Source organism: Lysinibacillus boronitolerans JCM 21713 = 10a = NBRC 103108 (assembly GCF_000772935.1).
GTDB lineage: Bacteria > Bacillota > Bacilli > Bacillales_A > Planococcaceae > Lysinibacillus > Lysinibacillus boronitolerans.
This window is the reverse complement of the sequence record NZ_JPVR01000069.1, coordinates 57,672-115,342: the sequence shown is the minus strand read 5'-3', so window position 1 is coordinate 115,342 and position 57,671 is coordinate 57,672. Positions and strand designations below refer to the sequence as shown.

Genomic DNA, 57,671 nt, shown 5'->3' with positions numbered 1-57,671 from the left:
ACCTTACCAAAATGGCTATGCACAGCTTGTTATAGCAACAACCCATCAGCTCTATCGATTTGAGAAGGCATTTGATGTCATTATTGTAGATGAGGCAGATGCTTTTCCTTATACATTTGATGAAACCCTTCAAAGAGCAGTAGAAAAGGCTAAAAAGGAAAAGGCTCCTCTGGTATTTGTGACAGCAACCCCATCAGCAGCATTACTCCATACTTTCCAGCAAGAAAGCTACTCTTTTATTCCAAAACGCTATCATAATCATCCATTACCAGTCCCACAAGTGCGTTCTTTATGGGGCTATGAAAAATGCTTCAAGCGAGGTAAAATCCCTAAAAGGTTAAAAAAGTGGGTAGAGGAGCGCTTACACCAAAAGGACCCCTTTTTACTATTTTTCCCGACAATTGATTTAATGAAACGTGCAACACCTCTTGTTCAAGAGTTAAATGAAGACATATTAGCTGTACATGCAGCTGACCCTGAGCGGAAGGAGAAGGTGTTAAAGCTACGAAATAAAGAAGTTCCGGGCTTATTAACCACTACGATATTAGAAAGAGGCATTACAATCAGCAATGTACAGGTGGCTGTTATTGGGGCAGAATCATTGATATTTACCGCCAATGCACTCATTCAGATTGCAGGCCGAGTTGGACGAGATGTTCAATTTCCAGATGGGGAGGTCTTATTCTTTCATCACGGCATCACGGCAGAGATGGATGAGGCATGCGCAAAAATTCAATTTTATAATAAGAAGGGATTTTCTGAATGAATAAAATAGAATCTCATTGTTTAATGTGCACCCAATCGTTAAAAATAACTATTTCCTGGAAAATGATTCTAACCAAGCAATTCTCGCCGACTATATGTGAAAGATGTGTCGCTCGTTTTGTACCTTCTCAATCTGCTACATCCCTTTATCAATATAATGAGGCGATGAAGGATTACTTACACCAGTTAAAATTTCTTCAAGATGTGGCTCTTGCAAAGGTATTTCGGCAGGAGCTTCATAATCGTCTCACCAAAGAAAAAGCGATAATTCTACCCATTCCAATGCACCCTCTCAAACAACAGGAGCGTACATTCTCGCATACTGATGAACTATTAAAGGCAGCGCATATTCCTTTTATACAATTATTAGAAAAGACAACGACAGAAACCCAAAGCTCCAAAAATAGAGAGCAACGTATACAAGCAGCTCCACTTTTTCGCTTAAAGGAGGGTGCACAAGTCGAACATAAAAATTATCTTCTTTTTGACGATATAAAAACTACGGGGACAACTTTACAGCATGCTGAACATGTTTTAATGCAATCGGGTGCTAAAAATGTCCAATACTTCACATTAATTGAAGGATGAAAATACCAATACATTATGTATAATAGTTAATGAGACAGCATTCGTAGATAAGTTTTCTAGAAAGAGGAGGAAGGCCAATGGCAGAGGTTCGTAATTGTCCGAAATGTAATGAATTTTTTAATTATACGGGAGTCCGAGAAGTGTGTCATAAGTGTGCACAATCAGAGGAGGAGCTTTATCAAATCGTTTATCGTTTCTTACGTAAACGTGAAAACCGTGCGGCAACAGTAGAACGAATTGTGGAAGCAACGGGGGCAGATAAAGACTTACTGTTTAAATGGGTTCGTAAAGGCCGTTTACAGCCAGCTATGTTTCCAAACCTAGGCTATCCATGTGATAACTGTGGTCATCTAACGACTACAGGAAAGCTCTGCTCGAAATGTCAAGATGAATTAAAAGCAGACTTACGGACATTTGAAGCTGCCAAAGAGTTTCGCCAAAGTGTTGAAGAACGTGACCGTGTAACCTATCACTCAGATCGTAAACGTTAATTACGCTAAGTGTGTTAATTTTAAACAAAATTAGCACACTTTTTTCTATGTGAAAACTTAACATTATGTGAGACAATCCGAAATAATAGTAAGATAGGATTTAGAGATGGGGGGTATTGAAATGAAAATTACATCTTATGGAGTTAATGCAGTAAACGCCTATAAAAACCAAGTACGCAATGCAAAATCAAATACAAACAAGGCATCTTTCGCCGATAAAATTGAAATTTCAAAGGCTGCGCAGGAAATGCAAGGGGTTTCAACATACAGTACAGAGCGAGCAAACCATGTTCAACAATTGAAAAAGGATATCGCTTCTGGTGAATACAAAGTAGACGCTCGTAAAGTGGCAGAGGATATGCTGAAATATTATCGTTTCTAGGGAATAGCAGAAAGGGTGTATAACGATATGTCTGTAGAAGCAATTAGTTCTACACTAACAATGCTAGAGAGAATGCATAAAAGCTTACTCGAACTAGCCTTTAAAAAAACAGAAATTATTAAAAGTGGCGATATCGAAGCTTTAGACCAATTGCTCAAGGACGAGCAGGCACATGTAGCGGCCATCGATAAGCTCGAGCAACAGCGTCAGAAACAGGTAACGGACTACCTTGAAGCAAAGGGACTTGCTTCATCTGACAAAACAACTGTCGCGGATGTCATCGAGGCTGCTGAACAACAAGCAGACAAAGCAACACTTTCAGCAGTTCGCGAACGTTTAATGCAAATTATCAATGACCTACGAAAACAAAATGATCTAAATCAAAAACTCGTTTTCCAATCATTACAAATCGTCAACCTAACATTAGATGCAGTAAGACCCCGTACAGAGCAAATGAACTATTCCAGCAACGAAGTACGTGGAACTAATACCATAGCTAAAAAATCATATTTCGATTCACAAGCATAACAAGGGAGGAAGAAAAATGCGCTCAACATTTATGGGCTTAGAAGCTAGTAAACGTGGCCTCTTCACACAGCAAACTGCTTTATATACAACAGGTCATAATATTTCCAACGCCAACACACTAGGCTACTCTCGTCAACGAGTAAATATGCAGGCAACACCAGGTTTCCCAACGGCTGGATTAAATTCACCTTACTATCCTGGCCATCTAGGGACTGGTGTCGAAGCGACATCTATCCAACGTATTCGCGATGAGTTTATTGATCGCCAGTATCGTCAGGAAACGAACAAGTTGGGGTATTGGGAATCTCGTTCCAATGCGATTTCACAAATGGAAGATATTCTTGATGAACCATCACAATTTGGTTTGAATGCAGCGTTAGAGCAATTTTGGAAGGGACTTCAAGACGTTAGTACGAATCCAGAACAGAGTTCATCACGAACGGTAGCGATTGAGCGTGCAAACCATTTGGCAGAATCCTTTAACTACATGGATACCCAGTTGAAGCGAATTCAAGGGAATTTAGGAAATGAAATAAAAGTAGCGACAGACCGCATTAATTCTATTTTAAAGCAAATAGCAGCGATTAATAAGCAAGTACAAGAAGTGGAGCCAAATGGACTTGTGCCTAATGATTTATATGATCAGCGGGATATTTTAATTGACGAATTAAATGAGTACATCCCTGTATCAATCAAAAATGTGGAATCGGGTGGTTTGGCAAGTGATGTAGCTGAAGGCAGCGTTACGATCATTTTTAAACCATATGGTACAACGACGGAAATTAAGTTAGTCGATGGTAAGGACTTTGCCAGTATTGCAGTTAATAGTGGTACAAATCAAATCGATGGTAATGATTTAACAAATTTATTCAATAACATTACTATAACTGGGTCAGGAAATACTAATTCAGGGAATGTTACATACAATCAACTGGAACCAGGCAAAGGGAAGCTTTTATCACTAATTGACTCTTATGGCCATGATGCAAATCAAGGCTATTACCCAGAAACAATTGCTAAATTAGATAAATTAGCATCTGAATTTGCCAAAGTATTTAATGCTATGCATGCACAAGGATATGATTTATCAGGTAATCTGGGTATTCCTGATTTCTTTACAACAAATCCTCTTGGGGGCGTCATAACAGCAGGGAATATTAAAGTAAATGATGACCTTACTGCAGATCCATCCAAGTTAGCTGCTTCTTCTCAAAAGGATGAAGAAGGAAATGGTAAATGGGCTATTGAGCTGGCGAATCTTCAGTCGATGGTTCAAAATGGCGGAACAGTAACTATATTAGGGAAAACGATAACAACAGGTGACTTAGATGGGGCAACTTTCAACTCTTTCTATCAAGGAATGATAGGGAAGATGGGAACAGATGGTGAAGAGTCTTATCGTTTAAACAAAACATCTGAAACATTACTATTGTCAATTTCTAACAGTCGTGCGTCGGTTAGCTCGGTTTCTTTAGATGAAGAGATGACAAACATGATTACATTCCAACAAGCGTATAACGCGAATGCTCGTATGATCACAGTTGTCGATGAAACATTAGATAAAATCATAAATGGAATGGGTCGAGTAGGATTATAAAAACACTAGAAAGGAGTTTTTACAAACATGCGCGTAACACAATCGATGTTATCCAATAACATGCTTTTAAACTTAAATCGAAGCTATGGCAAAATGTCCAAGCTGCAAGACCAAATTAACTCTGGTTCAAAAATCACTAGACCTTCCGATGATCCAGTGATTGCTGTAAAAGGAATGGGATATCGTCGTGATTTAGGTCAAGTTGAGCAGTATACACGGAATATGAATGAAGTAAATAATTGGCTTGATACAACAGACGAGTCACTTAACCAAGTCGGTGAGCAAATGAAGCGTGTACGTGAACTAGTGATTCAAGCTTCTAATGATACAAATACACCTGACGAACGTGCGAAAATAAAGGAAGAAATTGATCAAATTCGTCAACAAATTCAAGACGTAGCAAATACTAAAATTGCTGATCGTTATATTTTTAGTGGGACGAATACTGGTAAACCATTGTTTGTAGAAGCTACACCACCAAACCCAGATGGTTTAAAAATAATTAATGCTGATTATCAACTTTATGACGGAACGAATATTAATGCTGGTACTGCAGATGAAATAACTTCCCCAAATGGGGATGTACAAATAGAGGTTTATGATGGAATAACGTTACAAGTGAATACTCCTGGTGCAGATTTATTTGGTAATATCGATACGTTAATGGGGAAAATTTCTAATTTATTAGATCCAGAACGCATTGTTCCTCCCGAAACTGTACCGAGACCTGCTACAGGTGCTGAAATTAGTGAAGCGTTGGGTGGGTTTTCAACGGATAGTAAGTCAGATGATATTACTAATATGCACAATAAAGTGCTAGAAGCCCAAGCAAATGTTGGGGCACGACAAAACCGTGTTGAATTAATGGAAAATCGTTTATCAATTAGGGAAATTAGCGTTACTAAACAACTATCGAACAATGAAGATGTTGATTACTCAAAGGCTATTACAGAAATGGTGACGTCAGAGTCCATACATCAGGCTGCACTTTCTGTAGGGTCAAGAATTATTCAACAAACATTAGTTGATTTTATTCGCTAAAAATTTGAAAGTAAGCGTTTGGACTATTTAAATCCAAACGCTTTTATTAAAAGGAGAAAAAGATATGAGACTCCCTCAAATTCAAATCCATACAACAGATGCCAAACTAGATCTTCATATTGGAAAACCCAGCCAGCACATTGAACAACCAAAGGCTACGCAACATATTGAGCAACCAGCAGCCATTTTAGAAATCAATACTACAAAAGGTGTATTAATAATTGATTCTTCGCAAGCAAGACGAGACCTGGGGATAATTGGACCGATTGAAGCCACAAAAAATGCCGCTAAAGAAGGTCAACAGGCTGCTTTGAGTGGAGCTGCAAGACGTGCGAGTGAAGGACGAAAAATGATGATGTCAGCTGGAAAAGGGCAGGGACGAGCGACTATTCAAAATATCGCCAAGCAAAATCATGGACCCCATCGTGTGCAATTCAATATTAAATTTGTACCATCAGTAGGATCAGTAAAAATAGATTACACACCAGGCACAACTGACGTTAATATCCAAAGAAGAGAACCCATTATTGACGCAAAAGTGAGTAAACCTATTCATGAATACACACCTGGTAAAGTAACTGGTACAATGGTTCAAAGACCTAAAGTGGAAATTGATGTTATTGATAAAGGAGTGTCAACGCTTAATGAAGCTAAACACAAAATTTATAGGTGAAGTAGAAGTTACTGAACAAGAGATACTTACATTTGAACATGGTTTACTAGGGCTAGAAGATGAAAAAAAATTTGTTCTTCTACCGATTGATGCTAATCTACCACTCGCGGTATTACAGTCAGTGAACAAAGTAGAGATAGGTTTTGTTGTTGCCTACCCCTTTGTATTTAAAAAAAACTATAGTTTTAAAATTAGTGACGAAGATAAAGAACAGCTACATATAGAAAACGAAGAAGATGTTATTACTTACTCCATTGTAACTTTGAAAGAAACCTTTCAAGATTCAACGATGAATTTATTAGCACCCATTGTTATTAATGTTAAACAAAAATGTGGTAAGCAGATTGTTTTACAGGATAGTAAAGCTTATCCATTACGTTTCCCAATGCACTCCTTGGAAGGAAGTGCTAAATGATGCTTGTGCTTTCTAGAAAAAAAGATGAATCTATTATGATTGGTGATAAAATAGAAATCAAAATTTTAGCTATAGACGGAGATCAAATAAAGCTAGGGATAATTGCACCTAAAACTGTTAAAGTACATCGATCTGAAGTTTTTAAGGCGATTCAAGAGCAAAATAAAGAAGCGCTGTCAACTACTTCAAATCTATTGGAGCAATTTAGAAATTTATAATCAAATTGTTTAGAAAAAAATAAAATATTTTTTGTAATACTATTAAACTATTTTTAATAGATACGATATAGATAGTGTAGGGGCAGGAAGTACATACAATACAACCTAATCCAACAACATTTCACATGGATGTGAGATGACAAAAACTATTATTCAAGGAGGAATTCCAAATGAGAATTCAACACAACATTTCAGCTTTAAACACACACCGTAACCTTGGCTTTAACAACACTCAAGCTTCTAAAAACCTTGAGAAATTATCTTCAGGTTTCAAAATCAACCGTGCTGGTGACGATGCTGCTGGTTTAGCAATTTCTGAGAAAATGCGCGGACAAATCCGTGGTCTTGACATGGCTACTAAAAACGCCCAAGACTCAATCTCATTAATCCAAACTGCTGAAGGTGCACTTAACGAAACACACTCTATCCTACAACGTATGCGTGAATTAGCAGTTCAATCTTCAAACGATACAAACACTGCTCAAGACCGTGCAGAATTACAAAAAGAGATGGACCAATTATCTCAAGAAATTACTCGTATTTCTACAGATACAGAGTTCAACACACGTAAACTTTTAAACGGTGACCTTTCTGGTTCATCAAATGCTGTAACATTCCACATCGGTGCTAACTCAAGTCAAAATATTAAACTGGAAATTGCAGAATTAGATGCTGAAGCATTAGATGTTGCAGGTCTTTCGGGTGCATCCACTGCCTTAACGGGTATTGCAGGTGCAACTGTAAGCAATCGTACTGGAGAAGATCTTACTATAAAGTATGAAGCTGTAGACACTAATCCATCAGGTAAAGCAGTAACTCAAACAACTGCAACTATGAGTAACGATGGTAAAACTGTTACTATTAAATTAGCTCAAGAAGCAGGCGGAACAATTACTGCAAGTAACCAAGATGTTGTAGACGCATTAAAACAATTAGGTTCTTTATCTGTAAAAGAAACAGGTACAATTACAGGTTCAGCTACTGTACAAGCAGATCAAACTGTAAATAAAGCTACAAGTGTTACTGAAAAAACAGGTATTGATATTTCTACACAAGGTGCAGCTGATAAAGCAATATCAACTATTGATAAAGCTCTATCTAAAGTATCTAACGAGCGTTCTAAACTAGGTGCGGTTCAAAACCGTTTAGAGCACACTATCAATAACTTAGGTACATCTTCTGAAAACCTAACAGCTGCTGAGTCTCGTATCCGTGATACAGATATGGCTGCTGAAATGATGGCATTCACGAAGAACAACATCTTAATGCAAGCTGCTCAATCTATGCTTGCTCAAGCAAACCAACAACCACAAGGCGTTCTTCAATTATTAGGTTAATCCTACTAATAATTTCAACCTTGCGACTTTTATGTCGCAAGGTTTTTTCGTGTTATCGCCCTATATAATTAAGAAAAAAAACCGATATAATAGTAAGTAGAGAATGGGAGGATTTATTCATGAATGAATTAATGCAAGAGACACAACAATCCTATTATGAATATGTTATAAGAATTGAACAGGGCTGCCAGCAAATTGCTAACATGTTACGTATTGGCCAACAAGCAGACGCTTTACAAATAATCATCGATTTAAGTGAAGGAATGGGTTGGTTAGTATCAGTGGAGCATTATATGATTGAACAAAACTACAAAGTCAATAGTCAAACAAAAGAAGCGCTTGATATGCTAAATGAAATAAATCATGCATTAGAAATTAGCGATTTTGTCACTGTAGCGGACTTATTTGAATATGAAATTGCACCAATGTTTGCAAGTGCATCTGAGTGGATTTTTGAAAAGATAGAAAACTGATACATAAAGGTAGGGAAAAACGTGACTGTAAAAGATAAAGTCATTTTAGTTACTGGAGGTACTGGCTCCTTTGGAAAGAAATTTATTAAAAAGGCATTAACAGAGGGAGCTAAAAAAATTATTGTGTTTAGCCGTGATGAACTGAAACAATATGAAATGAAACAGGAATTTACGGACAATCGTTTGCGTTTCTTTATTGGTGATGTGCGTGATCAGGATCGATTACATCGTGCATTTGATGGTGTCGATATTGTGATTCATGCAGCAGCAATGAAGCATGTAGATGCTTGTGAATATAATCCATTTGAAGCTGTGAAAACCAATATTCATGGTGCACAAAATATTATTGAGGCAGCTATAGATTGCGGCGTAGAAAAAGTGATAGCACTGTCTACAGACAAGGCATGTGCACCCGTGAATTTATATGGTGCTACAAAATTAGCATCAGATAAACTTTTTGTTGCAGCAAATGCCTATGTAGGGGATAAAAAAACTAGTTTTTCTGTTGTACGTTATGGAAATGTTGTGGGTAGCCGTGGCAGTGTTGTTCCTTTTTTTAAAAAAGTTAAAGAAACAGGAAGAGTACCAGTAACGGATGAACGGATGACACGTTTTTGGATTACGCTTGACCAAGGTGTTCAATTCGTACTCGATAATTTAAAGCGCATGCATGGTGGAGAAATCTTTGTACCGAAGATTCCTAGCATGAAGGTTATGGACTTAGCACGTGCTATTGCTCCCGAATGTGAAATCGAAATTATGGGCATTCGCCCTGGTGAAAAACTGCATGAGGCAATGATTATGGAAGATGATGCAAGGCATACCGTTGAATTTGATGACTATTATATAATCCAACCAGAATTTCCATGGTGGTCCAAAAAATATGCTGAGGGCGGGAAAGCCTTACCAGATGGATTTGCTTATACAAGTGATAATAATAACGATTGGTTAACCGTTGAGGAGTTACGTAAATTAGCGGAGGGTATGTAGATGATTGCTGTAATTGGAGGAGCAGGCTATATAGGATCGCACACTGTAAAGTATTTAGTGCAGCAGGGAAAAGAAGTTGTGGTTTTTGATAATTTAAGTACAGGGCATCGCGAGTTTGTCCCAGAACAAGTTCCTTTTGTAGAAGGGGACTTAGCCAGAAAAGTAGATATAGAGAATCTATTTAATCATTATCCGCAAATCCATACTGTTATTCACTTTGCTGCGTTTGCATATGTAGGAGAATCTGTCATACAGCCTGCAAAATACTATCAAAATAATGTTGTGAATTCTATACAATTATTAGATACAATGTTAGCGCATAATGTGACAAACATCGTATTCTCTTCAACATGTGCAACATATGGTAATCCATTGGAATTACCAATTACAGAAAGAAATCCACAGAAACCTATTAATCCGTATGGACGGACAAAACTAATGATAGAGCAAGTAATGGATGATTATTCTCATGCATATGGTTTGAAATATGTTGCATTACGCTATTTTAATGCAGCCGGTGCAGATGTTGAAGGTGAAATAGGAGAATGGCATGAACCTGAATCACATTTAATTCCTTTAGTTTTGGATGTCGCTATAGGTAAAAGACAAACTATTTCTGTATTTGGAGACGATTTTGATACTCATGATGGTACTTGTATACGAGACTATATCCATGTAATAGATTTAGCAGATGCACATTATCGAGCAGTAGATTATTTACATAAAAATACTAGTAACTTGAAATTAAATTTAGGAAACGGTGAAGGTTATTCAGTATTAGAAATAATTCAAGAGGCTGAACGAGTTACGAACCTACCAATTCAGTATATTGTTACGAACAGACGGGAGGGAGATCCTGCTAAGCTAATTGGATCAGCTGAAAAAGCAAGGGAAGTATTAGGATGGCAACCACAATTTAATTTACAACAAATTATTTTAACTGCGTGGAACTGGCATCAAAAGAAATTTGGAGGTTAGCAATGAAACGTATTTTAGTAACAGGTGGCGCAGGCTTTTTAGGATCCCATTTAATTGATCGCTTAGTTGAACAAGGTCATGATGTAATTTGTCTGGATAATCTACAAACTGGATCACTTAGAAATATTCAACATATACAAGAGAACATTACATTTATAAAGCACGATATTACAGAACCACCTCCTGAATTAGGATGTTTAGATGAAATTTATAATTTAGCATGCCCTGCCAGTCCGGTGCATTATCAAGCTGACCCTATCCATACCTTTAAGACAAGTGTACTCGGTGCATTGCATTTACTTGAACTAGCTCGTCAAACAGGGGCGAAAATTTTTCAAGCATCTACATCAGAGGTTTATGGAGATCCATTAGTACATCCTCAACCAGAGCATTATTGGGGACATGTTAACCCAATTGGCATACGTAGTTGTTATGATGAAGGAAAACGTGGAGCTGAAACATTATTCTTTGATTATGCAAGAATGTATGATATAGAAATCAAAATTGTTCGGATTTTTAATACATACGGTCCTCGAATGGATGCTAACGATGGACGAGTGGTTAGTAATTTCATTGTTCAATCTTTACAAAACCAGCCATTAACAGTGTATGGAGATGGTTTACAAACAAGATCATTTTGTTATGTGGATGATTTAATTGAAGGATTTTTAAGATTGATGGCTACACCGAAAGAAATCACAGGTCCCATAAATTTAGGTAATCCAAATGAATTTACAATGTTAGAGCTAGCAGAAAAGGTTATTAAAGGTACAGGAAAAAAAATGCAGTTGCAATATGAGCCAATACCACAGGATGATCCACAGCAACGTCAGCCAGTAATTGATGAAGCAAAACGTTTACTAAATTGGGAGCCTAAAGTGATGTTAGAGGAAGGGCTTGAAAAAACAATTGCTTATTTCAAGGAGCGAGTGTAAATGAAAAAAGTACGAAAAGCGGTTATTCCAGCTGCTGGTCTCGGTACACGCTTTTTACCTGCCACAAAGGCACAACCTAAGGAAATGCTACCGATTGTTGATAAACCAACTATTCAATATATAGTAGAGGAAGCAGTAGCCGCGGGTATTGAGGATATTATTATTATTAGCGGACGTAATAAAAGAGCTATTGAAGATCATTTTGATAAAACGTATGAATTAGAAGAGCTGTTAACAAAAAAAGGTAAATGGCAAGATCTTGACGAGATCCAAGCCATTTCAAATTTGGCAAATATTCATTATATCCGCCAAAAGGAAGCGAAAGGTCTTGGGGATGCTATCTATTGTGCTCACCGCTTTATTGGTGATGAACCATTTGCCGTACTATTAGGGGATATCATTCTACAAGCTGAAACACCTGCACTAGCACAGTTAATTGAAACATATGAACATGAACAAGCTTCAGTAATCGGTGTACAAGCTGTTGATAGAAGTGTCGTCCATCAATATGGAGTGATTGATCCAGCTGGTAAGGTGGAGGATGGAAAAGCCATTGAGGTAAAAGGGTTTGTAGAAAAGCCAAAGGCTGAGGATGCCCCATCTAATTTAGCGATTATGGGACGCTATGTTCTAACACCTACCATTTTTAATGCACTAAAGGTTACGCAGCCAGGTGCTGGTGGTGAGATCCAATTAACAGACGCTATAGAATTACTTAACCATTCTGAACGTATAGTAGCTCATGATGTGAAGGGCAAGCTATATGATTGTGGTAGTAAAGTTGGCTTTGTCCAAGCGACAATTGATTTTGCGTTAGAGCGTGAAGATTTAAAAGATGAAGTGTTTGCTTATATTAGACAAGTGGTAGATAAGGTGGAAAAAGGATGACTAATGTAGCTGTTATTGGTACTGGATATGTAGGGCTTGTCACAGGGGTTGTTCTTTCTGAGATAGGTCATACCGTGACTTGTATTGACATTGATGATTGTAAGGTGAACAAACTAAAGGCGGGTAAATCCCCTATTTATGAACCAGGGCTAGATGAATTAATGGTCAAAAATATTGAAGCAAATCGATTAACTTTTACGACGAATCACGTAGATGCTTTTCTACATGCTGAAATCGTATTTATAGCTGTTGGTACACCTCAAAGTGAGAGTGGTGCCGCAGATTTAACCTATATTAAACAAGCTGCAAAAGATATAGCATTACATATTGTGAACGATACAATTGTTGTGGTGAAAAGTACTGTTCCCGTGGGCACAAACGATTTAGTTCAATCGATTATTGAAGAAAATATAGTAGCTAATGTAAAAGTAGAAGTCGTTTCAAATCCAGAATTTTTAAGAGAAGGTCATGCGATTCATGATACGTTTCATGGAGACCGAATTGTTATTGGGGCAGAGACTGAAAAAAGTGGCAGTATAATTGAACAATTGTTTAAACCATTAAGTTTACCAATTGTACGTACGAATCGTAAAAGTGCCGAAATGATTAAATATGCTGCGAATGCATTTTTGGCTGTGAAAATTAGTTATATTAATGAGATTGCTAATCTTTGTGAAGCAGTAGGGGCAAATGTAGCTGACGTAGCAGATGGTATGGGGATGGATCACCGTGTCGGGCGCGCATTTTTAAATGCAGGACTTGGTTACGGAGGATCTTGCTTCCCAAAAGATACAGAGGCAATAGCCTATTTAGCAAAAGAAAATGACGCACCATTGACAATTGTTGAGAAAGCAATACAAGTGAACACTAAACAACGTCAATTATTTTTAGAAAAGGTAATGCAGCATTTTAACGACAATGTAGTTGGAAGAAAAATAGCCATTCTAGGACTTTCCTTTAAACCAAATACAGATGATTTAAGAGAAGCACCATCATTATATTTAATAGAACAGCTTAAAAATAGAGGTGCAGAGATTACAGTCTACGATCCAATTGTTAGAGAGGCGACTACAATAGGTGTAACTTCAACAGAATTTATTCAACAATGTGTAGATAGTACGGAAGCAATACTTTTAGTAACGGAATGGGATGAGTTTAAAACAGTGGATTGGTCAGAAATAAGTCAATTAGTCCATAGTAAAGTTTTATTTGATGGACGCAATTTTTTAAGCAATCATAAGGAAATACAAACGAACTGGCAGTATTACGGTATAGGACAAGTATAAAAGGGAGGGAAGTCAGTTGGCACATAAAAAAATTGAATTACTGCAAAGTAAACAAAACCTACCAGTTATACAGGTAGAGCATGATGGCCATATGCTTCCGATACATAGTAAATATAATCCTGTTAACGAGGCACAACGTTTTATCGAAGCAAATGCAGCACAATTGAAGGCCTCTGACCATGTTTTATTTTATGGTGTGGGATTAGGCTACCATGTAAAAGAAGTACAAATGAAATACCCTGAAAAAATAATTTCAGTCTATGAGCCGATTGTGGAAGTATATGAGGAATTTAAAAAGAATGCAGATCGGATAGGGGTTTCAATAGAGGGGATTGCTAACCAATATGTGGAGCATACTGAAAGAGACTTAGTTATGCATTTAAGTAATTTTAGTATTAATTTTGCCCAAAGAGTCTTTCTACTTCAGCTTCCTATATATGAGAAAATCGCTAAAGATGAATATTCAAACTTTACTGAGTTGTATCGGCGCTTTTTGAAAGATAAATATAGTAATACAAGAGTTGAGGCGAAATTTAAGGATCGTTGGGCTATCAATATGTTAATGAATATCAAATCGACTTTTGAAACTCCAAATATTTTAGAACAGAAAAATAACATCTTTAAAGGGAAACCAGTGCTACTTGTTTCAGCAGGGCCATCGTTGTCAGATGAGATAGAGAATATACGTCATATAAAAAAAAACGGACTTGCTTTTATTTTTGCAGTAGGATCAGCCAATCGAGCATTAATTGCAAATAATATTCAGCCTGATGCTGTTTTGTCTTATGACCCACAGTCACATAACCATATGGTGTTTCAAGAGCTACGAGAAAAACAAATAAACGATATTCCATTACTGTATGGTACAACTGTAGGGTATGAAACAGTGCAAACCTTCCCAGGTCCACTTGCACATTTTGTAGTGGAAAAGGATAAGTTAACGCCTATTTTACATAATGTACAATCGGTAACTATTAACGATTCAGCAACAATAGCCAATGTGACACTGCAATTATTATACAAATTAAATGTTGGTAAAATCATATTAGTCGGTCAAAACTTTGCTTATAAAGGTAATCAATTTTATGCAAAGGGCATAACGAGGTGGACACCAAAAGAAGAACGAACAGGTGAAGAACCAGAACAAGTAGACGGCGAATTATTTGAGAAAGATCTAGTTGCTGTGTTTAATGTGGAATCTGTACATGGAAGCCAAGTCCAGACAAATCCGACGTTTGATTTAATGCGGAGAGAAATGGAACTTTACATTTCAACTTTACCAAATATCAATATTGTTAATACTACGATTGGTGGAGCTAAAATTGCAAATGCTCCTTTTCAAACGCTTGAAAGTATTATACAGCATGAATTAATAGAAAAAGTTGTACCAGCTAATTGGTGGGAACAGCTAGAGCATCATGGGAGAAAGGCTAACCAAGATAAATTACTAAACTTAGAAAAAGGTAGCCAAGCTTTTCCTAAATTGATCAATAAAATGCTGGAGATTTTGACCGATTTAGAGACTTATCACAAATCAATGGATATTAAAAAAATAGATACTATTTTAAAAAATTTTTATGCACGCTTCGAGATATTTAAGAAAAACCATTTTGTCAATACACTTATCATGCCAGTGATCCAATACTATGAAAGTAAATTTTATTCAGATTTAAGCATTTGCAATAAAATGCCTGTGTTAACAGAGAAATTATATGCTTCGGTGCAGATTTATCGCAAGTACTTGTTATTAACGATTGATGCTTATCAAAAGCTAGCGCCTTTTTTCCATGTAAAAGTATATCGACCGCTGAGAGTTAGTAACAGTTATAAATATTATGAATCAACATCAGGGATTTTCCATTTTGAAGGTAATTGGGAAAAGCAGGTTTTAGAAATTCAAACGAATTTTGAAGTTCAAAATACTGAAGAGAATGAAGAAGAGAAAAAAGAGATTGAGCTTGAAAGATATGGTTTTAGTGTTGATACAGTAAATTCTGAAACCCAGCTTATTTTTAAATTTAAAGGTACTAAATTACAAATTCTGGGGGCGAATCATGCTAAAGAGCTATTGGAATTAAAAGTAACAATTGATGGAAAATCAAACTTAGTGAAAATTGAAGATACTTTTAATAAAGAACTATATGGTACATTCCAGCAGCAAATCCTATTTGAAAAGTTAAATTTGAAAAATATAATGCATGAAGTGACAGTAGAAATTGTATCGGAAAATCCAGATTTTAGCTTTATGGGCATTGCCATTAATAAAGATGGTCGTGCTTATCATATTCATGAGGTTGAACGAATAGAAGATTTAGAAATTGGTAAACGTATTCGATGTTATTATGAGGCAAAATATAATACAGTTGGGGAATTTAGCGGTTTAGGGGAAGAAATTGCATTGCATTTATCTATCGAGGGTACACCTGAACCGAGTGGAGATTTTTATTTTATTATGGTGGATGAGAACAATGGTAATAAGAAACTGATTGCGGATCGTAATGTGCAGAATTATATTTCTTGGCTTGAATTAGAAAGAAACGGAGTAATTGAAGGTAATATAAATTTGCTAAAAAATTTACCTAATATAATTAGTCTTCTAGATGGAGGGAATTCTTATATAGAAGAAAATAATTTGAATAAAAGAAGCAAACATAAAGTATTACCTGTTAATAATGAGTGGAATAATTATATTAAGAGTTCTTTTAATTGGAATACTGAAAATAATGTATCTTGGACGAAGAATAAGCCTGAAAAAGGTATTACACATCCATTTAATAAAATTTTGAATAATCAAATTAACAATAATAAAATCTCCTTTGACGAATATGCAGTAGCTAGAGGTGGAGAAGGTAATAATTTTACATTTCAAATACAAACATTAATAGGTAAAGGTTGGGGGTTTAGACCTCTACTAATTTTAAAATAAATTGTAATCTATTTTAGAAAGTGAGAAAAAATATTGGATAAAAATGCGATAAAATTGGTAGTGTTTGATGTTGATGGAACATTAACTGATGGGAAAGTTTATTTTGGAGTACAAGGAGAGGAATTAAAGGTATTTAATGTAAAAGATGGTCTTAGAATTAAACAATTGAATCATCTTGGTGTAAAACCTATTGTTATTACTGGAAGATATTCTGATATTCTTAATATAAGAATGAAAGAATTAGGTATAGATGAAGTATTTCAAAATATCAATAATAAAAAGGAAATTCTACAAAGTATTGTTGAAAAATATGAATTAGTATACGGGAATATTGCGTACATAGGAGATGACGAAAACGATCTGGAATGTATAAAATTATGTGCTATCACTGGTTGTCCATCTGATGCAGCACCTTTAGTAAAGAAAAGTGTTGATTTTATATCTAGTTTTAAAGGTGGAGAAGGAGCTGTTAGAGAGTTTTTAGATTTTTTATTAGAAGATAAAATAAATTAAAAGGTTAATATACAGGGTGTAATTATATGAGTCATGTTAAAGTTCTAGATTGTACTTTAAGAGATGGTGGTTATATTGTTAATATGGATTTTGGAGAAAGAACCATTAAAGGTATAATAGGTAAACTTTGTGAAGCTAACATCGATATAATAGAGTGTGGATTTCTGAAAGATATAGATTATAGACCAGGTATTACAACATATAATAAAATCGAAGAAATTAATATGTATTTGCCAGAAAAAAAACTAAAGACATCATTTGTAGTTATGGTAGATTACGGAAGATATAGCATAGAAAAATTAACACGCTATAATGGTGAAGGGGTGGATGCTATAAGAGATTGCTTTTTTAAAAAAGACCGTTTTAAGGCATTAGGGCTTGCTGAAGAAATAATTAATAAAGGTTACAAAGTATATATTCAACCTGTAGATATTCTTGGGTATTCAGATGCAGAATTATTAGAGTTAATTGAAAAAGTTAATGAAATTAAACCTTATGCATTCTCAATAGTTGATACTTTTGGATCTATGTATATAGAAGATTTGATAAGAATTTACTATTTAATAAATAATAATCTTGAAGAAAATATTAAACTAGGTTTTCATTCACATAATAATTTACAATTATCAGTTGCACTTTCTCAAAAATTTTCTGAGATAAGCTTTGGAGAGAGAGAAGTTATCATTGATTCCACTGTATGTGGTATGGGGAGAGGGGCAGGTAATACTCCAACAGAATTAATTGTTTCATATTTAAATAAGAAATATGACCATAATTATAATATAAATGCTTTATTAGATTTAGTGGATGTACACATGGATAAATTTTTAAAGAAATATACATGGGGATATAATATTCCTTATTTTGTTGCAGGAATTCATGGTTCTCATGTTCATAATGTTGAATACTTGATGGATAAACACAATATAAATACAAAAGATTTAAGAATTATTATAGACTCGCTCAATCCGAATCTTAGAAAAAGATATGATTATGATGAGTTGGAACTTTTATATCAAAAATATTTTACTAATGAATTCAATGATGAAAAAGTAACTGAAGATTTAAAAGAAATCTTTAAAAGTAAATCAGTTTTCCTCCTAGCTCCTGGGAAAAGTATTGATAGTTTTACATCTGAAATAATCAAAAAAGTACAGAATGAGTCTCCAATTGTAATAAGTATAAATCATTTAACTAATTTAATTCCTATAGATTTTGTTTTTTATAATAATAAAAAAAGGATGGATTTTGGGAAGCAAATAGACAGTGATTTGTTCTACACAACTACAAAAATAATTACTTCAAACTTACAAGTAATAGATAATTTAAAAAGTTACATTGTAGATTACAACAGTTTAATAAAGAGAGAATGGAGATATTATGATAATTCTATAGTAATGCTGTTAAGGTTATTAAGTAAGTTAGATGTAAAGGATATTACTATTGCAGGATTTGATGGTTTTAATAGTAATGATAATTACAGTTATTATAACGAAGAATTAGAATCGAGATACAGCTCTGGAAATTTTGAACAAATAAATAATGAAATTAACGAAATGTTAATAGACTTTAATAAAAATCTAAACAAAGAGATAGTAATAAATTTTTTAACTCCAAGTATTTTCCAAGATATTTTCAACACTATTAGTCAGGATTAGAGTAGAGAGTGTTGTATTATATAACTTAAATTACGCAAATAAATAACTTAAACTAACAGAACATTTTTCGAGGAGGCCTATCTATGAAAATTTTATGTATTATTCCGGCAAGATATAAATCAACTAGGTTCCCAGGTAAGCCCCTAGCAGATATTCATGGTAAACCTATGATATGGTGGACCTTTCAAAAAGCAATACAGGTTAAAGAGTTTTTTGAAGTAATTGTTGCTACAGATGATAACAGAATAGTAGAAACATGTTCAAAGCTGGGAATTCCAACAATCTTAACGAGTGAAGAACATGAAAATCATGTACTTCGCATTGCTGAAGTGGCTACCGTAAAGGATGCTGATTACTATGTTTGTGTCAATGGAGACGAACCTTTAATACTTCCTGATAATATTCGAAAAATTATACCTAGGCAAAAATCAAATGGGTGTTACGCAGGGTATTTAATGAGAGAATTAACGGATCCAGTAGAAACTATGGATCCTGCGAATATAAAATTAACTACCTTAGGAAATGGTACAGTTATTTATATGTCCCGTTCTGTTATTCCTTATCCAAAAGGTACACTTGATTTTAAATACAAAAAGTTAATAGGTGTTGAATGTTTTAATAAAGAAGCACTTGAATTCTACTCTAAAACTCCTATGGGAGAACATGAAAAAATTGAAGATATAGATCATCTAAGATTTATAGAAAATAATAAAAAGGTGTTAGTTACAATGGTAGATGGGGAATCTTTATCTGTTGATACACCTAAAGATTTAGAAAAAGTAAGAAGTATTTTAACAAACGAGGTTTAAGGTTAAAATTTTCAAACTAGACTAGGAGTATAACATGAAAAAATTCGGAAAAGATATAAATGATATATTTGATTTAAAACAAAGTTTTATTAAAAATAATGATTCTTTGTACGAAAATCAAAAAAAAATTATCAATGTAGCACGTAATCAAATCTTGAGGGAGAAATGTAAAAACTGTAATCATTTATTGATGAGTGAAGTTGATTTTTCCAAACAAAAAATAGAGTATAAATTATGTAGCAATTGTGGGCATTTAAATGGTATATATGAAGATACAAAAGAGTTTGCCTATGCAGTATATGTAGAAGATGAAACAAACTACTACTCTAAAGACCTTTATCATTCAGAAACGAAAAAGTTATGGTTAGATAGGGTAAAATCTGTTTATGATCCAAAATCCTTTTTTTTAAAAGATATTATAATAAGTAGCCTAAATAAAAATGATTTAATAATAGATGTTGGGGCAGGGTCTGGATACTTTTTACAGGCATTGAGGAATTCAGGTTTTAGTAATATACAAGGGTATGAAGTTTCAGAAAAACAAGTTATATTTGCTAATGAAATGTTGGGAGAACAATTGGTAAATTTAGTGGAATTGGATAACTTAGAGGAGGTATTATTAAATACTTCCGCTAAAGTAGTATCCATGATAGGCGTATTAGAACATTTAGTAAACCCAAGGAAGATATTATCTGCTATTGAAAAGAATATTAATATTCAATATATATATATATCTATACCACTCTTTTCATACTCTGTATTTTTTGAATTCTTGAAAGAAGATATGTTTCATAGACAATTAGCTGGAGGGCATACACATCTTTATAGCAATGAATCTATAGGATATTTTTGCGAAGAATTTAATCTTGATATAATAGGAAAATGGCAATTTGGAGCAGATTCTATGGATTTATACAGAGTATTACGACTGAATTTAATAGAAAAAAATGTTTCTCAGAAAATTTTAGAAATATTTGAAGATAAGTTCAAAGAAGTTATGAATAGTGTACAACTTATATTAGATCAATCGGAATTTTCTTCAGAGGTACATCTTGTTTTGAAGAAGAGAATTTGAAAGTCTTCAGCTAAGAATTATTTCCATTATTAAACTCTATTAAACTCTATTAAGCTTGAGTTTTAAAGCAAATAAAGAATGCCATAAATAAAGATATCATTGATAATAAAAAGTTTGTGCTGTGGCTTTTTAGTAAATTCTTTCTGATTACAAAAAAAATAATGGTAGGTATAAAAATGGACGAACTAAAAATAATGCAAACAATTAATTATATCGAGAAAAACTTACCTGTTAAAAATTGGAAGATAAATGAAATAGATTTTTGGCCTATCTTTAGAATAGTAACTTCATTAAATTTATTAAAGTCAAAGAGTAAAATAAATAATGAAATATATGAAATTACTAAAAATCCAAAGGAAATTCCATCTTTATCACATATTTTTGATGATAAAGACATAGATATAATTTTTCTTTCTGATTCCCAATATAGAGTTAAACTAAATTCAATTTGGTATAATAGACTTTCTGACCCTTTTTATGAAATATCAAAGAGAATGGGATATAAGGCAATTAATTTAGATTTTAGCTATCAGAATGCCGGCAAGGTTCCTGTCATTGAAAATACATATTCGTTACAAAATCAATTAATTGCTTCACAGGACTTGGAAAATCTTGAAAATCTAGATTTAAAATTAGATAGATTTGAGGAAGTTAGAGAAAAAATATTGTATTTGACAAAAGACGAAAATGATGTCCCTGATATTTCTAAAGTAAAGTGGATGGCAACACAAATTCTCTATTGGAAAGAAAGATTTAGAGAAATTATACTTCAAAAAAAAATTAAAAGTGTATTTATAGTTAATTATTATCAACTTATAAGTTATGCATTAATATTAGCAGCTAGAGAGTTGAATATCCCAAGTATAGATATACAACATGGGAATCAACGAAGTGTATACTATCATAATTGGAACAGTATACCTGTTAATGGCTTTAATACTCTCCCCACATATTTCTGGTGCTGGTCAAAAGAACATGGATTACCAATTAAAACATGGGTATCTAAAACTGAAAGACATGATGTAGTAATAGGAGGAAATCCCTGGACAGAAATGTGGAAAAATGAAGAGAGTACTCTTACTAAGTTTTATGATCAAGAAGTAAATAAATATCTAAACAACTCAAATATCAATATATTATTTACAGTACAACCCTTGTATCCTTTAGTTGGGTGGAAATATAACATACCTAATTGGGTTATAGAGGTTATTAGGGTTTCACCTCCTAATTGGAAATTCTATATTAGATACCATCAGCAAATGTTACATAAATATAAAAATGAACATGATTTTTGTGAGAAACAATTGGCAGAATTTATTACAAAAAGAAAAGTTGAAACATTAAAAGCAACCAATTTACCCTTACCAGCTCTATTAAAACATGTGGATATTCATATTACAGCCTTTTCTACTTGTGTAATTGAGGCAAAAGAATTTAACGTTCCTTCTATTACATTGCATGACAGCTCTAAATTATTCTTTCAAAAAGAGATTGAAAATGGATGGGTAGTAGAAGCAAAAACAAAATATGAGATACTTCAAGCAATTGATAAACAAAAAAAATTTAAAGAAAAAATCAATGAGACTATAATAGATAATAGCAAAACTTTATTTGAATCAACTTTTTTTAAAATTGTTGACAATATTAAATCTCCTAATTTTGATAGTGGGTCTTTAAGAAAGGAAATATTGTTTAGTATCTATTTCACGGATCAGGAATTTGAAAAAATTGTTAATAATTATGAGGGAACGGATTCCTATAAAGAAGCTTTATATGTGGCACTTGCATATAAAGAACTAGGTGATTTAAATAATGAAATGAAATTTACTATTATTGCTTTAGAAAAAGCATTAAAAAATCGAAAAAAGATTAAGAAAAGGGATATATTGCTGTTTACTAATCGCTTGATTTCCGAGGAATGCTTTGAAAATTATGCAGAAGACTTTGTTTCTTTGATTGAAGAAAGAACAGGTATATTAGGAGAAATCTTTAAGCAATTTTTTGACGAGCAAAAGTATGATCAAATTTTGAAGTTATGTAAATATTTTAATAAACTAAATTTAGATAGTTTATATTATAGTGGACGAGCTTTAATTCATAAAAATAATCTTGTAGAAGCACTAGAAAAATTAAAAATGTATACTCTTTTGTATGACAACATTAACGAAACTGCTATAACAAAATCTAATAACTTTATTATTTCAGCATTTTTTTATATGGGGAAAATTCATATTGAGCAAAAAAATAATGAGTTAGCTGCTGAGAGTTTAAAAAAGTGTTTGGAATATTCAGATGGTAATCATCAAAAAGCGAGTGAGCTACTTAAAGAGTTATTTTAGATATGATTCAATGAAATATATATTACAAGAATTTTGGTTCAACACTGAAATTTGTTCTTGACCGAGTAAAGTTTGAGGATCGAAGGGAGGCAATTGTAACTACAGACTGTGCATTTCGCTACAGAGCAAAACTTTTGTCGGTAACAGCAAAGAACTTCCAAGCAAAAGTGAGGCGACAGGGGCAACAAGATGATTGAAAACGTGCCTACGGAAAGCATCCCCGTAGCTCGAATGTACGGTCAAACACAAGTTTGGGTGAAAGAGCATGTATTTTTAATAAATATGTGTTTATTAACAGCGATTATTAAAAATATATAGGGAGATAACAAAATGAATATAGTTTGTTGTGTAGATGACAAATATATAAGTCATACTACAACGATGCTTACGTCTTTAATATTAAATACTAAAAAAAAGACTAATATTAATATTTATATTGTTTATAAAAAATTAGATACAGATAATATAAGAAAAATGGTTGAAAGTATTAAACCTTTTGGTGTATCAGTAATATTTAAACACTGTAGGGGATTAGATACTACAAATTTTAATAAAAGATCTTATATAACTGAAACAGCCTATTTAAAATTAGAAATACCTGAACTGTTAGATAACATAGATAAGGTAATATATATAGATGGTGATATTATTATCAATAATGATATTCAGGAACTTTGGGGAATAGATGTGAGTGATTACTATTTAGCAGCGGCACTAGATCATAATAAAAAATTCGCAACAGAATTAGGAATACCAGATACTTTATATTTTAATTCAGGATTAATGATTATGAACCTAGTTAAATGTAGGGAAAAAGAGTTCAGAGAAAGATGTTTAGAGTTTCTGCTCAGTCCTTTAAACCCTAGAAATACTTGTGATCAAGATGTATTAAATTATGCTACACAACAAAATTTTAAAAAAATTTCTTCCGAATGGAATTATTTAATATCAAATCAATTTTTGCTTTCGAAATTAAATTATAATATACCTAGTGTGATACATTATTCTTTTACACCTAAACCTTGGGTATTATTTTCAGAGGTTAAATTTAAAGAGCTTTACTGGGAATATAGGCAAAAAACTTTGTGGGCAAATTTCCTAGAAGGATTAGGGGAAATTAGTGAATTTAATTTCTATATTTTTGGTGCATCTAAAGGCGGAAGTTTAGTATTAGAAGAAATAAAAAAGCTCTATCCGAATTTCAAAATCAAAGGTTTTATCGATAATAATAAACATAAACAAAATACCGAATTTTTGAATTTACCTATTATTTCAACTGAGAAGTTAGCAAAAGATAATAAAACTATTGTTATAGTTGGTTCCATTACATATTTCCCTGAAATAAAATTCCAGCTAAAAAATTTGGAATACTATCCTTTGGTAAATATAAGTGATAAGTTTTTTGTATATAAAGGTATTGTATAAAATGTATAAAAAAGCCATTAATATTTCTATAAATAGCTCTCTTTGGGTGTACTTATTCACTGAATCATCAAACAACCCAAATAATGGGTAAATATCTAATATTGCGTAAATTCAACGGAATTTGTGACATTTCATGTAATTAGGTTTTTACACTTGTTCTTCAAACAAAATTAAGTTCAGGCGATAGTCCATATTTTGAAATTGGATAGCTACCGCCAACACAATAAAGGGGTTTTATGGGAAAAAGAATTGTTTGAATATTTAACTTATTCAATTTTATTACACTCTCTGTATAATTAAAACAAGATAATAATTTTTGAAGCTTAAAACAAGATGTGAGAAAGGAGTTGTTTTTATGCATATAGCATGTTCAATTAACAAAAAATACATAAAATATTGTTCAGTAATGTTGCAGTCGATTATTAATCATACAATTAAAAAGGAACTATTTATTCATGTTCTTCATAATGACTTAACAATTAAAGATGAAATTTTCTTGAAAGATATATTCAAAGGTTATCCATTTTTAAGTTTTAACTTTTATAAAATAGAAAGAGAAAAGTTTTCTATATTTCCAGTAGTTGCGGATCATCTAACTGTAGAAACTTTATTTAGATTGTTTTTAGCAGAGTTATTACCAAATAATATTGAGAAAGTAATATATATTGATTCAGATATTGTGGTTAAAGAAGACTTACTTAATGTATGGAATATTGATATTGGGAAGTATCCATTAGCAGCTGTTCCAAACTTAGAAGGGGTAATGTACAGAGTTTTAGGGTTGAAAGAGAAAAATGATTATTTTAATGCAGGTTTTATAGTAATTAATTTAAATAAATGGAGGACTGAAAAATATTTAGAGAAATTTATTAAATTTACTGAAGGAAATAGGGAAAAAATAATTTTTGGTGATCAAGATATATTAAATGGTGTGTTAAGAGGAGATTGGTTACGTTTACATCCAAAATGGAATGTTCAAAATTCCATATATTCCTTTAAAGAAGATTTTTTAGAGTATTATTCAGAAGAATGTTATGAAACAGTCTCTAATTACCCAGCAATTATACATTATTCTAGTAAATTAAAGCCGTGGAATATATTAAATTATCAAATTAAATCAGAAGAGTATTTTCATATATTAAAAAAAATGGAGACATGGGAAGATGATAGTATATATGAGGAAATAGATTCATGTAAAAATATCTTTATTTTCGGTACTGGAGAATTTGGAAAAAAAGTTTATCGTGCATTCAACATATGTAACATAGAAATTAAAGGATTCATAGATAATGATAGTGAGCGATGGGGGAATTATATTTATAATGTTAAAGTTTATCCCCCGACCGAGGTTTTAAATGAGCCTCAAGAGAAGATTACACTTCTTATATGTAGCATGTATCATAATGAGATACTTAAAAATATGCAGAAACAAAATTATGATCTAACTAATGTGAAAATTATCTCTCCTGAATAAAAATTTATATACGATTAAGGGTAACTAGTATCGATTTTATGAATGAAATGAGGGCGTTGGAAATTTTAAATATTGCTATGTCTATTAATCGAGCATATGTTAATTATTGTATAATTACAATTTGTTCTATTTTGGAAAATACAGATCAAATTTTAAATGTATATATATTGAATTCGGATTTAGATAAGTCTGATGAAAAATACATGAACAATAAACTTTCTAAATACCATATTAAGGTGAAGCTGAATTTTATCTTTCTAGATAGAAATAACTTAAATTTAACAAATTTCAAAAATTATAAAGCACATTTAAGTATCGAAACATTTTATCGATTACTTTTACCGAAAGTATTGAAAGATTTAGATAAAATTATATATATAGACTCAGATATTATCTTTAAAGAAGATATTTCAAAATTAGACGCTATTGATATTGATGAATTCTATATAGGAGCAGTGAAAGATTGCAATTTAGAAATGGAGAGTTATTTACATAAAACTAATTTTCCAGGATATTTTAATGCAGGGCTAATGATTATGAACCTGGATAAAATGAGAAAAACAAACTTTACCGAAAGATGTTTGGAGTTTTATGAGACTACATCATTAGTTTTACCGTATGCAGATCAAGATATACTAAATTATATTATACAAGATGAATGGTACTGCTTAGAGCAAAATTGGAATGTAATTAGACAATGGGCGAAAAAGGATTTAGCACTATATGAAATTTATAAAGATGATTATATTGAGTCTATTATTAATAACCCCTATACTATTCATTACACATCATCTATTAAGCCTTGGAGTTTTTTATGTGACCACCCTTTAAAAAAGGAGTTTATACATTACCAGGAGCTTTCTGGGGTTGAAATATCCTATAACTCTCAATATAACTTCTTTAACAAAATGGATATATTAATTTTTGGAGCAGGTAGTGGTGGAATCAATATGTATGAATTACTAAGAGAACGTAGTTTGGATATAGTTGGATTTATTGATAATAATAAACGGAAAGTTGGGGGACTTTTTAAAGGGAAACCTGTGTGGAGTATATCTGCGATTGAAAAGAAACATTTTATTATTATAGCTAGTGATTACTATAAAGAGATAGCACTGCAATTAGATGATTTAGGTTTGATAAGAAATCTAGATTATGTTATTGGTATTGAAGGTGTGAATGAGTTGAGTGAAAAAATGAAAAAATGAAGAGTATTATTCATCGAAAATGCGGTTTATACCTTTTTAAGCAATCTATATAAATAAGGTAAAAATAGTGATCAAAAAGAACTGAGTTTTTAAATTCAGTTCTTTCTTTCTTTTTTCGTCAATAATAAATTATAGATGATATAAAATTTACATTTGAAGATTTGGGTTTTTAAGTATTTTGCATATAAAGTATAATTTCGTAATACTTAATTAGGGCATTATCACATTATTGATTATATAATTCTACTAATAAAACTGCGTAAATAAAAAATATTCTCATGTGAAACTTTAGTGACAAAAACTTTTAAGAAAGTAAGAAAGGAGGAAACTCTATTGAACTCCCCATCCCACCTTTTTACACTTTACTCAAAACTTTCTTTCGGAATCAGAGCTACAAAGGATATTAACAGAGTTTAATTATGTTGAGACAGCACGTAGATATATATAATGTATTTACTCGGGGGCATGGTAATCAAGCGAAAAGGTTTACGGCAAGCAGTTATAGTTGGCAAACTAAATCGTTCCCCACATCGTCAAATGAATATGTCCAAGTCATTTCCAATTGGTAAATCACGCTCACTATAGCCTTCATCATGGTTAACGTTCAGTCATTACACTACACTTAAGCATCACTAATGAAACAACCATCAACCCATTAACAAGTGTTAAGAAACAGGCTTTTAAGCACGACAGTCCCATTGGTGAACAACTGGGAGATAAACGATTTAATTTTAGTTTTCGATCTTTCCATCAATTAAGTGGATCGATACTATCAGGAACAAGAAAGTCTTAAATACAGAGAATTTGCAACTGAATGGTAAAAAAATCATGGAAAGGAAGTCATGAAAAGGATAGAGTCTACAGTTACTGCCGATATCACTTGTATTCTGGGAACACTGTAATGTGAGGAAATTTGTGTTGTAACCAATTTGATGGACATGAAGGCAGAAGAAATTGAAAACATATATAAATCTCGAAGAGTACTGAATCATTTCTTCGTTGAATTAAGCAAAACTTACCTGTTTTATTTGGCACATCCAATGTAGTATTTAAACAGTTATGTACGTATCTAATTACCTACGAAATTTCTTCATATGCAAGCATGCAAACAATGCCAACTTAAAAGCTTATCTTTTGCAGGTTTTACACGACTGCTTCTTTAAGTTGCCCTTTCAATTTGAATGCCGAATTTATGTGAAAGCGATATCAAAAACTCTATTGGATAAAGACTGTATAACTGTGTGAAGTAATATGTATTTAATATTATTAAACTTTTTGCATAATTTATTTACTAAATATAGAATAGATTTATAGACACGCATAGTTACTAAAAGAAGGGCGTGAATTTCAATTTTAAGCGCTACAACGACTTGTGAACAAATCTGACGTTCTCCGAAAATTAGAAAAAAATTTTGTCTACACAAATATAAATTTTAAGGGAAGAATATTGAAATATATTGAACATGTTTTTCAAACAACGATAATTAATGAAAAATGGGTAGCCGATAATATGTACATTCACACGGTACGTGATTGATGATGTTATTAAACGTCGTATCTTAATTAGCATTCTATGAATATTGTAGGTTATAATTTTGGGCTTTATGGTCATTGATGGACTAGATAACGATGTACAAGCACATAAGCCAACAATAGGATTGATCCTCCAGTGAGACATTTCAGGAAAAGTTAAAAAGCATGGCATGATTCTGTTACTCAGTCGTAAAGGTGTCCCATACGACAAAACATGTTTTAAATTATTTCCTACGACATTGAAAAAAGTATTTCGAGAGGTGAAAATTATGAAGATAGATTTTGTGGTAACATGGGTAGATAATAATGATGTTGAATGGAGAACAACAAAAAATTTTTATGCAGGGTTAAGTAGTAATATTCAAGAAGAGCAAGGGGGGGATTTAAGATACAGAGATTGGGGGTTATTGCAATATTGGTTTAGAGGAGTAGAAAAATTTACACCCTGGGTAAATAAAATTCATTTTGTTACTTATGGACATGTACCAAAATGGTTAAACTTAAATCATCCTAAGTTAAATATAGTAAAACATAAAGAATTCATGAAAGAAGAGTATTTACCTACATTTAATAGTTGTGCAATTGAAATAAATTTACACAAAATAGAAGGCTTAGCAGAGAATTTTGTTTATTTTAATGATGATTTTTTTATCATTAATTATTTAAATCCAGATAATTTCTTCAAAAATGACTTACCTTGTGATGAGGCAGTTTTTTCAAATTATTTTAATCCAACCTATAACCAACATAACTATATTCATATGCTAACAACTGAGGCTGGGGTAATAAATCAGAATTTCGATTTTCAAAAATATGTTAAGAAAAATAAGAATAAATATTTAAATTCAATATATCAAGATCAATTATATTTAAATGAGTTTTATACAAAACGTTATTACTTTCCAGGACTCTATCATCCACATTTACCTCAAGCATTTAAAAAATCTACATTTAGTAAGGTATGGGATGCAGAACCTGAAATATTAAATAATGTTTCAAAAAATAAATTTAGAACTTTAAAAGATGTGTGTCAATATCTTATGCGGACTTGGCAAATTATGAGTGGAGAGTTTGAACCTGTATATTATAGAAAAATTGGTTTTAGTTTTGGAAGAACTGATCAAGAAATCGAAAGAATAAAGGAATTCATAGAGAAACAAGAACGTTCTATTATAGTTATTAATGATTCTATCTCAATCGATAATATTAGTATGTTAAGTAAGCAGTTAAAAGAATCTTTTGATAAAATATTAAAACAAAAAAGTTCTTTTGAAATATAAGGGGTAAAAATATTGAAGGTATCAGTACTTGTTAATAATTTTAATTATGCTAATTTTCTAGGCGATGCAGTTAATTCATGTCTTAAAGAAAACGTTGAGTTAATAGTTTATGACGATGGCTCAACGGATGAATCTATGGAAGTTTTAAAAAGATATAATAGTCATATTAATATAATTTCAAATCCTAACTATAATCATACTTCTAACGAAAACCAAGCAAATGCAATTTATCAAGCCTTTTTACAATCTTCAGGTGATATTATTTGTTTATTGGATAGTGATGACAAGTTTAGTGAAGATAAAATCTCAAAAATATTAAAAGTTTTTAAAGATGATACTTCAATAACTACTGTTCAAAATTTAATGTTAGAAATGGACAGTGATGGAAACCTTAAAAATCAAATCCGACCGATAATAAAGGATGTAAAAGATATAAAATCTTACATATTTAGTGACAATAATTTTTTTCATTTATTTGTCCCAACGAGTGGTCTATCATTTAGACGGTCATTTTTAGAAAAGGTTCTACCACTTGAAGAAGATGGTCTAAATTTCGTATGGCCAGATGCAAGGTTATCATTGCTAAGTGTTTTTTATGGTAAAATCCATACTATTATGGAACCATTAACTTACTATCGAATACATGGCACAAATGATTCTAACGCTCGTAGTACGACTGAAGGTCACGAAACATATTTAAAACAAATCTATTTATATTTTAATAAGTTAGCAGCTTTAAATAATCTACCTAAAATTGAATTTTCTAGAGAAATTTATTTAGAGAATACCTATTTCTCATTAAAATTAAATCGGAAAGTTCTAAAAGAATTTACTGTAAATGATTCGCCGATGTATATTTGGGGAGCAGGTGAAGCTGGTCAAAGCATATATCATTTTTTAAAGAAAAACAAAATAAAAGTTGATGGTTTTTTTGATGCCAATCCTAAGAGAATAGGAGAAAAAAATATGGGTTTAGTTGTTACGCTACCAAAGTTTCATAAGGGAATTAAGTATATTATTTCTCCTATACATGCCTATCATATTATTAAAGAGCAATTGCTAGCTAGAGGTTTTGTAGAAGGTGTAGATTTTATTAATCCTTATAAGGAGTATTCAAATGTTTAACACAATCATCATCGGGGCTGGCTATGCAGGCCTCGTCCTAGCAGAGCGCCTCGCCTCACAGCAAAATCAAAAAGTGTTAGTTATCGAGCAACGTCAACATATTGGTGGGAATGCGTATGACCGATTTGACGAGTATGGTGTGTTGATACATGAATATGGTCCTCATATTTTCCATACACGTTCGAAAGAAGTATGGCATTATTTATCTCAATTCACAGAATGGTACTATTATGAGCATCGTGTGCTAACAAAAATCGATGGGAAAGAAGTACCGATTCCATTTAATTTAAATACAATCAATGAAGTATTCCCGAAAGAGATGGCGGAACGTATACAGCAAAAGCTTGTTAGTTTGCTTGGATACAATGTGAGGGTTCCGATTTTAAAGCTTCGTGAGCAAGGCGATGAAGATTTAAAATTTTTAGCGGATTATGTATATGACAAAATATTTTTAAATTATACGTTGAAGCAATGGGGAATTGGACCAGAGGAGCTTGATCCGACTGTTACAGGACGTGTACCTCTTTATATTTCACGTGATGATCGTTATTTCCAAGATAAGTATCAAGGTTTACCGAAGTTTGGCTATACGGAAATGTTTAAAAAGATGCTGGATCATCCGAATATTCATCTTATGCTTAACACGAAGTTCCAAGATGTAATGACGATTTCAGAGAGTGGCCATATGTTATTCGGTCAGACGTTTGAGGGACACATTATTTATACAGGCTCGATTGATGAGTTATTTGACTATACATATGGTGAGCTTCCCTACCGTTCATTACGCTTTGAGTATGACACTTTTAACGTTGAATATAAACAAACTGTTGGACAGCTGAATTCGCCAAATGGCTACGATTTTACGCGTATTACTGAGTTTAAGCATTTAACGGGTCAAATGCATAGCAAAACAACGCTTGCACGTGAATATCCGGAAGAGTACGTACGCGGGGAAAATACCCCATATTATCCGATCATTACAGAAGAAAATCAAGAGAAGTATAAGCAGTATAAAAAGCTTGCAGATTCGTTAACAAACGTGCATCTAGTAGGACGATTAGCGGAATATAAATATTACGATATGGATGCAGTAGTAGCTGCTGCATTAAAGTTGTATAATAAATTAAAGTAAAATTGAGTCCGACTTGTGATTAAGTCGGACTTTCATTTGAATGAAAAGGGATGACGCCATGAAGATTAGTGTAGTAATTCCGTTATATAATGCTGAAAAATACATAGTTGAAACATTAGATAGTTTGATTAGTCAAACATATCCAATCGATGAAATTTTAGTAGTGGATGATTGCGGAACTGATCAGTCAACGGCAATTGTCGAGAAATATAGTATGTTACATCCAGTTGTAAGGCTTATTCGTCAGTCTCATAATCAAGGTGGTTCAGCAGCACGTAATCGAGGATTAGCGGAGGCACGCAATGCTTGGGTACTAATGATGGATGCTGATGACACAATCCATCCTGACTTATTAAAATTACAGGTTGAACAATTACGTAGATATATGGAAATTGAACCACAACCAGTATGTGTTCATCCCGCTTATGTGCAAACAGATGAGAACGGTAATGTACTAGATAATAGCGAGTATCGAGGACAACAACTATCATATGAAGAGACTTTTGGCTCCCTACTTGTACGTAATTATATTATTACCCCTTCAGGGTTATTATTAAATCGGAATGCTGCCTTAAAAATAGGTGGCTACAAAGCGAATTTCTTTGTGTCAGAGGATGCGGAGTTTATTTTACGTTTATCCAGAGAAGGTACTTTTGTCTATGTGGATGAACCTTATGTTTATTTTAGACGTCACGAGATGAGTATTACTTCAGATTTAAAAAAGGCGTCACAAGCTGGAAAAGCAATATTAGATATTTATTCAATAGAGGAAGTAAAGGAAGCCGTTTTCAGACGAAACTTTACTAAGGAGAGAAATACGATTGATTTTGTTACACTCCTATATCAGTTTAATTGTTATGATGAGGGTTTCAGTTATTTAAAAAGTATTAATAATGGCGAATTCGAATTATCTAAATATTTTTTATCTGGTATTTACTATATCGAGAAGAATGAAAAAAATTTTGCACAGCAGATGTTTGAAAAGTTATTAAGTATTCAACCTACCCATGGTGCCGCTTTAAATAATTTAGGGGTACTCTTGGCATTACATGGAGAAAAACGAAGAGCTGATGTATTGTTCCAAGAAGCTATTGCGCAACATCCCGGATATATGGATGCAGCACATAATTTAGTAGAGTTAAAATCCGATTTTCCTTCTTTTCGATTTACTATGCGAGAATTGCGCGAAAATCTATTAAGATATAAGTAAACTTACATACGATTTTCTTTAACATAGAGTAGATGTATTTTTCTTTATGTTTATTAAAATTGGTCGATAAATAGTATAGAAAGTTAGATAGGGGATACAAAAGATGAATGTAGAGAAATTACAACAAATCTTTGCACAAAGCTTAGAAATAGATGCTATTCATGTAGTTGATGAGTTAACATACAATTCAATTCCAGAGTGGGATTCAGTTGCCCATATGGCATTGGTTGCAGAAATTGAAGATCAGTTTGATGTGATGCTAGATACGGACGACGTGCTTGATATGAGCTCTTTTGCAAAAGCGAAAGAAATATTAGCGAAATATGAAATTGAATTTTCGTAAAGGTCACCTATGTTGAAGGATAAAATTATTTTAATTACAGGAGCAAGTCGTGGAATTGGTCGAGCAACAGCAGTAATTCTAGCAAAAGCTGGGGCACAAGTAGTTTTACATGGACGAACTGAGGAAAGTTTAATTGAAACGAAGGCTGCTGTCTCAGAGGTAGGATTATCACCGTTTACTGTCCTATATGACATGAAAGATGAAACGGCGATAAAGCAAGCTGTATTAGATATAAAAAAACAATTTGGTCGATTAGATGGACTTGTAAATAATGCTGGTGTTATGCATGAAGGTTTACTTGGTATGATGAAGACTTCAGTCATTGAAGAAATGATGCAGGTAAACGTAACAGCAGTACTCCAACAAATGCAATTAGCCTCCAAGCTGATGATGAAAAATAAAGTAAGTTCTATCGTTAATGTTAGCTCTATCGTTGGTATACAGGGTGCGGAAGGAAGCACAGCCTATTCTGCGAGTAAGGCGGCTATTGTAGGGTTAACAAAATCTGCAGCAAAAGAATGGGCAGCAAAAGGTATTCGTGTGAATGCTGTTGCACCAGGTTTTATCGAGACAGATTTAACGAGCCATTATGTTAGAGAAAGAAAAGATACCGTACTTAATTCGATAAAAATGCACCGATTCGGTCAGGCAGATGAGGTGGCAAATGTGATATTATTTTTATTATCAGACTTGTCATCTTATGTAACAGGGCAAGTTATCGGGGTGGATGGGGGCATGGTTATTTAACCATGTTCTTTTCTTTTGAAAGGAGCTATCAAATGAGCTTTTTTGAGTTAACGGAGAAGTGTCAGCAACTAGCTGTAGTGACAAATGAACGCACTTATACATATACGCAATTAGCACAGCAATCCAACAAATTTATATTCAATAGTACACAAAAAGAATTAATTTTGATTTTAACTAAGAATACAGTACAAGTATTAGCTTCATACATCGCTGCTTTAGACAGTGGTCATGCGGTGATGCTATTAAATTATGATATCAATAAGGAATTATTAGCAAAAAATATCGAACAATATCGACCAAAATGGATTGTAGGAGACATAAATATTTCGGGGTATAAATCGGAAAATTTACTATTAACTAGAATAGACGAAACTTCCAACTATAAGATTCATGCGGATTTAGCAGTGTTATTAAGCACATCTGGTACAACAGGAAGTCAAAAATTTGTTCGATTATCTTACGGTAATTTACGTTCAAATGCACAATCAATTATTGAATATTTAGCCATCGATGAGAATGAGCGTGCTGTTATGAACTTACCATTGTCTTATTCGTATGGGATGTCAATTGTGAACAGTCATCTATTAGCGGGAGCAGCGTTAATATTATCTGAAGAAAGTGTAATGGAGAAGTCATTTTGGGAGGAAGTTCGTGAGCATAAAGCTACTTCACTTGCAGGTGTTCCTTTTACGTATCAGATGCTTCAACGTATTGGTTTTATGAAAATGGATTTACCTTATTTAAAGACGCTCACGCAAGCTGGTGGACGACTAAATGAAAAATTAGTAAAAGTTTTTGGTGAATATGCACAGCAAAATAATAAGCGGTTTTTTGTCATGTATGGGCAAACAGAGGCATCACCTCGCATGTCTTATATTCCCCATGAACGTGTACTTACTAAATTAGGTTCGATTGGTATTGCCATACCAGGTGGAAACTTGACTATAGATAGTGAGACGAGTGAGCTTATCTATAAAGGTGCTAATGTAATGATGGGATATGCGGAATGCTTAGAAGATTTATCATTAGGGGATGAACTATCCGGCATACTATATACGGGAGATACTGCAACTGTTGATAATGAAGGGTATTTTACTATTACAGGACGAATGAAACGTTTTATTAAGTTATTTGGATTAAGGATTAATTTAGATGATGTAGAGAAGAAGTTAGAGGCAGTCATTCAAGCACCAATAGCATGTACTGGTAACGATGATAAGTTAGTGGTGGTAATTGAAAAAGAAGAACAGATGGGCCATGTCAAAGAAAACCTTGAACGACTATATAAATTGCATAGGTCAGCTTATAAGGTGGTCATATTAGAAATTCCTCGCTTGGCTAATGGTAAGACAGATTATATGAAATTAAAGGAGAGCTGTTTATGATTGCCCCATATCATTTGGAACGACAGCAAAAATCAGCGCAGCTATTAGATAAACTTAATGCATTAACAAAATGGCATATGGACAATTGCCAAGAATATAAGGCGATGCTAGAAAAAAGTGATGCTGTACAACAAGTTGACACTTTAGAAGAAGTACCTTACTTACCGGTGCAAGTATTTAAGCTTTTAGAGTTAAAGTCGATTTCACAAGAAGAAATCGTAAAAGTACTGACTTCAAGTGGTACAACGGGGCAACAGGTGTCTAAAATCTACTTAGACAAAGAAACTTCTGTTGCACAAACTAAAATATTGGTTGAAGTGATGAAACCTTTGCTTGGCAGTAAACGTTTACCGATGATTATTTTAGATACGAAATCAGTGCTAAAAGATCGTAAATCATTTAGTGCTCGTGGTGCTGGCATTTTAGGCTTCTCCAATTTTGGTCGTAAGCATTTTTATGCATTAAATGATGATATGAGCTTAGATATTGTGGGCTTACAGGCATTTTTAAAGGAGTTTGCGGGGCAAAAAATTTTATTGTTCGGCTTTACGTTTATGATTTGGCAGTATGTCTATAAAGAAGTAATAGCAAGCGACATAAAGATTGACTGTGGAGACAGTATTTTAATTCACGGTGGTGGCTGGAAGAAGCTGAAGGATGAAGCGGTTGATTCCTCTACATTTAATCGCTTACTACATGAGCAGTTAGGCATTCGAGAGGTACATAATTATTACGGAATGGTCGAACAAGTTGGATCCATTTTTGTTGAGTGTAGTATGGGGCATCTTCATACACCTAGCTATGCAGATATTATTATTCGTAACCCCATTACATTTGAGCCAATTCCTTATGGAGAACAGGGGCTTATTCAGGTGTTAAGTGAGCTACCCAAAAGCTATCCGGGCCATTCATTGCTGACAGAAGATCTAGGTACCATTCATGGGGAAGATGATTGCCTTTGTGGTTGGAAAGGGAAATATTTCTCTGTAGCAGGGAGAATTCCAAAGGCGGAGCTCCGGGGCTGTAGTGATACTTTTCAAGGAGGGACTAAGCGATGAATCTATTTTGGCCAGAAAATATTGCATTTGAGTCTGCTATGGAACAGCTTTCCTTTTATAAACCAAATAAACCTTTTGACCAAGAGGTAGTGGCATTTACACAGGCTCTATCCAAACGTTTTCTTCGTATAAGAGAATTGCCTGAAATTGTAGCATTAGGTTACTGGCTTCGAAAGGCAAATATCAAGGAAATGCAAGCTGCATTTGAACAAGGGGCTGCACAAAAGAAAGTAAGGGCGCGAGGAACTGTGTTTCATATTGCGCCATCGAATGTTGATACAATTTTTGTTTATTCTTGGATGTTGTCGTTGTTAGCAGGCAATCGAAACATCATTCGAATTTCTAGTAAGGAGCAAAAGGGCTTAAACGTGCTTTTGCAAATAATTATAGAGGAGTTAACTCGTCCTGAATTTCAAAAAATTGCTCAGCAGACGATAATATGTACATATGGGCATGAGGAAAATGCAACAGCCGTCTTAAGTTCTGCTTGTCAGACACGTGTCATTTGGGGTGGAGATGTAACGATTTCTGCTATCCGAAGTGTACCACTAGCACCCTTAGCAAATGAACTTACTTTTCCAGACCGATTCTCATTGGCTGTTTTAAATAGTGAGATAATCTCTAAGTTAAATGAGAAGGAATTAGACAATCTTGTAGAGCAGTTTTATAATGATGTTTTTTGGTTTGATCAAATGGCGTGTTCTTCTCCAAGATTAATCGTCTGGAGTGGTGATAACCAAGAAGCAATCAATAAGTTTTGGACAGTGTTCGCACAAAAAATTCAGCAAAAGCAATATGAATTAATGGCAGCAACACAAGTGTTGAAATACACTACTAGTCTCGTACTTGCAACTGAAAGTGTTGTAGGTAATTTGGAAAATGGACTTTATTTTTCACGTGTAAAGCTATCTGATGTGCCAGCAGATGTCCGTGAACGTCATTGCGGCGGCGGAATGTTTTACGAATATACTGTAGAGACACTGAAAGATTTAGCAGGTGTACTAATAGATAAAGATCAAACAATTGCTTATTTTGGTTTTGAACGTGAGGAACTTGAAAATTTAGTGGATGCTATTACAACTAGAGGAATCGATCGCATAGTTCCGATTGGTAAAGCTTTGGAATTTACAGGAGTATGGGATGGTCAAAGCTTTTTAACATCATTTACAAGGGAAGTAATCATTATATGAAATGGATACCAATTGAAGAGCAACATCTTCAGCAAATTTTAGATTGGCGTACACGAGAAGATATAACTCGCTATATGTATACAGATATTGAATATAGTTTAGAAAATCAAAAGAAATGGTTGAATACCATTCGGGCTGATCAAAAAGGTTTTTACTGGTTAATGGAATATAAAGGTGACATTATAGGCTTTATTTCAATCACTGACATCGATTGGAGACATAAACGTGGAGCCTGGAATTTTTATATTGGTGATATGAAATATGCAATGCTTGCAGGCTTTTTAGGAGCATACATGTACAATTATGCATTTACAGAGCTTGGTTTAGAAAAGTTAATTGGTGAAGTAATGGATATAAATGTAGGCGTACAAAAGCTTCATTTAAAACAGGGGGCGCGTCTTGTAGGGAAATATGAACACCATATATGTAAAAATAATATGTGGCATGATGTTCATGTATTTGAAATGACAAAGGACCGTTGGCAAGAAGTTGGGGATAAATTCAAAAAATATATTCCAGAGGTGCAGTCATGAAAACAATTGTTATCATCCAAGCTAGAATGGGCTCATCCCGCCTGCCAGGGAAGATTTTAAAAAAACTTGGTGATGTGGATGTCCTTACATACGATATAGAACGCTGTCGAGCAATTGAGGGGATTAGTGAAGTTATTGTAGCAACAAGTAATTTACCACAGGACGATGCTATTGCAAACTGGTGTGAAGTGCATCAAGTGGCTTTTTTCCGCGGCTCTGAAGATGATGTACTAGGCCGTTATGTACAATGTGCTAACATGTATAAACCTGATTATGTAATGCGTGTGACTTCAGATTGTCCATTTGTTGATTACGAAATAGCGAGTGAGATTGTCTCACTTATGGAAAAAGAGCAAAAGGATATCGTGTTAATGGACCGCGAGCTTCCTCGTGGCCTAGCAGTTGAAATGATATCTTATGAGGCATTATTACATATTCATGAAATGGGAAAAGAACCTCGACATCGTGAACATGTTACTTATTTTGCGTATGAATATGCTGAAAGATTCAATTCAGTTACATATAAAGTACCGGCAAATCGTATAGCTCCTGAACTACGTATAACATTAGATACTGAAGAAGACTATCAATTGATTTCAGCAATCGCAAACCATTTTGATGATCCATTAGTGTCAAGCTCAAAGGTTATTCAATATTTAAGAGAAACACCTGAGGTAGCTGTATTAAATGCACATATTGAACAAAAGCCGGTGATTTAATGAAAAAAATAATTATCCGTACAGATGCATCAGTGGAAATCGGAAGCGGTCATGTTATGAGATGTCTAACAATTGCTGACAATTTAAAAGTGAGAGGATGTAATGTTCGATTTTGGATGGAACCTCTCGCAGGCAATTTGATTAATCTTGTTGCACAACAGGGCTATAAAAATATATCAAAGGCTGAAGGCGCTGATCTTTATATCGTGGATCATTACGGCTTGGATATCGAATGGGAGAAGTCTATTCGACAGCATACAAAAAAACTAATGGTGATTGATGATTTGGCAAGAGTACATGATTGTGATTTATTACTTGATCAAAATGTTGTACCGAATTTTGAGAGTCGTTACGATGGACTTGTACCGAATCATTGTGTGAAATTACTTGGACCAAAGTACTTAATTATGCGTGAAGAGTTTTTAATGGCTCGAAACCAAATGTCACAGCGCCATAATATTAAACGTCTACTTGTATTTATGGGGGGAACTGATCCAACAAATGAGACAATGAAAATTTTAACTGCGCTAGAAAATTACTCATTTGCTCAAATAGATATCGTTGTTGGGAACGGGAATGTACATAAAGGGGAAATCAAGGAAATTTGCAATAAGCGTAATTATCAATATCATTGTCAAATATCTTATATGGCACAGCTTATGCAGCAGGCAGATTTTTGCATAGGTGCTGGTGGTGGAACTATGTGGGAACGTTGCTATGTGGGACTCCCTTCCTCTAGTACGATTGTTGCTGCTAACCAACTCATTACTACTACCTATGCTGCACAACTAGGCGCAGTAATAAATCTAGGATGGCATGAAGATGTGACTGTAGAAAAGTATAGAAACCTACTAAAGGGTATAGGAGACATGAATGTAAAGAAGCTGGAAAGTATTAGTCTGCAATTAACAGCAGCACCACAACCAAATGCTTGGTTATCACAAATAATGGAGTTGTTAGCATGATTAAAATTGGAAATAAGGAAATTGGGAAGCATGTCAAACCTTTTATCATTGCAGAAATGTCCGGTAATCATAATCAATCGTTAGAGCGAGCATTGCACTTAGTAGATCTAGCGGCAGAAGCAGGTGTAGATGCATTAAAGCTACAAACATATACACCAGATACCATTACATTAGATGTCCATACAGGGGAATTTTATATACAAGATGATGAAAACCTTTGGAAGGGAAATTCTCTTTATAATTTATATAAAGAAGCTTACACCCCTTGGGAATGGCATGAGGCAATTTTTAATCGTGCTAAAGAACATGGTCTACTAGCATTTAGTTCACCCTTTGATGAAACAGCTGTTGACTTTTTAGAAACTTTAAACGTACCGGCTTATAAAATTGCCTCTTTTGAGAATGTGGATATACCTTTAATTCGAAAAGTTGCTCGAACTGGAAAACCTATTATTATTTCTACAGGTATGGCAACAGTAGGAGAACTAGATGAAGCAGTTGGTGCTGCAAGAGCTGAAGGGAATCAACAAATTGTACTATTAAAATGTACAAGTACTTACCCTGCTACTCCTGCAAACTCTAATCTAGCTACTATTCCCCATATGAGAGAATTATTAGGAACTGAAATTGGTTTATCAGATCACACGTTGGGTGTGGGTGTATCAGTGGCAGCAGTAACTCTTGGTGCAACTGTAATAGAAAAACATTTTACAACTTCTCGTTCTGATGGCGGTGTCGATTCAGCCTTTTCAATGGAACCTCATGAGCTAAAAATGCTAGTAGAAGAAACAGAGCGAGCATGGCAAAGCTTAGGACAAGTACAATATGGACCAACAGATGCTGAAAAGGATTCTACAAAATTTAGACGCTCGTTGTATATAAGTGAAAACTTAAATGCAGGGGACCTACTAACCAAAGAAAATGTGAGAAGTATACGACCTGGCCTAGGATTGCCGACAAAATACTATGATTTGATCATTGGTAAGCACATTAATCAAGATGTGAAAAAAGGAACGCCTTTAAGTTGGGAGTTATTACTATGAAAAAGCGCAATGATTTTCTCTCCTACGGTCGCCAATCTATAGATGAAGAAGACATTCAAATGGTAATTGAAACATTGCGTTCTCCTTTTTTAACACAAGGCCCTAAAATAAAAGAGTTTGAACAAGCAATTGCTAATTATGTTGGTGCTCAATATGCAGTGGCATTTTGTAATGGAACGGCAGCCCTCCATGCAGCTTGTTACGCAGCTGGAATAGGTGAAGGGGATGAAGTCATTACATCGCCCATTACTTTTGCGGCAAGTGCGAATTGTGTACGTTATATGGGAGGAACTGTAGTTTTTGCCGATATTGATGCCCGTACATATAATATTGATCCGACCGAAATTAGAAAAAAGATATCATCCAAAACAAAGGCAATCATTCCTGTAGATTTTACAGGTCAGCCTGCTGATTTAGACGCAATCAATGCCATCGCGAGAGAGCATAACATAGTTGTTATTGAAGATGGTGCTCATTCCCTTGGCGCTGAATATAAAGGAAAAAAGGTTGGGATACAAGCAGATATGACCATGTTCAGTTTTCATCCAGTTAAACCGATTACCACGGCTGAAGGTGGGATCATCGTAACGAATAACAAAGAGTATTATAAAAAACTACAATTATTCCGCAGTCATGGTATCGAGCAAACGGAGTATTCATCTGAACAAGGTGGTTGGTATTATGAAATGACAGACCTTGGTTATAATTATCGAATGACGGATTTACAAGCGGCACTTGGCTTGTCTCAATTGACGAAAATTGACACTTTTATCCAACGACGTCGTGAAATTGCAGATTTTTATACAGAAGCTTTTCAAGATGAGAATAGAATTGTCATTCCTCAACAACTACACGAAACGAATTCAGGATGGCATTTGTATATGATTCAGCTTGAAAAGGAATTGCGTAAGAAAATTTTTGGAAAAATGAGATCGATGAATATAGGGGTACATGTACATTACATTCCTGTTTATTGGCATCCCTATTACCAAAAGTTAGGTTACGAACGTGGCCTATGTCCAATTGCAGAAAATTGGTATGAAAAGGCCTTAACTTTACCGATACATCCTCAAATGACAATAGAAGATCTAGCAATTATTGTGTCGAATATTAAAGAATTACTAAATCAGCCGAAATAAGTAGTACTATATTCAGCTTACTTTAAAATGGTAAGCTGTTTTAACAGGAGTTGACAAGATGATCTATTTTCAGCCATTAACTGAGTTACCTAGAATGAAAAATACTGATTGCCCGAGTATGAAGCATTACAATCCTGTTACAGTGCAAGAGCTTTTTGCAATTCAAAATGTTGCAAATCAAGTAATTTCTGAAGCGAAAATTTTCCTAGTTATTGGTGTAGGAGGTTCATTTCTTGGTGCCCGTGCAGTAATTGATGCGCTAACACCCTATTTCACTACCAAAAATGATGTTGAAATTTTATATGCCGGAAATAATATGAGCGGTGCCTACTTAAAACAATTATTAACCTATTTAGATACAAAAGAAGTATATGTCAATGTTATTTCAAAGTCAGGTTCTACGATGGAGCCAGCCTTAGCATTTCGAGTTGTGAAAAAATACATGGATAAACGATATGGAAAAGAAGCCCGTAAGCGAATTATTGTGACAACTGATGCTGAAAAAGGTATTTTGAAGAAAATTGCAAACAAAGAAGGATATCGCCAATTTGTTATTCCGTCTGATGTAGGAGGACGTTATTCAGTATTTACTCCAGTTGGCTTACTACCAATTGCTGTTGCAGGCATTGATATAGAGGCATTTGTTCGTGGGGGACGACAAGCGGAGTTGGATTTTTCAAGTGAATCAAATAGTGCGATTGATTATGCTTGGAATCGCTATGCTTTATATAAACAAGGTTATTCTGTTGAACTTCTTGCTTCATTTGAACCTAGACTAAATAAATTACATGAATGGTGGAAACAGTTATTTGGGGAAAGTGAAGGGAAGAAACACAAAGGATTATATCCTTCAACTGTAAATTATTCATCTGATTTACATGCCATCGGGCAATTTATTCAGGATGGAAGTCGAATTATGTTTGAGACGCTTATTCATTTTGACACTATCGAAGGCGATATTGAAATTCCTTTTTCAGTAGATAATATAGATGGTCTCAATTATTTAGCAGGGCGTTCAATGAATAGTATAAATTCAACTTCTAAAGATGGTGTTGCATTAGCACATGAAGAAGGTGGCGTACCAGTAATACGTATTGAACTACCAAAATTAGATGCGTATCATGTTGGCTATTTAATGATGTTCTTTATGAAGGCGTGTGTCATTAGTGCTAACTTACTAGAGGTTAATCCATACGATCAGCCAGGTGTGGAGGCATATAAAGAGAAAATGTTAGATTTATTGAAGGAAGATATGGTGAAGGTACGTGCATAAGGAATTATACGAGGAATGGTTACACAAAGCTAATTGTAGTTATCAAGAAGAATTAAATAGAATTATTAATGATGACCAAATGATAAAGGATCATTTTTATCAATATATTCCATTTGGAACAGGTGGTATGAGAGGCAAACTAGGAGCGGGAACAAATCGTATTAATGTTCATACGATTCGATTAGTTGCGGAAGGTTTGGCCAGACAAATTGAAGATCAAGGTGATTATGCAAAAAAAAGTGGTGTGGTCATAGCTTATGATACGCGTCATTTTTCTAAAGAATTTGCATATGAAACAGCTGGCGTTTTAGCAACTCATGGTATTAAAAGCTATGTATTCCGAGAAAGTAGACCTACCCCTGAGCTAAGTTTTGCTGTTCGTTATTTAACAGCTTATGCAGGGGTAGTTATTACAGCAAGTCATAATCCTAAAGAATATAATGGATTTAAAGTGTATGGTCAGGATGGAGCACAACTAACACCAAAGTTTGCTAATGAGATTATAGAACATATGAAAAGGGTGGATGATATATTTACAATTCACTCCTTTACAAAAAAAGAGCTACTTGAATCGAAATTCTGCATAGAAATCTTAGAAGATTTAGATAATGCATACAATGAAGCTTTAAAGACACTAGTAAAGAAAACGAATGAAAATGCAGATCTAAACATAGTTTATACACCTTTACATGGTGCAGGTCTAGAACCTACAAAGCGTGCATTAGCAGAAGCAGGGTTCACTAATGTCCATATTGTAAATGAACAAGCTATACAAGATGGTAATTTTCCAACGGTGAGTTATCCAAACCCGGAAGAAGCGTTAGCGTTTGAAATGGGAATTACTCTTGGCAAACAAGTCGGTGCTCAACTAATCCTTGCGACAGACCCTGATGCAGATCGCTTAGGTGTAGCAATTTCAACGAAGGACAATTATCAGTTATTGACAGGCAATCAACTAGGAGCACTTTTATTAAACTATATTCTTACTAAAGGAAGACTTGAGGGGACACTACCTGAAAATGGTGTTATATTAAAAACCATTGTAACATCTGAGTTAGGGACAGCAATCGCCAAAAGTTTTAATGTTCAAACGATAAATACGCTTACTGGGTTTAAGTTTATAGCTGAGAAAATTGAAGAATTTGAGACAACTGGTGAGTATTCATTTTTATTTGGCTACGAAGAAAGCTATGGATATTTAGCGGCAAGTTTTGTCAGGGATAAAGACGCAGTGCAGATTGCACTTCTAACCGCAGAGATGGCATCATATTACCAAAAACAGAATCAAACATTAATAGAGGTACTAAATCACCTATATAAGCAATTTGGCTATTTCGGTGAAAAATTATTAACATTTACATATGATGGCTTGGATGGGCAATTAAAAATGAAGAGCATAATGAATCGTCTTAGCATATCACCATACGAGGAAATTGGTAATACTCCTGTTGTTGCAATGGAGGATTACAGTAAGGGTATCTCCTATCTAAATGGTACGATAAAGCCACTCCATCTACCGAAGGCTGACGTCATAAAATATATATTACAAGATGGCTCTTGGATATGTGTAAGACCATCAGGGACTGAACCGAAATGTAAAATTTATGTGGGAGTATGTAAAAATAACATAAATGAGGTTCAATCTACTATAGATAAGATTATTCAAGATGTTCAATCAATAATAAATTAGGAAAAAATGTCTCAGAATAATTTTGAGACATTTTTTTAGGTAATGGCATGTTTTATTCTACTAACTGTGATAGCAGGCTGAGCTAAAATAGCCATTTTTCCTTGATTTTCTAATATCACTATGAAATTATCAATCTTTTAGCCGATACTAATTGTAACTAAGATGAAAGTAAATGGGAGGTAATTATGCGTATCAATACTCAAAATTTAGATACAACTATGAAAACTATCTCGACAGTGTCACAAAGTAATGTTGAACAGAATTCAGCAGAGCCAATTCAACAAATAACAGATGTTTTGAAGCAAGATCAACAACAAGAGACTGGCACAAGAAAAGTTACAAAAGAAAATATTGAAAAAGCGATTGATTCTATTGGTGAATTTTTAAATTTAGATCATAAACAGTCTAAATTTGTATTACACGAAGGATTAAATAAGTATTTCGTACGTTTAGTTAACTCTGAGACGGAGGAAGTAATTAAAGAGATTCCTCCAGAAAAATTACTTGATGCTTTTTACGAAATGAAAAAACTTGCAGGGATGATTATAGATGAAAAAATTTAGAAAATATTGGGGGTTTTTATAATGGTTACAAGAATTGGTGGATTAGCTTCAGGAATGGATATTGACAGTCTGGTAGAAAAGTTAATGTCTGCAGAGAAGGCACCGTTAAATAAACTGTATCAACAGAAGCAAAAATATGAATGGCAACGTGATGCTTATCGAGATGTGAATAAACAATTAGCATCATTTGATAAGTTTTTATTAGATGAAATGACGTTACAACGAGATTTTTATAAAAAAAGTGCGACTTCTTCACATGATGCTGTTTCTGTCACTGCTAACACATCTGCATCTGGTACTTTAAAAATTGATAAAATTGATCAACTCGCAACGGCAGGTAATAGAGTAGGGCTAGTGGCAGAATCAAATCGGGCAAAAACAACTACTCTAAAAAGCCTTGGTGTTACTGGTGATGCAAATGGAAAAATTGATATAAAAATGAAGGTGCTACAAAATGATGGTAGCATGAAAGAAGTTACAAAAACCTTTAAAACATCTGACACTATTGAAAGTGTTGTCGCAGGGTTAAATAAAGATACTGGATTAAATGCTTTCTACGATGAAGCGACTGGGCAATTTTCGTTGACAACACAAGCGACTGGTAAAGGTGTCAAGTATGGTGACCATGATGGGGTAAGTGCATATCTAGAAACTGGTCAAGAATTATTTTCTAAATTAGGGTTTACCTCAAGCGATCCTAGTGACCCGAATTATGCAAATGTATTAGCTAAAGGTGGACAAGATGCAAAATTAACTGTGAATGGTGCTGAAATCACACGTAGCTCAAATACATTTGATATTAATGGCTTTAATGTTACTTTAAAAGATAAATATTCAGATAGTAAACCTATTACATTGACAGCCACTACAGATGCTGATGCAATGATAGATAAAATTAAAAAGTTTGTAGAAACATATAATGGTCTAGTTGCTTCGTTAAATAGTTTAACATCTGAGAAGAAATATCGTGATTTCTTACCGTTAACAGAAGAGCAAAAAGCTGATATGGAAGAAAAAGATATTGAGAAATGGGAAGAAAAAGCGAAAAGCGGTATGCTTCGAAGTGATCCAATTGTACGAAATGCATTGTCAAGTATGCGTGGCATTATGTATGAAAAGGGTGGAAGTAATAATGCCTTATTCGATACTTTATCTGAGATGGGTATAACTACTACAAAATCCTATCTTGAAGGCGGTAAATTAGAAATCGATGAAGAAAAATTACGTGCAGCAATTACGGCAGATCCACAAGCAGTATCCGATACTTTCACAAAATCCTTAGAAAATGGTAATGGTGGGATTGTCCAAAAGCTCCGTGGGTCCATTAAAAATTCTGTAGCCACAATTGAGAAAAAAGCTGGTAAAACAACAATGACAGAGCAAAATTACTCAATCGGTAAAAGCTTAATTGGTGTGGATGATAGAATTGCTGCTTGGAAAGTGAAATTGGAAAACATAGAAAAACGATATTGGAAACAATTCTCTGCTATGGAGCAAGCAATAAACAAAGCAAATCAACAGTCTAGTATGTTTATGCAAGGCGGAGGCTTCTAATTAAGGTAGGGGAAAAATATGCAGCAAATAGATCAACTATTGCAAGCATCAGCAAATTTATTTAAGCATTTGGGTGAAACTCCTAAAGGTGAAGACCGTGATGAATATATCAACACTATTAATAACATGTTGGACAAGCGTGGTATGATTATTAAAGGCATAATGGATGAGGGATTTCATTTTGATGAACAAAATCACATTCATCGTACATTGCTAGAATTAGATAAGGGTATTAAAAAGCGTTTAGCAGATGTAATGGATGCAGTTAAACAAGACATGGTAAACCTACAAAAAACGAAGAAAAGTGAACAGCAATATTTCAATCCTTATTCAAATGTTCGTGTGATGGATGGCATGTATTATGACAAAAAAAATTAATAGTTTATCTTCATTCATCGTGGTAGTAGTTGCTAGCTGAATGTAGATAATGCTTTGGCAGATGTCATGGATTTTAAAAGGAGTGAATTGTGATCTTACAATTCAAAAACCAGACAAAATTACGCTGAGACGTAAATAGCTTTTCTTCGTAAAATGGTTTAAACTAGTAAATAAGTAACCTTTCAAAGGAGTTGTCCTTTATTGGCAGCAAATTTAACAGCACAAAACGCGTATAAACAAAATAGTGTGACTACAGCTTCACCTGGCGAACTGACATTAATGCTTTATAATGGATGCTTGAAATTCTTGCATAAGGCGAAACAAGCTATCCAAGATAAGAATATTCAAGAGAAAAATACAAACATTCAAAAAGCTCAGGCGATTATTAGTGAACTGATGTCTACACTCAATATGGATATTGAGATTTCGAAACAAATGCTACCTCTTTACGAATATATGAATCATCGTTTAGTAGAAGCCAACATTCAAAATGATGTAGCCATTATTGAAGAAGTGGAAGGATTGGTGACGGAATTTCGCGATACGTGGAAGGAAGTAATTCGCATTAATCGACAACAGCAATTTGGTCAGGGAAACAGCGGACAAATTTAGACACAATTAGAGACCATCGAAAGAGATGGTCTCTTTTTTGTTAAATCGTTTTTATCACGAAATAGTCATAAATTAGGCTATTCAACGGTAAAATATGTTACTTATTCCCTGTAGCTGTAAGTTGGGCATCATGGCATAATCAAAGCAATAAACATGTTTAAAAGAGTACTGGGGTGGGAATATGATCTTTAAGCGTCAAGAAGGTTTCCGTTTTAAATTTAAGGAGCCTATTCAAATAACTTTTGCTATTTATGAGAATGGAAAGGTCAATCATGGACAAACCGCTATGGCTGACTTGTTGGATATTAGTCCACGTGGATTAAAGATGTTTACGGAAGTGGATTTAGGTATAAACCCTCCTCCATTAGATATCCATTTTGTGCTTGATACACAAGAAGTTCGCGCTTATGGAGAAGTGATTTGGAGTCGTCCATTTGGTAACGGCAAGCAATATGGCATCTATTTCAATAATCAAGCTCCCGTGGAAGATTTGATTGTTGAAGAATTAAAGCTTCGACGAAAAAAGGAAGCAGCTGAAGCGAAAAAACAAAATAATAATTTATAAAATTTATAAAAAATTTTTTGTAAAAAAAAGAATGATTTTAGAGGAATTTCACACACTTGTGTAGAAATAGATAGTATAGCAGTTATAAAGGAGGAGTTTACATGTTAAACTTTAACATTCGTGGTGAAAATATTGAGGTAACTCCAGCTATTCGAGAGTATGTTGAGAACAAAATCGATAAAGTTGAACGCTATTTTAACGAAGATGTTAATGCCAACGCTAATGTCAATTTAAAGGTTTACAATGACAAACAAACTAAAGTGGAAGTCACTATTCCAATGAAGAACCTAACTCTTCGTGCTGAAGAGCGTCATAATGATATGTATGCTGCTGTTGATCTAATTGTTGATAAATTAGAGCGTCAGATCCGCAAACATAAAACAAAAGTAAACCGTAAATTCCGCGAGCGTGAAGGTGCAGGCCTTTATTTTGCTACTACTCAAGCAGCCGCTGATGCTGTGTCAGAGGAAGAAGAATACTCAATTGTTCGTACAAAGCAATTTGATTTAAAACCTATGGATCAAGAAGAGGCAGTTCTACAAATGAATATGCTTGGACATGATTTTTATGTCTTTACTGATGCTGAATCGAACGGCACAAATATTGTATATAAGCGTAAAGATGGAAAATATGGCTTAATTGAAACTACTTAAAACTTCATGATGACAAAGGCTCTCGCGATGGCGAGGGTCTTTTTTTGTATGACAATCATATGTACCCGAGGTGACAGTTTGCATGAAACTGTTACACAATGGTAAAATGAAAGTTGAATCTATATAGGAAGTGAAAAACATTCATGGCAAACCTATTAAATAAATTATTTGATTTCAATAAACGTGAGTTAAAAAAATTAGAAAAAATCGCTGACCAAGTTGAGGGATTCGCTTCTCAAATGGAACAGCTTTCAGATGATCAACTACAAGCGAAAACAGATGAATTTAAAAAACGCTATGCTGAGGGTGAGCATTTAGAGTCGATTCGTGCCGAAGCGTTTGCTGTTTGTCGAGAAGCTTCAAAACGTGTATTAGAGATGTATCCATTCCGTGTTCAAATCATGGGGGCTGCTGCTCTTGATGAGGGGAATATCGCGGAGATGAAAACCGGGGAAGGTAAAACTTTAACAGCGACAATGGCTGTTTATTTGAATGCTATCACTGGTAAAGGTGTACATGTTGTAACAGTCAATGAATACCTAGCGAGTCGTGATGCTGCTGAAATGGGACAACTTTATAATTTCTTAGGCTTATCTGTTGGGCTAAACCTGAATAGCCTTTCAAAAGATGAAAAACGAACTGCTTATGAGGCTGATATTACGTATAGTACAAACAATGAGCTAGGATTTGACTACTTACGTGATAACATGGTGCTTTACAAAGAGGAACGTGTACAACGTCCATTACACTATGCTGTCATTGATGAGGTGGACTCGATCTTAATTGATGAAGCGCGTACACCATTAATTATTTCGGGTCAGGCTGGGAAATCAGCACAGCTTTATAAACAATCGAATGCCTTTGTACGTATGTTAAATGCAGAGACAGACTATACGTATGAAGAGTCAACAAAAGGTGTTACGTTAACAGATGCAGGTGTGGAAAAGGCAGAAAAAGCATTTGGCATCGATAATCTATTTGATTTGACACATGTTCGTTTAAATCATGCGATCAATCAATCATTAAAGGCGCATGTCAGTATGCATAATGATGTCGATTATGTTGTGCAGGATGGCGAAATTGTGATCGTTGATGGCTTTACTGGTCGTTTGATGAAGGGTCGTCGTTATTCTGATGGCTTACACCAAGCAATTGAAGCTAAAGAAGGCGTTGAGATTCAAAATGAATCGATGACAATGGCGACAATTACCTTCCAAAACTACTTCCGTATGTATCAAAAGCTTGCAGGGATGACAGGTACAGCGAAAACAGAGGAAGAGGAATTCCGCAATATTTACAATATGAATGTTGTCGCTATTCCAACGAATAAACCAATTGCTCGTGATGATCGTGCTGACTTGATTTTTGCAACGATGGAAGGGAAATATAAAGCAGTTGCTGCTGATATCGCAGAGCGTCATAGAGCTGGTCAACCTGTTCTTGTTGGTACAGTTGCTATTGAAACATCTGAGATTATTTCAAAACTATTGGATAAACATAAAATTCCTCATAATGTGTTAAATGCGAAAAACCATGAACGTGAAGCTGAAATTATTGCGAACGCTGGTACCAAGGGTGCAGTGACAATTGCAACAAACATGGCTGGACGTGGTACAGATATTAAACCTGGCGAAGGAGTACTCGAAATTGGCGGTTTAGCGGTAATCGGTACAGAGCGACATGAATCACGTCGTATTGATAATCAGCTTCGTGGACGTTCTGGTCGTCAAGGGAATCCTGGGGTTACACAATTCTACCTATCCCTAGAGGATGATTTAATGCGTCGTTTTGGCTCTGATAATATGAAGTCGATGATGATGCGCTTAGGTATGGATGATTCCCAGCCATTGCAATCTAAAGTTGTGTCGAGAGCTGTAGAATCAGCACAGAAACGTGTCGAAGGTAATAACTTTGATGCGCGTAAACGATTATTACAATATGACGATGTACTACGTCAGCAACGTGAGATTATTTATAAAGAGCGTTATGATGTGCTGGAAACAGAAAATATGCGTGTGCTTGTTGAGTCTATGATTCAAGAAACAATCGATAATGTTGTTAGCCTGTATACTCAAGGTGAGCAGAAGGATTGGAACCTAAAGGCTATTGAAGACTTTGTAGCGGCCAATCTTTTAGAGGAAGGTCAACTTAAAGTATCTGATTTCCAAGGCAAGTCTGCTGAAGATATTAATCAGTTAATCTCTGATGCTGTTCATGTTCGTTATGATGAAAAAGAGGCAGAACTGACACCAGAGCGTATGCGTGAGTTTGAAAAGGTTATTTTATTACGATCAATCGATACAAAATGGATTGATCATATTGATGCAATGGATCAACTACGCCAAGGTATCCATCTGCGTGCGTATGGTCAAAACGATCCACTACGTGAATATCAACAAGAAGGCTTTGCGATGTTTGAGGATATGGTAGCCTCTATTCGTGAGGATGTTGCGAAATATGCAATGAAAGCAGAAATTCGCAATAATCTTGAGCGTGAAGAGGTGGCGAAGGGGCAGGCTGTTAATCCGAAAGAAGAAGGTGGCTCCGCTCCGAAAAAGCAACCTGTACGTAAGGCTGAAAACATTGGTCGTAATGATTTATGTCCATGTGGAAGTGGTAAGAAATTTAAAAATTGTCATGGTACGGCTCAATAATATCTAGGTGAAAAAATCATTTTAACTACGTGTTGAAATGATTTTTTCTTTTTAAACTAGCTTAAAATTGAAGAAATTTTAGTATAAATAGTCAGAATTTATAGACAATTGAAAAATATGGGTATACAATAGCTGTAATAATAGGTATATAGTACAAGTAATTTATCCTATTATTATCCTGAATTTTTGATTGTGATACTAAGTCTTAAGGAGGATCGGAATTTTCAAGCAATCTTACTCATTAAAATAGCGGGAATGTACGCATATTAGTATATTCCTTTTTATTTTGACTGGAAGCAACATAAAATGTATAAAGGGGGACTATAGATGCATAAAAAAGATATTATGAATAGTGAAACAATGATGTATATGCCTGTGTATGATTCCTTTGGAAATTTATGTACGCAGGTGTATGAGAAAAATAATGAGTATATTTCTACGCTACCACCAACGAAATTATTGGACTTTAATCTGCGTTATTTTGGTTCTAGTTTAAGAGGAGCGTTCGATGGTTCGAAAATGATCCTAGGCAAGCTTAATAAAAATCCTATTGTCGTGCATGAGCGTTGTAATATTTTATGGTTCCCTAGTAGGTCTCCTCTACATCCTGACTGTATCTGGTTCGCTGTCCATCATATAGATGACTATGTCGCTGTGGATAAAAAGAGGACAAAGGTTACCTTTATGAATGGCATGGAATTTATTGTGGATGTCAGTGTCAATGCGTTAGAGTCTCGGATTCAAAGAGCTTTTTTATTAAAATATAGACTAGAGAAACGAACAAAATATTTACTTGTTCAGTATGATCGTGTGAAAGTATTTCAACGTCTTGCCAAGAATATGTTTGAGGACGAGACGCAGGATAGTTAACTTACTACCACAAAACATCTGCTAGATAGTATGTTTTCCTTTATAAAAACGTTATAATAAAAAGATACGGGGCTTTATGAATAAAGTGTTAGCTCCATGACTAACGTTCGGAGGATTTAACGATGATTGAATTAGCAGATGTACGCAATGTGTTAGACACTACAGCCAAAAAATTGGCGGACTTTAGGGGGTCTCTTTGACTTAGAGAACAAAGAGGCACGTATTCAGGAGCTAGATGAAATGATGCTAGAGCCAGGCTTTTGGGATGATCAGCAGGGTGCTCAGGTGATTATCAATGAAGGAAATGGCTTAAAAGCAATTGTCAATGAATATAAAGATTTAGTGGAAACACATGAAAATTTAGATATGACACTGGAACTTTTACGTGAAGAACCAGACGAAGAATTACAAGAAGAGCTAGGCAAAGAACTAGCAGAATTCCAACAAAAGATGGCTGATTTCGAGCTACAATTACTGCTAAGTGGCCCATACGATCAAAACAATGCCATTTTAGAGCTACATCCTGGTGCTGGTGGTACGGAATCACAGGACTGGGGCTCAATGCTATTACGTATGTATACACGATGGGCAGAGAAGCGTGGATTTAAAGTGGAAACAGTGGACTATCTACCAGGAGATGAAGCTGGGATTAAATCTGTAACATTGTCGATTAAAGGTCACAATGCTTTCGGTTATTTACAAGCGGAAAAGGGTGTCCATCGTCTAGTACGTATTTCTCCATTCGATTCGTCTGGCCGCCGTCATACGTCTTTCGTTTCCTGTGATGTTATGCCAGAGTTTGACGACAATATTGAAATCGATATTCGTACAGAGGATTTAAAAATTGATACGTATCGTGCAACAGGGGCAGGTGGTCAACATATTAATACGACAGATTCTGCCGTTCGTATAACGCATATTCCTACTGGTACGATCGTTCAATGTCAGGCTGAGCGCTCCCAGATTAAAAACCGTGAAAAAGCGATGACGATGTTAAAAGGGAAGCTATATCAATTAGAACTTGATAAACAGCAAGCACAATTAGATGAAATACGTGGTGAGCAAAAAGAAATAGGCTGGGGCTCCCAAATTCGTTCGTATGTCTTCCACCCTTACTCGATGGTGAAGGATCATCGTACAAATGAAGAAACAGGTAATGTGGGTGCAGTGATGGATGGCGATTTAGATCCATTTATAAATGCCTATCTACGTTCAAAAATAAATTAATCGACAGATTCCCCCAAGAGTAAGAAGCTCTTGGGGGATTTTTGTTAAAAGGGTGGATGATAGGGTGCATCTTGGCTCAGTTGTTTTCGTTCACTCATGTAATATTTATACAGCATAGAAGCGTTAAGAAACTGTTTACTAATGGATGCATATCGGATAGGCAATTCAATTTGTTTATTATTTTTTAATGTTACAATACACCCCATTTCACTAGGAGTAATATTAATAATTGCATGAAGCCCTATCCATATATTGTGAATGGAGCTGGGTGAAAAAGTGGGCAGAAAAATACAGGGATAACCGTAATCAAAGGCCACGACGATTGGTAGCTTGTGTTGATTGCCAAAAAAACGTTTAGCCGATTGTTTTGCGGCTTCATAGGTTGATCCTAATGAGAGGCAGGATTTTCGAAGGACATGCATCGGTTTGCGTGTAACAATCAGCTCATTATGCTTATCAATCACATGCGTGAAGACTTTGGAGTCATGCTGAATAGGTTGCAGCAAATAAGTATTGAATGAAATTAAGTAGCCGTTTACAAAGTTAGTTGTCATATAGGGAGTGCCTCCTTTTTTCTAGTGATAACGGTAGTGTAAAACAGAATATGACTTTCTTAAATTGGATGAAATAGTTGAAAATCGTTCAGAAAAGCACGAAATGCTTAGAGAATTTGCTCTAAATATAAATGGATTAATAGCTAATCCAAGATATTTTCGAATCGTAAGCATTGCTTTTTAAATTCAATTTTCATATAATTTAGAAAAGGATCGAGGTGAGATCGTTGGATAAATATTATTCGTATACAGATTTTCTGAAAGCCGTTGGTCAGTCGAAAAAAGTTGATGAGGCAGAGAAATTATTAAACGAGATTTATTTAGATTTATTTTTAAATCGTATCCAGCGTATGCATCGGCAAGAGCAGCTCATGGTTCTGATAGATAGAGCACTCGATGAAAAAGATGAAAACGCATTTTATCAATACGCATCCGAACTAACTTCCTTACAGCAAACAGAAGATGAATCATATTGACGAACCCGCTCTCCATATCTATTGGAGAGTGGGATTTTTTTGATTTTGAAAATATGTGCGGGAATGTAGACTTCACTCCAAAAGCAGAGGACCCGCTCATAAAAGAGTGAAAGCTGCTCGGAAAGTAAAGTCTTCCGATCATAACAGTGAGATAACCGCTCAAAAAGAAGTGACCTCGCTCCAAAAGCAATAATCATCACTCTGAACAGGGAAAATCATCCACCGATGAAGCTTGAAAACCTGATAAAACGGCTATTATAAGAGTAAAAAGTTAAATTGAACGCCATGTTATGTATTAAAAATTTTAGAGATGAAAAAAATTTTTACAAACATTCGTTCGTTAAATGTTCGAAATTTTAATATTGCTATGCTAAAATATATGTACAAATTGGAAGGAAAGGATGGGGACATGAGTGCAAACATTTGATTTACAAGCGCCATATCAGCCTAACGGGGATCAGCCACAGGCCATTGCGGAATTAGTGGAGGGTGTGAAAGCAGGCAAACGTCATCAAACATTGCTTGGTGCTACTGGAACAGGTAAGACGTTTACCATTTCGAATGTCATCCAGCAAGTCAAAAAACCAACACTAATCATGGCACACAATAAAACGTTAGCTGGCCAGCTATATAGTGAATTTAAAGAGTTCTTCCCAAATAACGCCGTTGAATATTTTGTCAGCTACTATGATTACTACCAGCCAGAAGCTTATGTACCGCAGACAGATACCTATATAGAAAAAGACTCTAGCATTAACGATGAAATTGATAAGCTGCGTCACTCTGCTACCTCTGCATTGTTTGAGCGTGAGGATGTCATTATTATTGCATCTGTGTCCTGCATTTATGGTTTAGGTTCTCCCGAAGAATATCGAGAAATGGTTGTTTCCATTCGTACAGGTATGGAAATTGAACGTAATCAGCTACTGCGCAAGCTTGTAGACGTTCAGTATGAGCGTAATGATGTTAGTTTTACTCGCGGAACATTTCGGGTACGTGGAGATGTAGTGGAAATCTTCCCAGCCTCTCGTGATGAGCATTGTATTCGGGTGGAATTTTTCGGTGATGAAATTGATCGCATTCGTGAAGTAGATGCACTAACTGGAGAGATTTTATCGGATCGAGAGCATGTGGCTATTTTCCCAGCATCCCACTTCGTTACACGAGAAGAAAAAATGCGAAAAGCAATTGAAAACATTGAAAAAGAATTAGAGGAACGACTTGCATTATTACGATCAGAAGATAAATTACTAGAGGCACAGCGTTTAGAGCAACGTACACGTTATGATTTAGAGATGATGCGTGAAATGGGCTTTTGCTCTGGAATTGAAAACTATTCACGTCATTTAACATTGCGTGAGGCAGGGGCCACTCCATATACTTTGCTAGATTACTTCCCTGATGACTTTTTGCTTGTGGTCGATGAAAGTCACGTAACACTCCCACAGGTTCGAGGAATGTACAATGGTGACCAAGCGCGTAAAGGTGTGCTCGTGGAACACGGCTTCCGCTTGCCATCTGCTTTAGATAATCGTCCATTACGTTTTGAAGAGTATGAAAACCGTGTACATCAAGCCATTTATGTATCAGCCACACCAGGTCCATATGAGCTGGAGCATACACCAGAAATGGTAGAGCAAATTATCCGACCAACTGGATTATTAGATCCATTAATTGATGTACGTCCTATCGAAGGGCAAATCGATAATTTAATTGATGAAATACAAGATCGAATTGCGCGTGATGAGCGAGTTTTAGTGACAACGCTAACGAAGAAAATGTCTGAGGATTTAACGGCTTACCTGAAGGAAATGGGCTTAAAAGTTGAATATTTACATTCAGAAATTAAGACACTAGAACGTATTGAAATTATCCGTGAGCTACGCAAAGGAACATATGATGTACTAATAGGTATTAATCTATTGCGTGAAGGTCTTGATATCCCTGAGGTGTCCCTTGTGGCGATTTTAGATGCTGATAAAGAAGGATTTTTACGTTCAGAACGTTCATTGATTCAAACCATTGGTCGTGCTGCTCGTAACGCGAATGGTCATGTCATTATGTATGCGGATCATATAACAGACTCGATGAGAAAGGCGATTGATGAAACGCAACGTCGTCGTGCATTACAAATGGCTTATAACGAGGAGCATGGCATAACACCTCAAACGATCATTAAGAAAATCCC

At 34.5% G+C, this 57,671-nt stretch carries 55 protein-coding genes (2 of these 55 cut by a window edge); 54 read left to right on the top strand and 1 reads right to left on the bottom strand.

All coding sequences use genetic code 11. The features are described 5' to 3' along the window. The 52 genes from CD31_RS08290 to prfB all read left to right on the top strand — a co-directional run. A protein-coding gene (locus CD31_RS08290; protein ID WP_036076806.1) for an ATP-dependent helicase ComFA crosses the window boundary here: on the top strand, positions 1 to 766 show its 3' portion. 620 nt of this gene lie to the left of the window's left edge; 766 of the gene's 1,386 nt are visible here — the last part of the coding sequence; its start codon lies off the left edge, out of view; its stop codon occupies positions 764 to 766. Then, positions 763 to 1,353 (top strand): ComF family protein, encoded by a 591-nt coding sequence (locus CD31_RS08285; RefSeq protein ID WP_036076803.1) that lies wholly within the window; start codon positions 763 to 765, stop codon positions 1,351 to 1,353. Before CD31_RS08290 ends, CD31_RS08285 begins: the two co-directional genes overlap by 4 nt. 77 nt (positions 1,354 to 1,430) lie before the next feature. Continuing rightward, positions 1,431 to 1,844, top strand: coding sequence for a TIGR03826 family flagellar region protein (locus tag CD31_RS08280; protein WP_036076801.1), 414 nt, complete (start codon positions 1,431 to 1,433; stop codon positions 1,842 to 1,844). 121 nt (positions 1,845 to 1,965) lie between these two features. Further along, positions 1,966 to 2,226, top strand: coding sequence for a flagellar biosynthesis anti-sigma factor FlgM (gene flgM / locus CD31_RS08275; RefSeq protein ID WP_016994952.1), 261 nt, complete (start codon positions 1,966 to 1,968; stop codon positions 2,224 to 2,226). A 27-nt stretch (positions 2,227 to 2,253) separates the two neighbouring features. Beyond that, positions 2,254 to 2,754, top strand: a complete 501-nt coding sequence (locus CD31_RS08270; protein ID WP_016994953.1) for a flagellar protein FlgN — start codon at positions 2,254 to 2,256, stop codon at positions 2,752 to 2,754. Between the two features lie 16 nt (positions 2,755 to 2,770). Next, positions 2,771 to 4,351: a flagellar hook-associated protein FlgK gene (gene flgK / locus CD31_RS08265; protein WP_036076799.1), complete on the top strand. Its 1,581-nt coding sequence runs from the start codon at positions 2,771 to 2,773 to the stop codon at positions 4,349 to 4,351. A 27-nt stretch (positions 4,352 to 4,378) separates the two neighbouring features. After that, entirely contained in the window at positions 4,379 to 5,392 is a 1,014-nt protein-coding gene (gene flgL, locus CD31_RS08260; protein WP_036076797.1) for a flagellar hook-associated protein FlgL, read from the top strand. 64 nt (positions 5,393 to 5,456) lie between these two features. Further along, positions 5,457 to 6,065, top strand: a complete 609-nt coding sequence (locus CD31_RS08255) for a DUF6470 family protein (protein WP_052125356.1) — start codon at positions 5,457 to 5,459, stop codon at positions 6,063 to 6,065. Then, positions 6,037 to 6,480: a flagellar assembly protein FliW gene (fliW, locus tag CD31_RS08250; RefSeq protein WP_036076795.1), complete on the top strand. Its 444-nt coding sequence runs from the start codon at positions 6,037 to 6,039 to the stop codon at positions 6,478 to 6,480. The genes CD31_RS08255 and fliW overlap by 29 nt, the downstream gene beginning before the upstream one ends. Continuing rightward, positions 6,480 to 6,698 (top strand): carbon storage regulator CsrA, encoded by a 219-nt coding sequence (csrA, locus tag CD31_RS08245; RefSeq protein WP_036076837.1) that lies wholly within the window; start codon positions 6,480 to 6,482, stop codon positions 6,696 to 6,698. The genes fliW and csrA overlap by 1 nt, the downstream gene beginning before the upstream one ends. A 170-nt stretch (positions 6,699 to 6,868) precedes the next feature. After that, positions 6,869 to 8,035, top strand: coding sequence for a flagellin N-terminal helical domain-containing protein (locus CD31_RS08240; RefSeq protein WP_036076793.1), 1,167 nt, complete (start codon positions 6,869 to 6,871; stop codon positions 8,033 to 8,035). Between the two features lie 119 nt (positions 8,036 to 8,154). Next, the gene (locus CD31_RS08235) at positions 8,155 to 8,508 is read left to right on the top strand and encodes a DUF8042 domain-containing protein (protein WP_036076792.1); all 354 of its coding nucleotides are present in this window, start codon (positions 8,155 to 8,157) and stop codon (positions 8,506 to 8,508) included. Between the two features lie 21 nt (positions 8,509 to 8,529). Further along, the gene (pseB, locus tag CD31_RS08230) at positions 8,530 to 9,498 is read left to right on the top strand and encodes a UDP-N-acetylglucosamine 4,6-dehydratase (inverting) (protein ID WP_036076791.1); all 969 of its coding nucleotides are present in this window, start codon (positions 8,530 to 8,532) and stop codon (positions 9,496 to 9,498) included. Beyond that, positions 9,499 to 10,476 carry a UDP-glucose 4-epimerase GalE gene (gene galE / locus CD31_RS08225; protein ID WP_036076789.1) on the top strand — a complete coding sequence of 326 codons (978 nt, stop codon included), beginning with the start codon at positions 9,499 to 9,501 and terminating at the stop codon, positions 10,474 to 10,476. It abuts the gene before it with no gap. Between the two features lie 2 nt (positions 10,477 to 10,478). Next, positions 10,479 to 11,411: a UDP-glucuronic acid decarboxylase family protein gene (locus CD31_RS08220; protein WP_036076787.1), complete on the top strand. Its 933-nt coding sequence runs from the start codon at positions 10,479 to 10,481 to the stop codon at positions 11,409 to 11,411. After that, entirely contained in the window at positions 11,412 to 12,299 is an 888-nt protein-coding gene (gene galU / locus CD31_RS08215; protein WP_036076785.1) for a UTP--glucose-1-phosphate uridylyltransferase GalU, read from the top strand. Beyond that, the gene (locus CD31_RS08210) at positions 12,296 to 13,585 is read left to right on the top strand and encodes a UDP-glucose dehydrogenase family protein (protein WP_036076783.1); all 1,290 of its coding nucleotides are present in this window, start codon (positions 12,296 to 12,298) and stop codon (positions 13,583 to 13,585) included. The genes galU and CD31_RS08210 overlap by 4 nt, the downstream gene beginning before the upstream one ends. A 16-nt stretch (positions 13,586 to 13,601) precedes the next feature. Beyond that, the gene (locus tag CD31_RS22725) at positions 13,602 to 16,511 is read left to right on the top strand and encodes a motility associated factor glycosyltransferase family protein (RefSeq protein ID WP_052125355.1); all 2,910 of its coding nucleotides are present in this window, start codon (positions 13,602 to 13,604) and stop codon (positions 16,509 to 16,511) included. A gap of 33 nt (positions 16,512 to 16,544) precedes the next feature. Then, complete coding sequence (locus CD31_RS08200) at positions 16,545 to 17,024, top strand: KdsC family phosphatase (protein WP_036076781.1); 480 nt, start codon at positions 16,545 to 16,547, stop codon at positions 17,022 to 17,024. Between the two features lie 26 nt (positions 17,025 to 17,050). Further along, positions 17,051 to 18,682, top strand: coding sequence for an aldolase catalytic domain-containing protein (locus CD31_RS08195; protein ID WP_036076780.1), 1,632 nt, complete (start codon positions 17,051 to 17,053; stop codon positions 18,680 to 18,682). Positions 18,683 to 18,765: 83 nt separating this feature from the next. Beyond that, on the top strand, positions 18,766 to 19,491 hold the full coding sequence (locus CD31_RS08190) for a 3-deoxy-manno-octulosonate cytidylyltransferase (protein ID WP_036076778.1): 726 nt from the start codon (positions 18,766 to 18,768) through the stop codon (positions 19,489 to 19,491). 34 nt (positions 19,492 to 19,525) lie between these two features. Beyond that, complete coding sequence (locus CD31_RS08185) at positions 19,526 to 20,566, top strand: class I SAM-dependent methyltransferase (RefSeq protein WP_036076777.1); 1,041 nt, start codon at positions 19,526 to 19,528, stop codon at positions 20,564 to 20,566. 176 nt (positions 20,567 to 20,742) lie between these two features. Next, a complete protein-coding gene (locus CD31_RS08180) occupies positions 20,743 to 22,905 on the top strand; it encodes a tetratricopeptide repeat protein (RefSeq protein WP_036076776.1) in 2,163 nt (720 codons plus the stop codon). 189 nt (positions 22,906 to 23,094) lie between these two features. Beyond that, entirely contained in the window at positions 23,095 to 23,223 is a 129-nt protein-coding gene (locus tag CD31_RS24000; protein ID WP_280522776.1) for a hypothetical protein, read from the top strand. Positions 23,224 to 23,235: 12 nt separating this feature from the next. Next, positions 23,236 to 24,330: a glycosyltransferase family 8 protein gene (locus tag CD31_RS08175; protein ID WP_036076774.1), complete on the top strand. Its 1,095-nt coding sequence runs from the start codon at positions 23,236 to 23,238 to the stop codon at positions 24,328 to 24,330. A 355-nt stretch (positions 24,331 to 24,685) separates the two neighbouring features. Then, complete coding sequence (locus tag CD31_RS08170; RefSeq protein WP_036076771.1) at positions 24,686 to 25,804, top strand: glycosyltransferase; 1,119 nt, start codon at positions 24,686 to 24,688, stop codon at positions 25,802 to 25,804. A 38-nt stretch (positions 25,805 to 25,842) separates the two neighbouring features. After that, positions 25,843 to 27,012, top strand: coding sequence for a glycosyltransferase (locus tag CD31_RS08165; RefSeq protein ID WP_081977474.1), 1,170 nt, complete (start codon positions 25,843 to 25,845; stop codon positions 27,010 to 27,012). Positions 27,013 to 28,814: 1,802 nt separating this feature from the next. Next, on the top strand, positions 28,815 to 29,825 hold the full coding sequence (locus CD31_RS08160) for a Stealth CR1 domain-containing protein (RefSeq protein ID WP_052125353.1): 1,011 nt from the start codon (positions 28,815 to 28,817) through the stop codon (positions 29,823 to 29,825). Between the two features lie 12 nt (positions 29,826 to 29,837). After that, a complete protein-coding gene (locus CD31_RS08155; protein WP_036076766.1) occupies positions 29,838 to 30,950 on the top strand; it encodes a glycosyltransferase in 1,113 nt (370 codons plus the stop codon). Continuing rightward, the gene (gene glf / locus CD31_RS08150) at positions 30,943 to 32,082 is read left to right on the top strand and encodes a UDP-galactopyranose mutase (RefSeq protein WP_036076764.1); all 1,140 of its coding nucleotides are present in this window, start codon (positions 30,943 to 30,945) and stop codon (positions 32,080 to 32,082) included. The genes CD31_RS08155 and glf overlap by 8 nt, the downstream gene beginning before the upstream one ends. Before the next feature lie 58 nt (positions 32,083 to 32,140). Next, positions 32,141 to 33,292: a glycosyltransferase gene (locus tag CD31_RS08145; protein ID WP_036076762.1), complete on the top strand. Its 1,152-nt coding sequence runs from the start codon at positions 32,141 to 32,143 to the stop codon at positions 33,290 to 33,292. A gap of 103 nt (positions 33,293 to 33,395) precedes the next feature. Further along, a complete protein-coding gene (locus CD31_RS08140; protein ID WP_036076759.1) occupies positions 33,396 to 33,635 on the top strand; it encodes an acyl carrier protein in 240 nt (79 codons plus the stop codon). A 9-nt stretch (positions 33,636 to 33,644) separates the two neighbouring features. Beyond that, positions 33,645 to 34,382, top strand: coding sequence for an SDR family NAD(P)-dependent oxidoreductase (locus CD31_RS08135; RefSeq protein WP_036076757.1), 738 nt, complete (start codon positions 33,645 to 33,647; stop codon positions 34,380 to 34,382). Positions 34,383 to 34,414: 32 nt separating this feature from the next. Beyond that, positions 34,415 to 35,767 carry an AMP-binding protein gene (locus tag CD31_RS08130; RefSeq protein WP_036076755.1) on the top strand — a complete coding sequence of 451 codons (1,353 nt, stop codon included), beginning with the start codon at positions 34,415 to 34,417 and terminating at the stop codon, positions 35,765 to 35,767. Beyond that, the gene (locus tag CD31_RS08125) at positions 35,764 to 36,825 is read left to right on the top strand and encodes a LuxE/PaaK family acyltransferase (RefSeq protein ID WP_036076753.1); all 1,062 of its coding nucleotides are present in this window, start codon (positions 35,764 to 35,766) and stop codon (positions 36,823 to 36,825) included. Before CD31_RS08130 ends, CD31_RS08125 begins: the two co-directional genes overlap by 4 nt. Beyond that, on the top strand, positions 36,822 to 38,015 hold the full coding sequence (locus CD31_RS08120; RefSeq protein ID WP_036076751.1) for an acyl-CoA reductase: 1,194 nt from the start codon (positions 36,822 to 36,824) through the stop codon (positions 38,013 to 38,015). Before CD31_RS08125 ends, CD31_RS08120 begins: the two co-directional genes overlap by 4 nt. Continuing rightward, entirely contained in the window at positions 38,012 to 38,548 is a 537-nt protein-coding gene (gene pseH / locus CD31_RS08115; protein WP_036076749.1) for a UDP-4-amino-4,6-dideoxy-N-acetyl-beta-L-altrosamine N-acetyltransferase, read from the top strand. Before CD31_RS08120 ends, pseH begins: the two co-directional genes overlap by 4 nt. Then, a complete protein-coding gene (locus CD31_RS08110; RefSeq protein ID WP_036076736.1) occupies positions 38,545 to 39,267 on the top strand; it encodes a cytidylyltransferase domain-containing protein in 723 nt (240 codons plus the stop codon). Before pseH ends, CD31_RS08110 begins: the two co-directional genes overlap by 4 nt. Then, on the top strand, positions 39,267 to 40,232 hold the full coding sequence (gene pseG / locus CD31_RS08105; protein ID WP_036076735.1) for a UDP-2,4-diacetamido-2,4,6-trideoxy-beta-L-altropyranose hydrolase: 966 nt from the start codon (positions 39,267 to 39,269) through the stop codon (positions 40,230 to 40,232). Before CD31_RS08110 ends, pseG begins: the two co-directional genes overlap by 1 nt. Further along, positions 40,229 to 41,275 carry a pseudaminic acid synthase gene (pseI, locus tag CD31_RS08100; RefSeq protein ID WP_036076733.1) on the top strand — a complete coding sequence of 349 codons (1,047 nt, stop codon included), beginning with the start codon at positions 40,229 to 40,231 and terminating at the stop codon, positions 41,273 to 41,275. Before pseG ends, pseI begins: the two co-directional genes overlap by 4 nt. Then, positions 41,272 to 42,414 (top strand): UDP-4-amino-4,6-dideoxy-N-acetyl-beta-L-altrosamine transaminase, encoded by a 1,143-nt coding sequence (pseC, locus tag CD31_RS08095; RefSeq protein ID WP_036076731.1) that lies wholly within the window; start codon positions 41,272 to 41,274, stop codon positions 42,412 to 42,414. The genes pseI and pseC overlap by 4 nt, the downstream gene beginning before the upstream one ends. A gap of 58 nt (positions 42,415 to 42,472) precedes the next feature. Further along, the gene (locus tag CD31_RS08090) at positions 42,473 to 43,687 is read left to right on the top strand and encodes a glucose-6-phosphate isomerase (RefSeq protein ID WP_052125352.1); all 1,215 of its coding nucleotides are present in this window, start codon (positions 42,473 to 42,475) and stop codon (positions 43,685 to 43,687) included. Next, positions 43,680 to 45,377: a phospho-sugar mutase gene (locus CD31_RS08085; RefSeq protein WP_036076730.1), complete on the top strand. Its 1,698-nt coding sequence runs from the start codon at positions 43,680 to 43,682 to the stop codon at positions 45,375 to 45,377. Before CD31_RS08090 ends, CD31_RS08085 begins: the two co-directional genes overlap by 8 nt. 185 nt (positions 45,378 to 45,562) lie before the next feature. After that, positions 45,563 to 45,940 (top strand): flagellar protein FlaG, encoded by a 378-nt coding sequence (locus CD31_RS08080; protein WP_036076729.1) that lies wholly within the window; start codon positions 45,563 to 45,565, stop codon positions 45,938 to 45,940. 21 nt (positions 45,941 to 45,961) lie between these two features. Continuing rightward, a complete protein-coding gene (locus CD31_RS08075; RefSeq protein WP_036076728.1) occupies positions 45,962 to 47,494 on the top strand; it encodes a flagellar hook-associated protein 2 in 1,533 nt (510 codons plus the stop codon). Between the two features lie 18 nt (positions 47,495 to 47,512). Further along, positions 47,513 to 47,872 carry a flagellar protein FliT gene (fliT, locus tag CD31_RS08070; RefSeq protein ID WP_036076723.1) on the top strand — a complete coding sequence of 120 codons (360 nt, stop codon included), beginning with the start codon at positions 47,513 to 47,515 and terminating at the stop codon, positions 47,870 to 47,872. A gap of 201 nt (positions 47,873 to 48,073) precedes the next feature. Beyond that, positions 48,074 to 48,484, top strand: a complete 411-nt coding sequence (gene fliS, locus CD31_RS08065; RefSeq protein WP_004227541.1) for a flagellar export chaperone FliS — start codon at positions 48,074 to 48,076, stop codon at positions 48,482 to 48,484. A 181-nt stretch (positions 48,485 to 48,665) separates the two neighbouring features. Further along, the gene (locus CD31_RS08060) at positions 48,666 to 49,049 is read left to right on the top strand and encodes a PilZ domain-containing protein (RefSeq protein ID WP_036076722.1); all 384 of its coding nucleotides are present in this window, start codon (positions 48,666 to 48,668) and stop codon (positions 49,047 to 49,049) included. 101 nt (positions 49,050 to 49,150) lie between these two features. Beyond that, positions 49,151 to 49,702, top strand: coding sequence for a ribosome hibernation-promoting factor, HPF/YfiA family (gene hpf, locus CD31_RS08055; protein WP_004227537.1), 552 nt, complete (start codon positions 49,151 to 49,153; stop codon positions 49,700 to 49,702). A 143-nt stretch (positions 49,703 to 49,845) separates the two neighbouring features. Beyond that, positions 49,846 to 52,356 (top strand): preprotein translocase subunit SecA, encoded by a 2,511-nt coding sequence (gene secA, locus CD31_RS08050; RefSeq protein WP_036076721.1) that lies wholly within the window; start codon positions 49,846 to 49,848, stop codon positions 52,354 to 52,356. Between the two features lie 327 nt (positions 52,357 to 52,683). Beyond that, positions 52,684 to 53,226, top strand: coding sequence for a competence protein ComK (locus CD31_RS08045; RefSeq protein WP_016991527.1), 543 nt, complete (start codon positions 52,684 to 52,686; stop codon positions 53,224 to 53,226). A gap of 122 nt (positions 53,227 to 53,348) precedes the next feature. Then, positions 53,349 to 54,453, top strand: a protein-coding gene (gene prfB / locus CD31_RS08040; RefSeq protein ID WP_237497242.1) for a peptide chain release factor 2 whose coding sequence is annotated in 2 segments (ribosomal slippage) — positions 53,349 to 53,423 and positions 53,425 to 54,453 — 1,104 coding nt in all. Because the reading frame shifts where the segments join, the coding sequence is not laid out codon by codon here. Positions 54,454 to 54,497: 44 nt separating this feature from the next. Here the strand turns inward: prfB and CD31_RS08035 are convergent. Next, on the bottom strand, positions 54,498 to 55,007 hold the full coding sequence (locus tag CD31_RS08035) for a competence protein ComK (RefSeq protein WP_016991526.1): 510 nt from the start codon (positions 55,005 to 55,007) through the stop codon (positions 54,498 to 54,500). A 227-nt stretch (positions 55,008 to 55,234) separates the two neighbouring features. On the opposite strand from CD31_RS08035, the gene CD31_RS08030 reads away from it, so the two are divergent. Both CD31_RS08030 and uvrB read left to right on the top strand, forming a co-directional pair. Continuing rightward, a complete protein-coding gene (locus CD31_RS08030) occupies positions 55,235 to 55,483 on the top strand; it encodes an IDEAL domain-containing protein (protein ID WP_004227526.1) in 249 nt (82 codons plus the stop codon). Positions 55,484 to 55,896: 413 nt separating this feature from the next. Next, positions 55,897 to 57,671: the 5' portion of an excinuclease ABC subunit UvrB gene (gene uvrB / locus CD31_RS08025; protein ID WP_036076720.1), read on the top strand. Its footprint extends 205 nt past the window's final position; 1,775 of the gene's 1,980 nt are visible here — the first part of the coding sequence; it begins with the start codon at positions 55,897 to 55,899; the stop codon falls past the right edge of the window.

What these genes read in the sequence shown, in the direction of transcription:
- flgL (WP_036076797.1), top strand. Translation starts at nt 4,379, where the DNA reads ATGCGCGTAACACAATCGATGTTATCCAATAACATGCTTTTAAACTTA.
- fliW (WP_036076795.1), top strand. Translation starts at nt 6,037, where the DNA reads ATGAAGCTAAACACAAAATTTATAGGTGAAGTAGAAGTTACTGAACAA.
- CD31_RS08185 (WP_036076777.1), top strand. Translation starts at nt 19,526, where the DNA reads ATGAAAAAATTCGGAAAAGATATAAATGATATATTTGATTTAAAACAA.
- CD31_RS08165 (WP_081977474.1), top strand. Translation starts at nt 25,843, where the DNA reads ATGAATGAAATGAGGGCGTTGGAAATTTTAAATATTGCTATGTCTATT.
- galU (WP_036076785.1), top strand. Translation starts at nt 11,412, where the DNA reads ATGAAAAAAGTACGAAAAGCGGTTATTCCAGCTGCTGGTCTCGGTACA.
- CD31_RS08080 (WP_036076729.1), top strand. Translation starts at nt 45,563, where the DNA reads ATGCGTATCAATACTCAAAATTTAGATACAACTATGAAAACTATCTCG.
- fliT (WP_036076723.1), top strand. Translation starts at nt 47,513, where the DNA reads ATGCAGCAAATAGATCAACTATTGCAAGCATCAGCAAATTTATTTAAG.
- flgM (WP_016994952.1), top strand. Translation starts at nt 1,966, where the DNA reads ATGAAAATTACATCTTATGGAGTTAATGCAGTAAACGCCTATAAAAAC.
- CD31_RS08160 (WP_052125353.1), top strand. Translation starts at nt 28,815, where the DNA reads ATGAAGATAGATTTTGTGGTAACATGGGTAGATAATAATGATGTTGAA.
- galE (WP_036076789.1), top strand. Translation starts at nt 9,499, where the DNA reads ATGATTGCTGTAATTGGAGGAGCAGGCTATATAGGATCGCACACTGTA.
- CD31_RS24000 (WP_280522776.1), top strand. Translation starts at nt 23,095, where the DNA reads ATGATTGAAAACGTGCCTACGGAAAGCATCCCCGTAGCTCGAATGTAC.
- CD31_RS08280 (WP_036076801.1), top strand. Translation starts at nt 1,431, where the DNA reads ATGGCAGAGGTTCGTAATTGTCCGAAATGTAATGAATTTTTTAATTAT.
- CD31_RS08035 (WP_016991526.1), bottom strand. Translation starts at nt 55,007, where the DNA reads ATGACAACTAACTTTGTAAACGGCTACTTAATTTCATTCAATACTTAT.
- CD31_RS08285 (WP_036076803.1), top strand. Translation starts at nt 763, where the DNA reads ATGAATAAAATAGAATCTCATTGTTTAATGTGCACCCAATCGTTAAAA.
- CD31_RS08090 (WP_052125352.1), top strand. Translation starts at nt 42,473, where the DNA reads ATGATCTATTTTCAGCCATTAACTGAGTTACCTAGAATGAAAAATACT.
- pseI (WP_036076733.1), top strand. Translation starts at nt 40,229, where the DNA reads ATGATTAAAATTGGAAATAAGGAAATTGGGAAGCATGTCAAACCTTTT.
- pseH (WP_036076749.1), top strand. Translation starts at nt 38,012, where the DNA reads ATGAAATGGATACCAATTGAAGAGCAACATCTTCAGCAAATTTTAGAT.
- CD31_RS08140 (WP_036076759.1), top strand. Translation starts at nt 33,396, where the DNA reads ATGAATGTAGAGAAATTACAACAAATCTTTGCACAAAGCTTAGAAATA.
- CD31_RS08210 (WP_036076783.1), top strand. Translation starts at nt 12,296, where the DNA reads ATGACTAATGTAGCTGTTATTGGTACTGGATATGTAGGGCTTGTCACA.
- CD31_RS08135 (WP_036076757.1), top strand. Translation starts at nt 33,645, where the DNA reads ATGTTGAAGGATAAAATTATTTTAATTACAGGAGCAAGTCGTGGAATT.
- csrA (WP_036076837.1), top strand. Translation starts at nt 6,480, where the DNA reads ATGCTTGTGCTTTCTAGAAAAAAAGATGAATCTATTATGATTGGTGAT.
- CD31_RS08045 (WP_016991527.1), top strand. Translation starts at nt 52,684, where the DNA reads ATGCATAAAAAAGATATTATGAATAGTGAAACAATGATGTATATGCCT.
- CD31_RS08270 (WP_016994953.1), top strand. Translation starts at nt 2,254, where the DNA reads ATGTCTGTAGAAGCAATTAGTTCTACACTAACAATGCTAGAGAGAATG.
- CD31_RS08130 (WP_036076755.1), top strand. Translation starts at nt 34,415, where the DNA reads ATGAGCTTTTTTGAGTTAACGGAGAAGTGTCAGCAACTAGCTGTAGTG.
- CD31_RS08075 (WP_036076728.1), top strand. Translation starts at nt 45,962, where the DNA reads ATGGTTACAAGAATTGGTGGATTAGCTTCAGGAATGGATATTGACAGT.
- CD31_RS08255 (WP_052125356.1), top strand. Translation starts at nt 5,457, where the DNA reads ATGAGACTCCCTCAAATTCAAATCCATACAACAGATGCCAAACTAGAT.
- CD31_RS08145 (WP_036076762.1), top strand. Translation starts at nt 32,141, where the DNA reads ATGAAGATTAGTGTAGTAATTCCGTTATATAATGCTGAAAAATACATA.
- CD31_RS08180 (WP_036076776.1), top strand. Translation starts at nt 20,743, where the DNA reads ATGGACGAACTAAAAATAATGCAAACAATTAATTATATCGAGAAAAAC.
- CD31_RS08235 (WP_036076792.1), top strand. Translation starts at nt 8,155, where the DNA reads ATGAATGAATTAATGCAAGAGACACAACAATCCTATTATGAATATGTT.
- glf (WP_036076764.1), top strand. Translation starts at nt 30,943, where the DNA reads ATGTTTAACACAATCATCATCGGGGCTGGCTATGCAGGCCTCGTCCTA.
- CD31_RS08175 (WP_036076774.1), top strand. Translation starts at nt 23,236, where the DNA reads ATGAATATAGTTTGTTGTGTAGATGACAAATATATAAGTCATACTACA.
- pseC (WP_036076731.1), top strand. Translation starts at nt 41,272, where the DNA reads ATGAAAAAGCGCAATGATTTTCTCTCCTACGGTCGCCAATCTATAGAT.
- CD31_RS08220 (WP_036076787.1), top strand. Translation starts at nt 10,479, where the DNA reads ATGAAACGTATTTTAGTAACAGGTGGCGCAGGCTTTTTAGGATCCCAT.
- hpf (WP_004227537.1), top strand. Translation starts at nt 49,151, where the DNA reads ATGTTAAACTTTAACATTCGTGGTGAAAATATTGAGGTAACTCCAGCT.
- CD31_RS08125 (WP_036076753.1), top strand. Translation starts at nt 35,764, where the DNA reads ATGATTGCCCCATATCATTTGGAACGACAGCAAAAATCAGCGCAGCTA.
- pseG (WP_036076735.1), top strand. Translation starts at nt 39,267, where the DNA reads ATGAAAAAAATAATTATCCGTACAGATGCATCAGTGGAAATCGGAAGC.
- CD31_RS08190 (WP_036076778.1), top strand. Translation starts at nt 18,766, where the DNA reads ATGAAAATTTTATGTATTATTCCGGCAAGATATAAATCAACTAGGTTC.
- secA (WP_036076721.1), top strand. Translation starts at nt 49,846, where the DNA reads ATGGCAAACCTATTAAATAAATTATTTGATTTCAATAAACGTGAGTTA.
- CD31_RS08170 (WP_036076771.1), top strand. Translation starts at nt 24,686, where the DNA reads ATGCATATAGCATGTTCAATTAACAAAAAATACATAAAATATTGTTCA.
- CD31_RS08120 (WP_036076751.1), top strand. Translation starts at nt 36,822, where the DNA reads ATGAATCTATTTTGGCCAGAAAATATTGCATTTGAGTCTGCTATGGAA.
- flgK (WP_036076799.1), top strand. Translation starts at nt 2,771, where the DNA reads ATGCGCTCAACATTTATGGGCTTAGAAGCTAGTAAACGTGGCCTCTTC.
- CD31_RS08110 (WP_036076736.1), top strand. Translation starts at nt 38,545, where the DNA reads ATGAAAACAATTGTTATCATCCAAGCTAGAATGGGCTCATCCCGCCTG.
- CD31_RS08060 (WP_036076722.1), top strand. Translation starts at nt 48,666, where the DNA reads ATGATCTTTAAGCGTCAAGAAGGTTTCCGTTTTAAATTTAAGGAGCCT.
- CD31_RS08240 (WP_036076793.1), top strand. Translation starts at nt 6,869, where the DNA reads ATGAGAATTCAACACAACATTTCAGCTTTAAACACACACCGTAACCTT.
- CD31_RS08195 (WP_036076780.1), top strand. Translation starts at nt 17,051, where the DNA reads ATGAGTCATGTTAAAGTTCTAGATTGTACTTTAAGAGATGGTGGTTAT.